This is a genomic window from Aeromonas sp. 604176 (assembly GCF_049170755.1).
In the GTDB taxonomy this organism is placed as follows: Bacteria; Pseudomonadota; Gammaproteobacteria; order Enterobacterales; family Aeromonadaceae; genus Aeromonas; species Aeromonas veronii_A.
On record NZ_JAAKNE010000030.1, the window covers coordinates 1 to 41,649 of the forward strand.

Here is a 41,649-nt window from a genome sequence, read left to right on the forward strand (position 1 = left end):
GTCGAACCCAAGCTGCTGATCGCCTTCCTGCCGGCGAGCTACGGCTACTTCGTGCTGCCGACCTACCCGAGCGATCTGGCCTGCATCGGTTTCGACCGCTCCGGTACCACCCGCATCGGCAAGTTCATCATCAACCACAGCTTCATCATTCCGGGGCTGATCGGGGTGGTGACCTCCTGCTCGCTGGGCTTTATCCTCACCAGCATCCTGCTCTAATCGCAGCGGCGTTTACCACGCTATTGCAATACAGGCCCCCGCTTTGGGGGCCTGCTTTTTTCCCGCTCTGTTACCCCAACCATTTCCCCGCCGCCATTTCCGGACACTATGCCTTTACCTCTGCCCCCGCCGCTGGGTAGCATGCTCCCTCGTTCACCATCGGAATCTCATCCATGTCTCGCGTCATCCTGCTCTGGAGCGGTGGCAAAGATGCCATGCTGGCCCTCTGTCATGCCCGCCAAGCGGGCCATCAGGTGGTGGCACTTGCCACCTTTGCCCCGCCAGAGCCCCGATTTCTCGCTCATCCTTTGCCACTGGTGCGCCGTCAGGCGGAAGCCCTCGGGCTGCCCCATCTGCTGGTCACCATCGAAGCGCCGTTCGAGCAGAGCTATGAGACGGCGCTGAGCCACTTGCAGCAGGAGTGGAACCTCGACGGGGTAGTGACCGGCGATATCGACAGCGTGGGGGGCGCACCAAACTGGATCCGCGAACGCTGCCGCCCGCTCGGGCTCACCGTCCATACCCCGCTCTGGCAGCAATCTCGCCAAGCCTTGCTGGCGGATATGCTGGCCCGCGGCATCGTCGCCCACCTCTCCTGCATCGATACCCGGGTGCTGGCCCCCGAGTGGACTGGACGCCCCCTCGATGCCGCCACCCTCTGCGAGCTACAACAACTGGCCGAGCGCGAGGGCTTCGATGCCTGCGGCGAGCAGGGGGAGTACCACACCATGGTGACTGACGGCCCGGGCTTTGCCGCCCCGCTGCGCCTCGATGGCTGGCAGGTAGCACGGCAGGATCATCTGGCCTATCTGGCTGAGCCACAGGGGTAACGGCCTCAAGCCATCTGGCGCGCTCGTTCAGGGACGCGCGAAAAATCGAGATAAAAAAAGGGAGGCAACAGCCTCCCGTTTGGAGTGGAGCGGACCAATTTTGAGCGGGCCATGATGACCCGAACAAGGGATAAACCGGCTTATTTCGCCAGCTTGCCCAGCACCCGCTGCAGCAGGCGGATGCGCGGCTCGATGCTGTCCAGCAGCAGGAATTCCGCCTCCGAGTGAAAACCGCCCCCCATGGGGCCGAAACCATCGAGGGACGGCACCCCCGCGGCGGCGGTAAAGTTGGCATCCGAACCGCCACCGGCCTCCAGCCAGTTGAAGGAGATCCCCTCCTCTTTCGCAGCCGCCTCCACCAGCGCCATCACAGCTTCTGTATCGCCGCTCGGGCGCATCGCCGGCTTGAAGGTCTGGCGATCCACCTCGACCCGACAGCCCGCAAGGAAGGGGTTGTTGGCCATAAAGGTGAGCCGCTCGTGCACCGCAGCGGCCTCTTCGTTACTCCAGAAACGCAGATCGACGATTGCCTCGGCAAAGTCGGGCACCACGTTAACGCCGGTGCCGCCCTGTACCACGCCGACGTTCATGGTGGTGCCCGTGGTCATGTTGACCTGCTCGTTAATGGCCAGCACCCAATGAGCGAGTTCTGTGATTGCAGAGACCCCTTCGGTCAGAGCCGAACCGGCATGGGACGCCTTGCCGTGAAAGGTGATGCGGTACTTGGCATTGCCCTTGCGGGCGCTGATAAGATCCCCGTTGGGGCGCGCCGCTTCGGCCACCAGCACGCAGCCGCTCTGTTTGGCCTTCTCCACCAGCCAATCTTTCGACCAGGGGGAGCCAATCTCTTCGTCGCAGTTGCAGCAGACCAGCACCTTGAGCTTGGCCAGCTGCACCGGATCCATCTCTTTAAGTGCATACCAGATAGAGAGCAGGCCACTCTTCATGTCCGAGACACCGGGGCCAAAGGCTTGATTGCCTTCGATTTTCAACGGGCGCTTGGCCGCTGTTCCCTCGGGGAAGACGGTGTCCATGTGGCCCACCAGCATCACGTCGTAGTGAGCGGCACCCGGCGCATTGGTGATCTCGAGGCAGGGGCCGCACTCGGCAGCAAACTGGTGGCGGGTCACCTGCCAGCCGATGGCCTCATATTTCTCGGTCATGATGTCGGCCACTTTGGCCACCCCGGCCGGGGTGCGAGTACCGCAATCGAGGTTGATGAGCGGGGCCAGATCTGCCAGGTAGGCATCCAGAGAAAAAGCGTTGCGAGAGTCTGTCATTGTCATCTCCTGGGACGGGAGGGCAGGCCTCCCGTCCGACAGCCGAGTGAAAGGGGCGGACAGCTCGTGCCGTCCGCCACCCGCTTACATAAACAGCAGATAGTTGAGGGTCAGCGCCGTCACCAGCGCCCCCGCCATCGGCACGCTGGTGCGTTTGACCACGGTAAAGGGCGACACCTTGGCAATCCCCGCACAAGCGATCAGCACCGCCGCGATGGGAGAGATGGTGCGGCCGATACTGGAAGCGAGCTGCATCGGCAGCAACATGGTCACCGCAGGCACGCCAAACTTGGCCGCCACCGCCGGTGCCAGGGTCGAGAAGCTCAGGAACGCCGCGTTGCCGGAGCCCATGATGACCGCCGCCACCATGATGAGGCCCACCATCACCAGGGTCATCAGGCCGCTGCCGATACCGGCATTGCTGGCAGAGTGCAGCAGGGTATCGATGGCGCCGATGGCCTTGAGAGATTCGGCAAACAGCTCGGCACAGACGATGAGCGCCACCACAGGGCCAAACACCTTGCCCATGCCATCGAGGAAGCTCGACAGCCCCGCGAATGCGGTTCGCACCGAGCGGCTACGCAGCAGCTCGCACAGCATGCCGATAAAGACCGACAGCAGCATGGCCACCTCCACGCTCATCTTGATGTCGCTCACCAGCAGCTTGGAGAAGGTCATCATCAGCACGAAGGGGATTATCGGCAGCAGGGCATACCAGGTGGGCGCCTGCACGCTCTCGGTGCCCTGCTCGTCCAGCTCGGCGTGATCGCCGCGATGGAGCGCCGGATCCCAGCCATCCTTGCGATCGCAGTGACGCTGCCAGAAGAAGTGCAGCACCATGGTCACCAGCAGCATGGGGGCCACCAGCCAGATCTGGTAGTCGACGAAATAGCTGGTCGGATCCATGCCGGATTGACCGGCGGAGAAGATGGCGTTGGTCTGGGTCGGGCCAATTTCAAACGCCTGGGAGGTGGCGATGACACCACAGGCGGAGGCCGGGCTGATGCCGAGGTTGCGCATCACCGGATACATGGTGACCATCAACAACAGGCCAAGGCCGGTGGCGGAGGTGACGAACAGGGAGACAAAGACCGCCACCAGATAACAGATGGCGAGCATCAGGTAGCTGGACTGGATGCCCGCCACCGGCTTGACCGCCACCCGCACCAGCGCCTGAGAGGCCCCGATATGGGACATGTAAGTGGCAAAACCCGCCACCGCCATAATGGTGAGGCCGAGGCCCGCCGCGCGGTAGGAGAAGATCCCCTTGAACACTTCGAACAGGTCGAACAGGGCGAAGCCGGTGCTCTTGTCAGCGGGGAGAATGGGGTGCAGCCCCAACCAGTAGGCCACTGCAAAAATGGCCATGCCCGCCAGCGCCAGCACCGCCTGCGGGTTGTAATCCTTGATAATGCCGTAGACCACGGCGACCAGAACGAGCAAGACGAATAAAAGTTCCAATATTCACTCCTGATAAATTTATCGAGGAGCGAAATCTAGTGATCTGACTACTGTTTGCCTTTGATCCCCATCAATAAAGGTGACGACATTGGGCTTTGACAGCACAATATGTTAGCCAAGTGCCAAATTTTCGTTTTTTCACCCACAGAAAAACCTTTACCATTCTCGGAAAGAGAATTGTCTGACGCGACTCCCCTCTTTTTTGCGTTGGATCAACATACGACAGCGCCGAACTGGCGAAGATGCGCTTCGACATATAGCGACCATTTCGCGCCGGAGAGAGTTATGACAAGCCAAGCCACCGCAGGTCTCTCGACCTGCGACTACAAGCTGTGGGACATCCTCGTCGAGTCTGCAAAGGAACGCACTACCATTCGTTATTCCAAACTGGCCAAGCAGGCCGGGCTGGAGCAGTGCCAGGATGAACTGCGCACCCTGCTGCAACGCATCCGCATGTACTGCACCGAAAACAACCTGCCGATCCTCTCCGCCATCGTGGTGGACGACGTGGGCAAATACACTGGCCTCTCTTCCAGCCTGCCTGATGCCCCCTGGGAACGGGCCCGGGTCTTTGACCATGAGTGGACCACCCTGCACTGATTGAGGTACTTGATGATGCCGACCAAAACGCGCCCACTGGCGCGTTTTGGCTATCTGGCGTTTGCCCCCTTCTCTTTTTCTCCTGCAATAGTCGATCTTCTCCCGCAATACCCAACCCCATCGGGCACGCCAGCCCCACTGCTTCTGACTTTGTGCTCAAAATCGCCGTTCAGGTGTGACCAGTTCCGGTAAAACCCGCGAGCCGGACCATCGGCGTTGCCATGGGATTGCCACAATGCCAGAATCGGGCCCTTGCACTCTGTTGATTCGGATTTTCGGGCGCGGCCACGGCCAGCGCCCACAAGAGAAGGACTCCCCATGGCCATCACCCTCTATGGCATCAAGAACTGCGACACCATCAAGAAAGCCCGCAAGTGGCTGGATGAGGCCGGTATCGACTACCGCTTTCACGACCACCGCGCCGACGGCCTGAACCCGGACGATCTGGACAGCTGGCTGGCAAAACTCGGCTGGGAAGCCCTGCTCAACAGCCGCGGCACCACCTTCCGCGCCCTGCCGGATGAGGCCAAACAGGGGCTCGACACCGCCAAGGCGCGCGCCCTGCTGCTGGAACATCCGGCCATGATCAAGCGCCCGCTGCTCGACCGTGACGGCGAACTGACCCTGGGTTTCAAGGCTGATCACTACCAATCCCTCTTTTCCCGTTAAGGACAACTAAGGACAACTGATGTCGGATGTCATCGCACTGGCCAAGGATCTGATCCGCCGCCCCTCCGTTACCCCCCTCGATGAAGGGTGCCAGACCCTGATGGCGGAGCTCCTCGCCAAGCTCGGGTTTGTCATCGAGCCCATGGTGTTTGAGGACACCACCAACCTCTGGGCCCGTCGTGGCAGCGAGGGGCCACTGTTCTGCTTCGCCGGTCACACCGACGTGGTGCCCGCCGGGCCGCTGGACAAATGGCACACCCCGCCGTTCGAGCCGACCATCAAGGATGGCGTGCTCTACGGACGCGGCGCCGCCGACATGAAGGGCTCGCTGGCTGCCATGGTGGTGGCGGTAGAGCGCTTCGTGGCCGAGCATCCGGATCACACCGGGTCCATCGCCTTTCTCATCACCTCCGATGAGGAGGGGCCCTTTATCAATGGCACCACCCGGGTGATCGACACCCTGGAGGCCCGCAACGAGAAGATCCGCTGGTGCATCGTCGGCGAGCCCTCCTCTACCGCCGTGGTAGGGGATGTAGTGAAGAACGGCCGCCGCGGCTCCATCACCGGCGATCTGCTGGTACGCGGGGTGCAGGGCCATGTGGCTTATCCCCATCTGGCTGACAACCCGATCCACAAGGCGGCGCCAGCGCTGGCCGAACTTGCCGCCACCGTGTGGGATGAGGGCAACGCCTACTTCCCCCCCACCAGCTTCCAGATTGCCAACATCTCGGCCGGCACCGGCGCTTCCAACGTCATTCCGGGCGAATTGCAGGTGCAGTTTAACTTCCGCTTCAGCACCGAACTGACCGACCTGGATATCCGCGAGCGGGTCGAGGCGCTGCTGGATAAACATGGCCTCGATTATCAGCTGAGCTGGACCCTCTCCGGCCAACCTTTCCTCACCGATACCGGCGCGCTGCTTGATGCGGCCGTGGCGGCCATCGAGGCGGTGAACGGTCAGCGACCGGCCCTGCTCACCACTGGTGGCACCTCCGACGGGCGCTTTATCGCCCCCACCGGCGCCGAGGTGATTGAGCTCGGGCCGGTCAACGCCACCATTCACAAGGTGAACGAGTGCGTGAAGGCGGACGATCTGGATCTGCTGGCCGACATGTACCAAGGGGTGCTCGAGAGATTGCTGGCATGACGCAGGAACAACTGCTGGGGCTCGACGAGAGCCACCTTATTCTGGTGGGGCGCGGCCCCCATCGGCTGACCGCCGCCACCGCGGCGGCCTTCAACGACATGCAGGTGGCGGCCGCCTACGAGGGGTTCAACCTGCAGGCGGCCTCCAGCTGGCGCAGCTTCGAGCGCCAACTCGCCATCTGGAATGGCAAGTGGCGCGGCGAACGGCCACTGCTCGATGCCCACAGCCAGCCCATCGACGCCCTGCAACTGAGCGACGAGGAGCGCCTCCACGCTATCCTGCGCTGGAGCGCCCTGCCCGGCACCAGCCGTCACCACTGGGGGACCGATCTCGATATCTACGACCCGGACTGCCTGCCCGCCAATACCAAACTGGCACTGGAGCCGTGGGAGTATGAAGCCGGGGGCTGGTTTGCAGGCTTGAGCGAGTGGCTCAGCGACCATATGAGCGACTTCGGCTTCTTCCTCCCTTATGCCAAGCCGGTCGGGGCAGAGAGCGGGGTCGCCTACGAGCCCTGGCATATTAGCTTCTCGCTGGAGTCCGACGAGCAGCGACTTGATCCCGCGGCACTGGCGCTTTGCCTGCAACAGGCGGATATTGAAGGCAAGTCGACCATATTGGCCAACCTTGATGAAATTTTGGCCTGTTATGTCACCACCTGTCCTGACGAAAGGAAAATCCCATGAATCTCTGGCTGTGGATAGGGTTGCCGCTGCTGTTCCTGCTCGGGCTGTTTCTCAATGCCATCAATGACATGAAACGGCTGGAGAAGCAGTTGCCCAACTACAAGGACAAGATCCGCGAAGTAAAGGATGACGAGGACGACTGAATCCCGCCCCCATCCCGTGGGGAGCGCCCTTGTGCTCCCCTCTCCCTCTGCTGTGCCGTTTCGCTTTTCCCCGCCCTCTCCTCCCTGCGCATCCTGAAATCGACGCTCCTTTGACTCCGCTTTCGTTAACCCCGTCACAGTCAGAATATGGCGCGGCCATGCTGAAAAAAGGGATGAAAAATGTAAGAAAGTGAAAATTGATGCACAAATAAGCCACACAAGGGGTGCCTAACTGCATATAATGTGCCTACTTTGCACATTACCAGGAAGGAGTTCGCCCTTGGATGCCGCTACCATCAACAGTTTCTTTTTTGTCGCTGCCCTGTTGGTGGGAGCCAGCGTACTGTTGAGCGCCCTCTCTTCCCGCCTCGGTATTCCCATTCTGGTTATCTTCCTCGCCGTCGGCATGCTGGCCGGTGAGGATGGCCCTGGTGGCATCCACTTCGCCGACTACTCCATCGCCTATCTGGTGGGCAACCTGGCGCTTGCCATCATTCTGCTCGACGGTGGCATGCGCACCCGGGTCTCCTCGTTTCGGGTTGCACTCTGGCCTGCCTTGTCGCTGGCGACAGTCGGGGTGGCTATCACCACCGGCCTGACGGGGCTTGCCGCAGCCTGGCTGTTTGACCTCAACCTGATGCAGGGGATGCTGATCGGCGCCATCGTCGGCTCCACCGATGCGGCAGCGGTTTTCTCCCTGCTTGGCGGGCGCAGCCTCAACGAGCGGGTGAGCGCGACGCTGGAGATAGAGTCGGGCAGCAACGATCCTATGGCAGTGTTTCTTACCGTCACCCTGATCGAGGTGCTCGCCACCGCCCAGCAAGGGCTGGATGGGGGCTTCCTGCTGCTGCAACTGGTCAAGCAGTTTGGTCTTGGCGCCGGGATCGGCCTTGGCGGCGGCTGGCTGCTGTGGCGCCTCATCAACACAGCCCGCTTGGCGCCGGGGCTCTATCCGCTGCTCACCGTCAGCGGCGGTCTGCTGATCTTCGCCCTCACCACGGCGGTCGGTGGCAGCGGCATTCTCGCCATCTATCTCACCGGTCTGTTGCTCGGTAACCTCGCCCTGCGCAGCCGCAGCACCACATTGTCGGTGCTGGACGGTCTGACCTGGCTCAGCCAAATCGGCATGTTTCTGGTGCTGGGGCTGCTTGCCTCCCCCCACAAGCTGCTGCCCATCGCCCTGCCCGCGCTGGCGCTGGCGATGTGGATGATCCTGTTTGCCCGCCCGGTGTCGGTCTGGATCGGGCTGCTACCGTTCAAGAACTTCGCCCCCCGCGAGCGCTGGTTTATCTCCTGGGTTGGCCTGCGCGGCGCCGTGCCCATCATTCTGGCGGTGTTCCCCATGATGGCGGGGCTGCCCAACGCCCAGCTCTACTTCAACGTCGCCTTCTTTGTAGTACTGGTCTCGCTGATTTTGCAGGGCAGCTCGCTACCGCTGGCCTCAAAACTGGCGCGGGTGGAGGTACCGGCACCGCCGTCGCCCATCAACCGCTCCGGGCTCGAAATCGATCTCGACAGCCAGTGGGAGACCTTCGTCTACCAGCTGGGGGAAGAGAAGTGGTGCATCGGCTCGCCACTGCGGGATCTGCAGATGCCCACCGGCACCCGGATCTGCGCCCTGTTTCGTGGCCGCGAGCTGCTCCACCCCTCGGGTAGTACCTGTCTGCAGGCCGATGACATCCTCTGCGTCATCGGTCACGAACGTGACCTCCCCGCCCTCGGTCAGCTCTTTAGTCAGGCACCGGAGCAAGATCTCGGCCCCCGCTTCTTCGGTGACTTCCTGCTGGAAGCGGCGGCACGGCTGGTGGATCTCGCCCCTCTTTACGGGCTGGATGTGAGCGAGGTGGCGGATCAGACACTGGGCGATTTTATTGCCAGTCAGTTGGGCGATAATCTGGTGGTCGGTGACAACATCGAATGGCAGGGCCTGATCTGGACCGTGGCCGAAATGGACGAGAGCGTGCCGAGCAAGATCGGGGTGCGCTTTCAGGAAGAGGACCCGGTCTGACTGACCGTCCCGTATCAAGTCCCCAGCAAGAAGGGAGAGAGTTATGCCATATCAAAGTTTGCTGTCCGGCCCCCTGCCCCCCGCTGCCAATCTGGGGGTCATTGAAGGCTTTTTTGGCAAGGGATGGAGCTGGCAGGCCCGCGCCCGCTACGCCCAGTGGCTGCCACGCCACGGTTACGGTTTCTATATCTATGCACCGAAAGAGGATGGCTATCTGCGCAAGCACTGGGCCCTCCCCTGGCCCGAGCAGCAGCTGGCGGATCTCGCCGAACTGGCGCGCCAGTGCCGCGCCAACGGCCTCGCCTTCGGGGTGGGCTTGAGCCCCATGGGGGCTCATCACGACTACGATCGCAAACGCTCGGCGCTGCTTGAGAAAGTGCGCCTCATCGACGAGATGCTGCAGCCTGACATTCTGGCAGTGCTGTTTGACGACATGAAGGGGGATACCCCGGATCTGGCGCACCATCAGCTCATCATCGCCCACGACATCGCGGCTCACAGCAAGGCGACCCGCCTCATCTTCTGCCCCAGCTACTACTCGACCGATCCGGTGCTGGAGAAGGTGTTTGGCGCCATGCCTCCCCACTATCTGGAGGAGCTTGGCGAGCGGCTCGATCGCCGTTTCGAGATCTTCTGGACCGGCCCCAAGGTCTGCTCCAGCGAATATCCGGCCAGCCACCTCAAGCAGGTGACCGAACTGCTCGGCCGCAAGCCCTTCCTGTGGGACAACTACCCGGTCAACGATGGCAGCAAGGCGAGCAGCTACCTGCACCTGCGCGCCTTCGAGAATCGCCCTGCCGAGCTGGCAGAGCTGGTCTCTGGCCACGCGGTCAACCCGATGAAACAGGCGGCGCTGTCGACCCTACCCCTCGCCACCCTGCCGATGAGCTACCGCCTCGGCAAGCAGTACGACCCCGACAAGGCGCAGCATGCCGCCCTCAACGCCACCTGCGGCCCACAGATCTCGGCGATGATCGAGGCCGACCTGCCGCTGTTTCAGGACATAGGGATGGCCCAGCTGACCCCTGAGCAGGTGGCCCATCTCAAGGCCCGCTACCTGCCGTTTCGTGACCAATCCTGCGTCGACGAAATCGTGCGCTGGCTGGATGGGGAGTATGTGTTCGACCCCGACTGCCTGACCGATTGATCTGCCTCGGCAGGCGTGATGGGCACAGCCACTCTGGACAAGGTGTGCGCACAGTTACGGCAACAAAGAGTTAATCACTGAGAATATCGGGCATAACCCGGGGCCAGGATGGCAGTTAAACAGCCCTGACAAGATGGTTTCAAGGGAGCTTGTATGGATACACATCTGCTTTACCAGAATCTGGCGGTGATCGCTGCCTTCTTGCTGATCTACAGCCTGATCGCGGGGCGCTTCGAATCAAAGCTGGTCAACGGCCCCCTGCTCTTTCTGCTGACCGGCTGGTTGCTGGGGCCTGGCGGGCTGGAGCTGCTCTCCCTCTCTATCGACAGCGCCGGCATCAAGCTGCTGGCCGAGCTGACTCTGGTTATCGTTCTGTTCAACGATGCCGCCAATACCAACTGGCAAGTATTGCTGGCCAACCGGCAGCTCCCCATCCGGCTGCTAATGATCGGCCTGCCACTGACGCTCATCGCCGGAGCCCTGTTTGGTCACTGGATCTTCCCCGACCTGCCACTGCTGGAGATGGCCATCCTCTCCACCATTCTTGCCCCCACGGATGCGGCGCTCGGCAAGGCGGTGGTGAGCAACCCGGCCGTACCGGCGCCACTGCGCGAAGGGCTCAATCAGGAGAGCGGCCTCAACGACGGCATCTGTGTGCCTGTGCTGCTTCTGCTGCTGGCCCTTATCGCCCCCACAGAGCAGCACGCAGGCACAGCCACGCTGGCCATCACCCTGATGCTGGAGGAGATCGGCATTGGCCTCCTGGTCGCTTTTGTACTGACCAGCCTAACCATACGGCTGCTGAAAATCTCCTATCTCAACGGCTGGCAACTGCCGCTCTGGCGCCAGCTCACCATGCCGGGACTGGCCCTGCTCTGCTTTGCGCTGGCCCAGAGTCTGGGGGGGAGCGGCTTTATCGCCGCCTTTGTCGGCGGTCTCTTTATCGGGCGCAGACTCGGTGAACACAAGCACGCCTATATGGACAGTTGCGAAGGCTACGGCGACCTGCTCTCCGTGGTGATCTGGATGGTGTTTGGCGCAACTCTGCTCCCCATGTTGTCGGAGCTGATGCACTGGCAATACTGGCTCTATGCCATTGCCAGCCTCACCCTGCTGCGGATGGTGCCGGTCTGGCTGAGCCTGCTCGGCACCGGCCTCAAGCCAGAGCTCAAGCTCTTTATCGGCTGGTTCGGCCCGCGGGGCCTTGCCAGTATCGTCTTTGCAGTGATGGTGCTGCAAAACCAGCCTGCCCTGATTGGCCAGCGCCCCATCATCGCCACTGTGCTCTGCACCATCATATTGAGCGTGCTGCTGCATGGCATCACCGCCAACCCCTGGGTCACACGTTTCAAACCCCGCTGAACCACTTGGCACTCATAAAAAATGCCACCGACCGGTGGCATTTTTCTTGTCTGGTGGGGGTCACTAACAGCGCTTAACCAAGCGCCAGCCAGACTCCCACCCCCAGCATCAGAGTACCGGCGATGCGGTTCATCAGGGTGACGTTGCCGCTCTTGGCGAGGAAGTGGCGCAGAGTTCGGCCACCACTGGCGTAGAGCAGCAGGCAGGAGAATTCGATGACCAGAATAAGCGCCACCAGCGCAGTGATCTGCGGCACCATCGGCTTGCTGGCCGAAATGAACGGTGGCAGCAGGGAGATCATGAAGGCCCACCCCTTGGGGTTGGCAATGGCGGTGACGAAACCCTGCACCGCCAGTCCCATGGCGCTGGTCTGCTGACCGGACGAAAGATCCGCCGGAATGGCCATCTTCCCCTTGGCCTGCCACATCTGGATACCGAGCCAAACCAGATAGGCGCCCCCCACATATTTGAAGGCGGCAAAGATCCCCGGATAGTTGAGCATGATGGCAGCCACCCCGATCACCGACAGCACCGAGACCAACCCGACTCCGATCAGCTCCCCCCACATCATGTGCAGGGTACGGCGCACCCCCAGGCTCATCCCCAACGTCATCGACAGGGTCATGCACATGCCGGGGGTCACCGAGACAAAGAAAAAGGTCGGGATAAACAGAGCCAGAATGGCCGGATCGATCCAGCTGGACACTACACACCTCCATACGCCAAGAGCGGGGAATCACGAAAACGGGACAGGATTGACTCAATCCGGCCAGTTGTACCACATATTCAGGGGATCAAGCGTTCAATCATGCATATATGGCGCCTTTTTCACAAGGAAAAACCTTTTCTTCAGCAAATTTCAGCAATAAAAGCCTGTGACAGCTCCTGACGTAGGTGTGTAATATGTCGGCTCCTCCCATTTCGGATTAGAGCCATTTATGTCATTGAATAATCTATCAATACGTGTCCAGGTCCTGATACCGCTGCTGCTGGCCAGCCTGCTGATGATGGTGATGATTGCCATCAGTAAACAGGGGCTGGATGAAGCCATCAATGACATAGATGAGACGACCCAGAGCGTGGTCCAGCACAAGGACGATATTGCCAAACTGATCCACGCCACCTACCGGCTGCGCACCAGCGCCATCTATGGCCTCTACGATGCCAAGCTGTTTGCCGCACTACCTGCGAACCTCAACAGCGCCGAGCAGGAGATCAACACCATTCTCGGCCGTCTGGTGCTCCCCGGTGCCGAGCAGGATAACCGGCAGGTCGCTGCCGCCCTGCAGGCCTACCTCAGCCATACCCGCAGCAACATGCTGCCGCTGCTGGCGCAAAAACATCAGGGTGGCGGCGATCCGGTCGCCTACGAGGCGGCCCGCCTCCATTTCCGCGAGCTGGGTGAACAGCTGATCAAACAGATCGACAGCATGTCGGCCCACATCAACCAGCTGATCCAGCAAGAGCTGGCCGACGAGCAGGCTCACTACGACGCAACCCTGCTGCGTACCCTGCTGCTCACCGCCGGTACCCTACTGGCGGCGCTGATCTGTGGCTGGGTCCTCTCCGGTCGCATCGTCAGCCCCATCGGTCAGTTGCAAGAGGTGATGCACGCCGTGGCGCAAGGGCGCTTCAACGTGCGCGCCAAAGCGGATGGCAACAACGAGCTGACCCGTCTGGCCAAAGATATCAACCTCACTCTGGGGCAACTTGGTAGCACCATCGAGAACCTGACCGGGATCAGCAACAGCGTCGCCTCCGCCGCCACCGAGCTGGCCGCCGTGATGACCCAGGCTGAAGCCAACGCCCAGCAGCAGCACAGCGAGATCGAACAGGTCGCCTCCGCCGTGACCGAACTCTCCAGCACAGCAGACAACGTCAACCACAACGCCGCCATCGCCGACGAGCTGGCGCGGGATGCCAATGGCCGGGTCGAACAGGGGCTCGCCCTCTTTACCGAAAGCATCGCCGCCAACAGCCGGATGGCAGGCAGTCTGGAAGATGCTGCCGCCATCGTGGCTCAGCTCAAATCCCAGTCCGAGCAGATCGGCAAGGTAATTGAAGTGATCCAGGGGATCTCCGAGCAGACCAACCTGCTGGCGCTCAATGCCGCCATCGAAGCGGCCCGTGCCGGCGAAACGGGTCGTGGTTTTGCGGTGGTGGCCGACGAGGTGAGAATGCTGGCAGCCCGTACCCAGGACTCCACCAAGGAGATCCAGGCCATCATCGAGCGGCTGCAGAGCCAGTCCCAATCCGCCAACAACGGCGTGCAGGAGACCCTGGAGATCCTCGGTCATAACCAACGCCTGTCAGCTCAGGTGCAGGATCTGCTGAGTGGCATTACCGGTGCCGTACGCCAGATCAACGACGCCAACGCCCAGGTCGCCACCGCAGCCGAGGAGCAGTCCTGCGTCACTGCCGACATCAACCGCAACATCACCAATATTCACGAGATCGTGAGCCAGAGCTCCGCCGGCATCAGCCAGAGCGCCAGTGCCAGCAACGAACTCTCCCAGCTCGCCGAGCAGCAACGCAAGCAGCTGGCCCAATTCCAGCTGTAAGCGCACAAAGTGAACCAGACAAAAAGGCCCGCAAGGGCCTTTCTTGTTGATGGATCAATGGCTTTGTATCTGTTTTAAACGCCATTTTTTGGCTTGTGGCGCCATAAGGGGCTGGGCTGCCCTGTCAAATATCGGTATGGTAGAGGCACGTTACTCCCCCTCACGTGAGCACACCATGAGCCTGAGATTCAAGAAACCCGCTTTTATCGCCTTGGGGCTCATCGCCCTCATTTCCGCCGCCTGGCTCGACTACTACCTGCCGGAGCACACCATCGCTACCATCACCGGGGTCGAGGTGAAGCGCACCGACAAGGATGGCCCCATCAGCCAGAAAAACCCGGCTGACGGCCCCACCACCGACGTCTATTACATCTACACCGAGCGCCCCGGCGAGAAGATCCGGGTGTTCAGAAATGAGGATACCGAGTGGGGCTGGCCCTTCTACTTTAAGTTCAACGCCGCCGACGTCCAGGCCAAGGCCAAGTCGATGGAGTTCGAGAAACGCCTAGCCATCATCACCTCCTACGGCTGGCGCGTGAACATGTTCTCCATGTTCCCCAACGTCACCAAGATCGAGAGCACAGAGCCTGACGCCTCCACCTGGAGCTTCTTCCGCTGGTTCTGGTTCGGCCTCTGGGCACTGGTGATGGGCAAAGCCGCCATCGCAACCTGGCGCTACTTCGATCGTCTTGAGGATGAGATCTGATGGAGCCGAGCAAGACCCGCACCAGTTTCTACCGGCGGCTCTACGTGGCCTGGCTGATCAGCCAAGGCACGGATACGGTGCCCGCCATCATGGAGGCAACCGGCATGCCGCGCCGCACCGCGCAAGATACCCTGAGCGCGCTGGCCGAGCTCGACATCAGCTGCGCCTTCGAGCAGACCGAGGGGGCTCGCCACCTGCAGGGACACTACCGCATCAGCGACTGGGGCCCCATCAATCCGGCATGGATCAAGGCTCAACTGCCGCTTATCAAAGAGACGTTGAGCTATCCCTGAAATGATGTCGAGTCAGGCCTGCGACTGGGGAACCTATTGCAATCCGGCATGGATCAAGGCTCAACTGCCGCTTATCAAGGAGACGTTGAGCTATCCCTGATCAGGGCGCTAAGCAACAATAAAAAAGAGGGGCCAGCCGACAAGGCTGGCCCCTCTTTTTTCAGGCCGATGGCCTAACAGGTGGCTCTACTCGGGCATGGCCGAATCTTCAAGCTCCCCGTCTGACTCACCGCGGGTGCAGTCGATGATGGAGCGCTTGGGGTTGTTGGGATCGCGCAGCAATAGGGGCGCCAACCCCTCGTCATGCTTCTGCTCGTCACCAAACTCGCTGCCGTAGGCGTTGTGGGTCAACCGGCGGGCATTGGCGATGGGGGTATCGACAAAGAGGGCATGCACTTCGAAGCTGGAAGCGGGCACGATAAAACCGACCACCGGCAAGCCGTGCAGCTCCTCGTGCACCTTGTACCAGGCAAAGCCGTCGCTCACCTTGTAGGGGGTGTAGTTGGCCAATTGTAGATTGGCGGGCCTGCCCGTCTCATCCACATAGAGATCGGTAAATTCACAGGTCGCCAGCCCCTGCCACATCCGCTCGAATGGCGTCGCACAGCCTGTCAGTTGCAACCCGGCCAGCAGCACCAAGCCTCTCTTCCACATTCCCCGCCCCTTCTTGCAAAAATGAACCGGCGCTCAGTCAAACGCCCGCAGCCGCGTCACCAGCAGATCGATAAAGCCCGGACGATCCAGCCCCAACAATACCAGCGCATTGGCTGGCTTGCCGGTCAGACCATAACGATCCACCACCGTCATCCCCACGGTATGCTCCCCCCGGGTCTCGATATCGACCCGGCACTCGACCCCGTGAAACAACTCGGGAGCCAGCAACCAGGCAATGGTACAGGGGTCGTGGAGCGGCGCACCAGCAAATCCCCACTTGGGATCCCGATGGTAGATCATGAAAAAGTCGAGCAACCCGGCCACACACTGGGCCACCGGGTTGGTGATGGCGCGCACCCGTTCGATATCCTCATCCATCACCTGCGCCTCGTGGGTCACATCGAGGCCACACATGATGATGGGGATGCCCGACTTGAACACCATATCGGCCGCTTCCGGATCGACATAAATATTGAATTCCGCGGCCGGGGTCCAGTTGCCGGCCCCCGCGGCGCCCCCCATCAGCACGATGCGGGCGATCTTGCCCTTTAGCTCGGGGTGAGCCGCCAGCAGCAGGGCGATATTGGTGAGCGGGCCGGTCGGCACCAGGGTCACGGGCTCCGGGCTCTCGCGCAGACATTGGGCCATTAGCTCGATCCCCGTCATCCTCTGCGGTGCAAAGGCGGGATCCGGCAACTTGGGGCCATCGAGGCCCGATTCGCCATGGACGTTGTCGGCGATAATCAACTCGCGGGCCAGCGGTTTCGGCGCCCCGGCCGCCACCGGAATATCGTCCCGCCCCAGCAAGGTGAGGATGCGCAGGGCATTGTTGAGGGTCTTGTCCGGTGTCTGGTTGCCCGCGCTGGTGGTAACTGCCAACACGTCAAGTTCAGGGCTGGCCAGCGCCAGAATCAGGGCGATGGCGTCGTCGTGGCCGGGATCACAATCGAGAATAACGGGCAGTGCCATGGGATGAGTCCTTACAACATAACAGGGAGCCATACCTTAACAAGCAAGCCTCGGATGAACTCGGGAAGGGGTCACAAAACGGGGCCTTGTTGCTGACCTGGGCGGTTTGCACTGTACACCGCCTCGCTCAACACGGCTCATTATCAATAGGTTGCATGACGTCATTCCGTTCATTTTCCGAGGCTGCGCACCACCCATTCGCCCGGCCGAGCCGGTTCGGGTATGATCGCACCCCGTTTCCAGCCTGTGCCACCTATGTCCGTTATCGTCGACACCTTTATCGCCCCGCCCTGCAAGGCCGCCATCGAGATCCTGTTCGAGGATGAACACCTGCTGCTCATCAACAAGCCAAGCGGCCTGCTGAGTCTGTCGGGCAAAAATCCGCAGAATCTCGACTCGGTTCATTATCGACTGGTGCAGGATTTCCCCGGCTGCACCCTGGTGCATCGCCTAGATTTTGGCACCTCAGGCATCATGGTGGTCGCCAGAAACAAGGCCATCAATGCCCTGCTCTGCCAGCAGTTCAGCCAGCGGGCGGTGAGCAAAGCCTACAGCGCCCTGCTCTGCGGTCATCTGATTGACGACGAAGGAGTTATCGACGCCCCTATCGCCAAGGATCCAGCCCTCTTTCCGCTGATGAAGATCTGCGCCGCCAGCGGCAAACCCGCCCGCTCCCGCTATCGGGTGATTGAGCGGCTGGCGCAGCAGATACAGGGGCAGACCGTGCCACTGACCCGGGTACGACTGGTGCCGGAGACCGGCCGCACCCATCAGCTGCGCATCCACAGTCAGCTGCTGGGTCACCCCATCCTCGGCTGCGATCTCTATGGTGGCCTGCTGCCAGCCAGCTGCGAACAGGCGCCGCGGCTGATGCTGCACGCCAGCGAGCTGGATTTTACTCATCCGATGAGCGGCGAGCCGATGCAGATCCGCTGTGCGGCGCCTTTTTAGGGGCAATAGGTAGAGGCAGCCAGCAGAGACAACCAGCGCAAGTGCGACGGGATCAGTGAAAGGCGTGACGGGAGAGGAAAAGCGGTAAACGGCGGATAAAGATAGGGGCCGCGCTTTCGCAACGGCCCCCACCCCCCACTCTTTGTGGTGCTATCAGATCAGCTTGCGGGCAGCGCCCAGTACGATCTTGATGGCATCAGATTCGGTCTTCGCCATGGTCTCGGCGTTCGGGATCTCTTGCTGGGTGCGGTTGACGATAACGCCAGCCACCATACCGGCACGCAGGCCCTGGCTGGAGCACATGGTCAGCAGGGTTGCAGATTCCATTTCATAGTTCAGCACGCCCATGGCTTGCCACTCTTTCATGGAACCCTGGAAACGGCTCACTACGCGGCCGGATACGGTATCGTAACGCTCCTGACCCGGGTAGAAGGTGTCAGAGGAGGCAGTCACACCGATGTGCAGCTTGGAGCCCATCTCTTTGGCGGTGTTGACCAGCGCGGTGGTGCAGTCGAAGTCGGCAACAGCCGGGAACTCCATCGGTGCGAAGTGCAGGCTGGCACCGTCGAGGCGCACGGAACCGGTGGTCACGATCACGTCACCCACGTTCAGGTGCGGCTGGATGGCGCCGGTGGTGCCGATACGCAGGAAGGTGCGGATGCCAAGCTGGGCCAGCTCTTCTACCGCGATGGAGGTGGACGGGCCACCAATACCGGTAGAGCAGATGATCACGGCCTTGCCGTCCATCTCGCCGCGCCAGGTAGTGAATTCACGATGGCTGGCCAGGTGCACCGGGTTATCCAACAGCTCTGCGATACGCTTCACGCGCTCGGGGTCACCGGGGACGATCGCCAGGGTGGCGCCTTGCAGATCCGCTTTCTTCAAACCCAAGTGAAATACATCAGACATATTGGACTCCTGGTTGCCCCCTGCCAGCATGGTCAGGGCACAAGTTAAGATGATTCTTTATGATACTTTCAAGCCTTTACCCCCCTCTTCGGGGAGGCGCCAACTATGGTCGAAAGCGCTTTCCAATTCCTTGAAGCGCCTCACACTTCCACGCATTGACAGTGACAAACATTGTGCAAAACGTTTGCTAACTCAATGAAATAATTGACAAACGTTTTTCTGCCAATCGAGTCAGATGCGGGAAAGTCAAGCCTGGTTCAGCGCTTAATTAACGACTCGTGATCGACCCCGTAAAGTTGTAAACAAGATGCTTTTGTATCCCTTTCTAGATGGTAGCCTAGCTCTCAACTACCACTTAATGGCTAACTACAGGAAGTCCATCATGGCTACATTCAAATTCTATATTCCCGCAATCAACCTGATGGGTGCCGGCTGTCTGCAAGAGGCTGCCGCCGATATCAAGGGTTACGGCTATCGCAAGGCGCTGATCGTCACCGACAAAATCCTCAACCAGATCGGCGTGGTCGCCAAGCTCACCACCCTGTTGGCTGAACATGGCATTGAAAGCGCTGTTTTCGATGAGACCAAACCCAACCCCACTACCAGCAACGTTGAAGCAGGTCTGGCCATGATCAAGGCCAACGGCTGCGACTGTGTCATCTCGCTGGGTGGCGGCTCGCCCCACGACTGCGCCAAGGGCATTGCGCTGGTCGCCGCCAACGGTGGCAGCATCAAGGATTACGAAGGGGTGGATCGCTCCGCCAAGCCACAGTTGCCGCTTATCGCCATCAACACCACCGCCGGTACCGCCTCCGAGATGACCCGCTTCTGCATCATCACCGACGAAGCGCGCCACGTGAAAATGGCCATCATCGACAAGCACGTTACCCCGCTGATGTCGGTCAACGATCCCGAGCTGATGCTGGCCAAGCCGGCCGGTCTCACCGCCGCCACCGGCATGGATGCCCTGACCCACGCCATCGAGGCCTATGTCTCCACCATCGCCACACCGGTGACCGATGCCAGCGCCGTGATGGCCATCGAGCTGATTGCCAAGCACCTGCGCACCGCTGTTCACCATGGCGATGACCTGCATGCCCGCGAGCAGATGGCCTATGCCCAGTTCCTGGCCGGCATGGCCTTCAACAACGCAAGCCTCGGCTACGTGCACGCCATGGCCCACCAGCTGGGCGGCTTCTATGACCTGCCCCACGGTGTCTGTAACGCCGTGCTGCTGCCCCACGTTCAGGCGTTCAACGCCCAGGTGAGCGCCGCTCGCCTGAAGGATGTCGCCCGCTACATGGGGGTGGATGTGAGCGCCATGAACGACGAGCAGGGCGCCGCCGCTGCCATTGCCGCCATCAAGCAGCTGGCGCTGGATGTGAAGATCCCGGCCGGTCTGGAGCAGCTCGGCGTCAAGGCCGATGACTTCGATACCCTGGCCAGCAACGCCCTGAAAGATGCCTGCGGCTTCACCAACCCGAAACAGGCCAGCCACGAAGAGATCGTCGCCATCTTCCGCGCGGCGATGTAAAGGCCACCGGATTGCCAGAAAGGGTCGCAGTGCGGCCCTTTTTATTGGCTGATGGATCAATGGCTTTTTACTTCCGTGGAGGGAGTCGGTATGATTTGCCGAGCCAAAAAGACTGTATGGATGATCTGAACTCGATATGCGGATGAAACACCTGATTGCCGCGGCTTTGACCGCCCTCACCCTCTCCGGTTGCAGCCTGGTCTATCGTATCGATATTCCCCAGGGCAACTATGTGGAACAAAAACAGGTCGACAAACTGCGCCAGGGGATGACCCGCGAGCAGGTCAGCTATGTGCTGGGGACCCCCATGCTGCGTGACGGCTTTGACCCCAACACCTGGTACTACCTCTATGAATTCCAGCCGGGCCACGGCGACAAGGAGCGCAAAGAGCTCACTGTCACCTTCGCCAACGACAGGCTGACCACAGTGACGGGTGACTTCCCACTGCCAGCAGCCTTCAATACCCCACTCTGATATCCCGCAAAACCGGCCTCGTGCCGGTTTTGTTTTATCCAGCCCCGCGTAATTCATCCTGCCCGACAACACTGCGTCATTTCTCCCCATTGCAGCAGCTCGCAAATTGCCTGATGCTGATGAGCCGCCACCATGGCATCAACACCATCGAATGACACAGGGAGAATCCCCATGAGCCGGATCCTGATTGCCGGAGCCAGCGGCCTGATCGGTCGCGAACTGGTGCAGCAACTGCCTGCCGAACATGAACTGACCCTGCTCTGTCGAAAGCCGGGCAAGGAGGCGCACCACTGGCTACCGGTCAATTTTGATGATCTGGCCAGCGTTACCCTCTCCCGCCCGGTGGATATCGCCTTCTGTGCCCTCGGCACCACCCGCAAGGAGGCGGGCTCTGCCGAGGCGTTTCGCCGGGTCGATCTCGACTATGTGGTCGCCTTTGCCGAGCTGGCCCGCCGTCACAGCTGTCAGCGCCTTATCGTGGTCTCGAGCATGGGGGCCAGCGCATCGTCCCCGGCTCTCTATCCGCGTACCAAGGGAGAGATGGAGCAGGCCCTGCTGGCCCAATCCTGGCCACGGCTCGCCATCGTGCGGCCCGCCATGCTGCTCGGGGATCGCCAGCCACCGCGCCTCTCCGAGCAGATCTTTCAGACCATCTATCCGCTGTTTCGGCCACTGCTGGTGGGCAAGCTCGCCCGCTGGCGCGCCATCGAGGCCAGTCAGGTGGCTCGCGCCATGATCGCCCTCTCGAAACTGCCCGCCGGGTGCGAGATTGTCGAGAACGAGCAACTGCTGGCCCTCTGAACCCGCCCTTCCCCACTGATTACGCACAGTGCTGCAAAAACAGAGCCGCAAAAACAAAGGGCAAGCCAGCCGGCTTGCCCTTTGTTTATCTGTTGGCGTGATACACCCCAACCACCTCTTGCCACCATTGACCGCGCTCGACTGTCAGGGCAACCGCCCTCAACCGCGAATATGGTCGATAAAGGCGTCGATCTGCTCGCGAGTGCAGGCAGGGTTCATAAATACCGCCTTCTCCCCGGCGATGTAGGAGTACTTGCCGCGGGCGTCATAGTCGGAGTGGGCCACCGCCTCCACCCAGTTGGTGTAGAGCCCGACTTTGCCACGCCCCTTGAACAGGCTGCGGTGATAGTCGGTATTGCGCTGCAGCCGCGCCTTGTAGGCGGGATCGCTGGAGCGCGCCAGTTCGAAAGCGAACTCGGCCTCCGGATCGCTCACCCACTCGGGGTTGTAGATCTTGAAGCCGACGCTCGGCCCCTGATTCTCCTGCGCCACCAGCTTGACGTTGCCAAGCTGGCTCAGGCGATAGCGGAAGTAGTTGGCATTTTGCAGGCAGTGGGCCAGCACGATGCGATACCCCTCCACTCCCATGTAGTTGAGCGCCGCATAGGCGCCAAACAGGCCACTCGCGCCACGGGAGCACTCGATGGTGGATTGCAGGTGGGTCTGCCCCTGAATGTCCCGCTCGAAGTAGGAGAAGTTCTCCGGGTCATTCTCCATCGCCTTGAGGTCATCCTGCTCCTTGATCATCACCAGACTGGAGGTGTAGGGCACATAGCCCCACTTCTGGAAGTCGACAGTGAAGGAGTCGGCATATTTGAGCTCGGCAAAGCGCGCTACGTTGCGCTCGATCCCGGCCAGGGTTGCGGCATTGATGCCAAGCGGGTTGGCGGCAAAGTCGTAACCCAGGAAGAAGATCATCGACCAGCCGATGGCGGCATCGACGTGGATGTGAGGTTTGACCGCCACCTCGAACTGCTCGCAGAGGCGATTGCGCAGCTCGAACACGGGTTTCACCTGATCCACCCCGAACGTGTCGGTGGTGCCCATGGTGAGCATGATGGTGGGCACCACGTGTTTCAGGGCAAAACAGGCGGTCAGGGTGCACTCGAGGTGGTCGAGATCGATGTCATTGTTCTCCCCCACCTGAATGCGGATAGTCTTGTTCTCGATATCGACCCCGAGCAGGGAGAGGTTGGTGATGTTGGAGTAGTGACCGCCCTGGGAGTTGATGATGCGGTAATCCTGATAGTGGCCTAGCCCCTTGTGCTTGGCCTCCGGCAAGGTTTTGCGAATGCCGAGCAGGTAGCCGTAGAGGTTACAGAAGGTCCCCCCCTGGGTGAAGATGCCGGTGGCCCGCTCGGGGTCATAGCCTGCCAGCAGCGCAATCTGGCGCACCACCTTCTTTTCCAGCTCCTCGGCGACCCCGGCGTATTCGGAGTAGACCAGATTGGGGTTGGCCAGAATGCCCAGCTGGGCACCGTAGATGGCGGGATCCGCCGACATGGTGATGACGTTCTCGACGCTGGAGGGATTCTCCCAATCCTTCGATAGCGCGGCTGCAAACAGCAGCTCGGCCATCGGCTCGCCCGGAGTGCGCATGGTGGCGGGCACCGGCATGGTCTCGCAGAGATCGGCCAAGCGGGCGCGGCCATCTGGCCAGGCGTTCAGGCGGGCATCGGGGGCCAGGCCACGGGCCCGAAATTCGTTGAGGGTGGCAAATCCGGGTTCGCGAAAAACGGGCCAGAGATCGGGATTGCGCGAGAAAATGTTGGCTTTGACGGTGGCGAAACGGGCGGAGAAATCGGGGTGGACGGCATTGACGCTTTCGTCTTGCAGATAAACTAAGTCACTCATTTTTATACCATTAGTACAGCAAATGTGCGGCCGTTATACCCCTGTACCAGCGGGGCCGACAGTGACAATATCTAATGGCCTACCCTACTTTTTGTCATGTATCAGCCAGCACAAGGGCTGGCAAAAAGGCGCCTTTGAGGCGCCTCTTTATATTTCGTGATCTTGCTCCCATCCTGGCTGACAGCGCCCTCACTACCAGACCATCATCTGCGCAGCGTCCCCCTCAACGCAGGGAGGTCAACAGCCACTCGGCAAACTCCGCCAGCTCGCTCTGCTGCTGCGGGAAGGCCGCCAGCCAGGGATGCAGGCGCGCGGCAACAGCGTCCGGTCGATAGCCGCAACCCGCCAGTTCGGCCGCCAGCAGATCAAACGGGGCCGGCTCCAGAGTATCGCTAAAGAGCTGTGCCCGGGTGATGACCCCTTTCTCCACATCAAAGTGCAGCTCCACCCCGCCCCAGCTGAACCGCTCCTCCAGCAGATGGCTGAAAGCCGGTGCATGGCCGTAGTTCCACTCCCAACTGCGCTGGCGAGCGAAGGTCTCGGCAAAGCCCGGCAGATCCGGCATCTGCTCCGGGGAGATATGCTCGGGCTCAACTCGCGCACCGTAATGGTGGAAAAAGGCCTCCTGCAGCGCCTCGCTCACCTGTTGATGGTCGATCCCCGGTAACAGTTCGCACAGATTGGCCACCCGGCTGCGCACCGAGGTGATCCCCTTGGCCGCCAGCTTCTTGGGGTCGGGGTTGAGGTAGTTGGCAAGGCGGCCGAGATCGGCATCCAGCAGCAGGGTGCCGTGGTGGAACCCGCGATCCAGAGTCTCCCGATAGGCCGACCCCGATACCTTGCGCTCCCCGTCCGGGGTCGCCACCAGCAGATCGTTGCGACCGGAGGCAAACGCCTCGATCCCCAATCGCTTGAGCCCATCCAGCACGATGGCGGTGGAGACGCTCTTGTCATACTCCGGCTTGCCCGCCATGAAGGTGAAGCAGCTGTTGCCAAGGTCGTGGAACACGGCGCCGCCACCGCTGCTGCGACGCGCCAGGGTCACCCCGTCCTCTTCCATGCGGCGGGTATTGCACTCCTTCCACGGATTCTGGGCACGGCCAATCACCACGGTATTGGCATTGCGCCAGAGGAACAGCACCCGCTGGCCGGGATCCATCTGGCGGAAGATGCACTCCTCAACGGCCAGATTGAACAGGGGATCGTGAGAGTCGGAGACAAGCAGACGCAAGCGGGACATAAAAAGACCTTATCCGGAACTGGGGGCAGCATGATAACACTGACGAGGTACCATCACTGAGCCATCGCACATTAACCGGTGTGCAGCAGCCGCGATACATTTGCGTCACACCTGACCTCCCCATAAAAGTATCTATTGATATAACGACACAGCTTGACGTGCAACCACGGAAAAAATGCAGTCAAGCCACAATGACAACGATAAAAACGGGAAAAAGTGGCTAGAATGCGACCACTTCGATAGGCCATATGACTCTCTTATTGGTCACATAACTTGCAAAAAAACGGCATGTATCCATCCCGTGTGATGAACGACACAAAAATGACTTCCCAACCCCCCTATACCCTATTGCAAACGCCTTTTCTCCCCTTGCAGGTGACACAAAATTGCTTGAATCTAGCCTAGACACCGCTCCCGAGAGAAACGTTGTATGACGGAGAACGCAGCCCCCCGCCAGCCCCTCAGCTGGTTTATGCCAATGCTGGTCAGTATGGTCATCGCGACCCTGACCTCTCCCCCCGTGCGAGCCGGCGAGCAGGTCATCGTCCAGTTGCCGTGGCAACACCAGTTCCAGTTTGCCGGTTACTATGCGGCCATCGCCAAAGGGTTTTATCGGGAGGCCGGTCTGCATGTCACCCTGCGCGAAGCGGACTCCCGCACCGATGTGGTCAGCGAGGTGATCTCGGGAAAGGCCCAGTTTGGCATCAGCGGCAGTGATCTGCTGCTGGATCGGGCTGCCGGTCGTCCGGTGGTGGTGCTCGCCGCCCTGCTGCAGCACTCGCCGCTGGTTCTGCTCACGCTGGATCGGCCAGATATTCGCAACCCGGCCGACCTGGCCAACAAGCGACTGATGCTGGAGCCTGGCTCCAACGAGCTGCTGACCTACCTTTCCTACCATACCCGCAGCCGCGACTGGGTCACCCTTCCCTACAAACAGGGGATAGAGGCACTGCTGGCGGGCAAGGTGGATGCCATCAGCGCCTACAGCACTACCGAGCCCTTCTATCTGCAACAAAAAGGGATCCCCTATCGGGTCTTCAGTCCGCGCACCATCGACTTCGACTTCTACGGCGACAACCTGTTTACCTCCGAGCGGGAGCTGATCACCCGACAGGATCGGGTCTATGCCTTCCAGCAGGCCAGCCTCAAGGGGTGGCGCTATGCGATGGATCACCCCGAAGAGATGATCAACCTCATCATGGAGCAGTACCCGACCGGGGCTGGCCGTGAACAGCTGGAGTTCGAGGCTCGCGAAACCAGAGAGCTGATGCAGCCAGATCTGATCGAACCTGGCTACATGCAGCAGGAGCGCTGGCTGCAGATCGCCAAAACCTATCTGGAGGCGGGCATGCTCACGGTATTGCCCAACCTCGACCGCTTTATCTACGACCCGGCGCAGGAGCGGCTGCGCCAGCAACGGCTGCTGCTCGACAAGAGCGTGGCGGTTGCCATGCTTATCACCTTTACCCTGATGACCCTGCTCGGCATCTTCTTGCACCTCTATCTGCGCCTGCGTGAGGAGGCGCGGGATCGCCAGCGGCTGACCCGTGAACTGGCCCAGAGCGAGCAGCACTATCGCTTCGTGGCGGAGAACAGCGCCGATGTGATCTGGACCATGGATGCCGCCAGCTTGCGCTTTCGCTATATCAGTCCTGCCATCGCCCCCCTGAGCGGCTACGAGGCCCCCGAGCTGTTTGCCCTGCCCCTCAAACAGTTGCTGCCGGATGCCTCAAGGAAACTGCTGCGTGAGGAGATCTCCGCAACCCTGGAGGCATGGCAGCGGGGAGAGCATGACCAGACCCGCCGGGTCATTCGCACCCAGCTGCGCCACAAGGATGGCCATCTGGTGGCCACCGAGACCATCACCACCCTCCATGGCAACCACAATGCCCAGCCTGAGGCGATCCTCGGGGTCACCCGGGATATCACCGAGCGGGCAGCACGGGAGGAGATGATGCGCCGCCTCGCCTTCTACGACCCCCTCACCGGGTTGCCCAATCGCCGCTTGCTGCAGCAACGGCTCAAGGAGCTGATGGAGCAGGAGACGCCCCGTCCGCTGGCATTGATGTTTATCGATCTCGATCACTTCAAGCCGATCAACGACACCTTCGGCCATGAGACCGGGGATATTCTGCTCAATATGGTGGCCGAGCGGATGAGCCACTGCGTGCGCAAACAGGATCTGGTGGCACGGCTGGGGGGCGACGAGTTCGTTATCTTGCTGCCGGAGACCGGCGACGAAGTGCTGGCAGTAGCCGACAAGCTGCACCAGCAGCTGCGCCATTCGTTCCAGCTGGAGGGGCAGGAGCTGCTCATCTCCAGCAGTATCGGGCTGGCGCTCTACCCCGAGCACGGGGAGGATGCCAAGACCCTGATGCACCACGCCGATCAGGCCATGTATCAGGCGAAGAATCGCGGCCGCGGCCGGGTCTGCCTCTTTACCGAGGGCCTTGATCCCGAGCAGGGCGCCCTGCTGTGGCAACCCGGCCACGAGTGCGGTCACCCGCGCATCGATGCCGAGCATCGCCAGCTCTTCGTGCTGACCAACCGGCTGCTGGAGCGGATGAAAGATCAGCACGAGGATCCGGCCCCGTTTCTGGAGAGTCTGGAGAGCCTGTTCGACATGGCTCGTCACCACTTCGCCTTTGAAGAGCAGATGCTGGCGGAGATAGACTATCGGGAACTCGTCAGCCACCGTCAGGATCACCAGCGCCTGCTCAACAAAGCAAACCAACTGCTGCACGCCGCCAAAGCGGGGACGCTGGGCAACGACGAGCTGCTCAACTTCATCATTCAGGAGCTGGTAGTCGGCCACATGAGTCAGGCCGATCGCCGCTACTTCCCCCTGTTCAGATCTGAGCGCAGCGTGCCGGTTGCAGAGGGGGTCACCTAGTCCCCCCTGTTCAGACCCGAGCATAACGCGCCTCTTGCGAAAGGGGCGCTCTAGTCACCGCGCAGGGCAACAACTGGGTCGAGACGCACTGCCCGCAGCGCAGGAGCGACCCCGGCCAGCAGGCCCACCAGGGCGCTGCAACCGAGCGCCAGCAGCAGATAGAGAGGATGGAGGGTGAGCGGCAAGCCGGCCGCCAGCAGGGTGAGCAGCAGCTTGAGCCCGCCGAGCAGGGCCAGCCCCATGGCCCCGCCCAGCAGCGCCAGCACCACGGCTTCGAGCAGGAACAGCAATAGAATGCGCCGCCGTGGGCAGCCCAGCGCCATCAGCAAGCCCACTTCGGGGATCCGCTCCTGCTGGGCGATGCTCATGATACTGAAGATGCCGACCGCCCCGATCAGCAGCGAGATAATGCCGAGCCCGCCAACCGCCAGCTTGATGATGGAGAGGATCTTGTCGAGGCTGGTCAGCATGTCCTGCTGGGAGGTGAGGGTGAAATCCTCGGCGCCGTGGCGGGCGATCAGCACCCGCCGGATCTGGGCTGTGATCTCGGCCTCTGCCTGCCCGGCGCGATAGATGACGTCGATCTCCTGCAGCCCCTCCTTGTTGAACAGCGCCTGGGCGTGAGCGGCTGGCAGATAGATCATGTCGTCCAGATCAAAGCCGAGAAATTGCCCCTTGGGGGCCAGCACCCCAGCCACCCGAAAACGGCGATCACCGGCGCGCAGCAGGTTCCCCGGTGCATCGCCACCGGGGAACAGCTCAGCTGCCACCTTGGCACCCAGCACCGCATAGGCGCGGGGCATGGCACTGTCATCCGCAGGCAGAAAACGCCCCTGCACCAGGGTGAGCCGCCAGCCGGAGAGCGCAGCCGGACCTGTGCCCAGAATGGCGGTGCTGCGGGTCAAGCCGCGGCTGCGCACCTCCCCCTGCCCCTGCACCACAGGGAGCGCCGCCTCTACCCCTGCCAATCTGGCGAGGGCATCGGCATCCTCCAGCAGCAGGGGACGGCTGCTGGAGAGGATGCCGGGCGGGCCGCCGGCGGTCTCTGTCTTGCCCGGGGTTACGGCGATCAGCCGGGTACCAAATTGGGAGAAGCTGTCCAGCAGATAGAGCCTGAGCCCCTCGCCGATGCCGGTGAGCAGGGTCACCGAGGCGATCCCGATGGCGATGCCGAGCGCCGACAGCAGGCTGCGACTGCGCCCCGCCAGCAAGGCGCGCCAGAGCCAGAACAACAGATCGGCGGCGCGCATCAGCCACCGCTCCACTGCCCGCTGCGCAGGCTGCTGACCGGATCTTGCCGTGCCGCCCGGGAGGCGGGCAGCCAGCTAAAAAACAGCCCGGTCAGCAGGGCCGCAGGTATGGTGCAGAAAGTAGCGAGCAAGGGGACCGCCGCAGGAAATCCGGGCCAAATCACTCCGGCGAGGGCAACAAGGGCATAGCCCAAGACCGTGCCAAACAGCGCGCCACTGCCGCTCAGCTGCAGCGCCTCCCACAAAAACAGCTGGCGGATCTGGCGACTGTCGGCCCCCAGCGCCTTGAGCAGGCCGATCTCGCCGGTGCGCTGGCGGGTGCTGATCAGCGCCAGATTCATCATCATGATGCCGGAGACCAGCAGGCTGATGGCGCCGATGCCGGCAACTGCCAGGGTGAGGGTCGAGAGAATGGTGGAGAAGGTGGCCAGCATGGCGTCGCGGCGCACCACGGTCACATCGAGCACCCCGTGGCGCGCCTGCATCAGCTGCTCCAGTTGCTTGACCAGCGGGGGCACCGCTTGCCCCGCCAGCGGCTGGATCAGCAGCCGAAACAGCCCCTCGGTGTTGAACAGCCGCATGGCGCTGCCCACCGGGATCAGCGCGGCCTCGGCCATATCCATCCCCAGATTGCTGCTCTGGCTGGTGAAGACCCCCACCACCCGAAAGCGGCGATTGTCAAAACGCAGCCACTGGCCGACCGGATCGACCTGACCGAACAGCTCACGGGCCACCTTGGCCCCGAGCAGGACGACCGGTCGATCCTCTGCAGCATCCCCCGGCAGCCAGCGGCCGGAGAGCAGCTCCAGCCCGTGGGTATCGCGCAGCCCGTTGCTGCTGCCAAGCAGCATGGTCTGGCGCAGCCGCGCCCCCTGCTTGGCCTCGGCAAAGCCCATCACCAGCGGCACCAGCCGCACGTTTGGCTGGTGCTGGCCAAGGTAGTGCATATCATCGAGAGTGATCTGCCGCAGACTGTTTCCGGTGACCGGCGGCAGCCCGCCGGTGGTCTCCTTGCGGCCCGGGAACATCACCAGCAGATCCTTGCCAAGGGAACTGAACTGGTCGGCCACATAGCGCCTCGCCCCCTCCCCCAGCGCGGTGAGCAGCAGCACCGAGGTCACGCTCAGACTCACCGCCAGGATCAAGACCAGCGCCCGTGAGCGCTGGCGCAGCAGGGCCACGGCGGCAAAGCGGATCACATCGGGGCGCCGCATTCAGCCACCGCCGCTATCAATGTTGATGCGGCCATCGTTCATCAGGATCCGCCTGCCCGCCCGATCACCGAGGCGCGGGTCGTGGGTTACCACCACCAGCGTGATCCCCTGCTCCCGGTTGAGCTCCTCCAGCAGGGTAATCACCTCCTCCCCGGAGCGGGAGTCGAGATTGCCGGTGGGCTCGTCGGCCAGGATCAGCCGCGGCGCCATTGCCATGGCACGGGCGATGGCTACCCGCTGACGCTGACCACCGGAAAGCTCGGCAGGGCGGTGTCCGGCCCGGTTCTCCAGCCCCAGCTCCCCCAGCAACTGCTGGCTGCGACGATGGCGCTCGGCGGGGGCGATCCCGCACAACATCAGCGGCAGCTCGACGTTTTCACGGGCGGTGAGGCGGGAGATGAGGTGAAACGACTGGAACACGAAGCCGATGCGATGACCGCGCAGCTGGGCCAACGCAGGTTCTGACAGAGTGGCGGTGTCCTCCCCTCCCAGCCAGTAACGCCCCTCATCGGGCCGATCCAGCAGCCCCAGCACATTGAGCAGGGTCGATTTGCCGGAGCCCGAGGGGCCCATCACCGCCAGATACTCCCCCTCGGCAACCCGCAGGGAAACGCGATCGAGGGCGGCCACTTCGCTCCCCCCCAGAGTGAAACGACGGCTGACGGCATCAAGGCGAATGAGATCACTCATCCGCCTGCTCCGTAGCGGCGCCAAAAGGGCCCTCCCCGACAATCTGTCCGGGCTGGGCGGCCAGCCGATCACCGGCGGCGAGCCCCTCGGCGACTTCAATCCAGTTCCAGTTCTCCACGCCCCAACGGGGCACCACCCGCACCAGCTTATCCCCTTCCAGCCGCAGCACACTGCCATCGTCGGCCCGGCTGCTGGCCGCTACCCGCAGCACATCGGTGGCGCGGGTCACCTCGACCTCAAGGTCGGCACTGTAGCCGATAAGCAGGGGTACATCGGTGGGCACAGCGGTGAGCGCCGCCTCCACCTCCACGGTGCGGGCCTGCTTCTCCAGCTCCTTCACATAGGGGGCGATGCGGGTGACGGTGGCGGCAAAATCGCGCCCGGGCATAGCATCGAGCAGTACCCGGGCAGACTGGCCCACCTTGAGGCGGGCGGCATCCACCTCATCGATGGGGGCTGAGACATACAGACACTTATCATCGATAAGATCGATCACCGGAGGCATGGCCACTCCGGGCGGTGAGGGGGTCATGTATTCGCCCAGCTTGCTGTTGACCTCTGCCACCACACCGGCAAACGGCGCCTGCAGGCGGCGCTCGCTCAAGCGAGCCTCCACCTGGGCGACCTGCGCCTCGTCAACCCGCTCCTGCTGACGGGATGCCTGACAGACATAGCGGCGGGTATCGGCCAGATTCTGGGCCTGCTCGGCGAGGGTGCGGGAGGTGAGGTTTTTGGCCAGCAAGGTGGCCAGCCGGTTGGCCTCCCGCTCGTAGTAGGCCGCCTCGCTGCAACGCTCCTCGCGCTGGGTCTTGCCAAGGGCCTGCTGGGCACGGGCACGGGCAAGATCGGCGTGAATATCGTCACTCCAGAGGGTCAGCAGCAGATCTCCCCGGGCTACCCGCTCCCCGGCCTTGACGGCGATCTGCTCCACCACGCCGCCTCCGGGCAGACTGAGTCCGGCCCGCTGGCACGACTTGATGGTGCCAGCCCGGGTGTTGACCACAGTGACCAGCACATCACCCCGCCCGACCTCAGCCAGCCTGATCGGCGTCGGCTGCGGTTGCCACCACCATGCCAGAGCAGCCGCCGCTACCACAGCGCCACTTCCCCACCACAACCAACCTCTCTTCATCGCGCATCCTTTCGCTAGTGACTCCCGTCATGTGCGTCGGGAGAGCAGGGCATAATAGAGCAAGGGTATCACCACCAGGGTGAGCAAAGTGGAGACCAGGATCCCGAAAATCAGGCTGATGGCCAGTCCGTTGAAGATGGGATCATCGAGGATGAACAGGGCTCCGATCATCGCCGCCAACGCCGTCAGCATGATGGGTTTGGCCCGCACCTGCGCCGCTTCGATCACCGCCTGCTCGAACGCCACTCCGGCGCTGCGCTGCTGCTCGATAAAGTCCACCAGCAGGATGCTGTTGCGTACGATGATCCCGGCCAAGGCGATCATCCCGATCATCGAGGTAGCGGTAAACTGGGCTCCCAGCAGGGCGTGGCCCGGCATCACCCCTATGATGGTGAGCGGAATGGGCGCCATGATGATGAGTGGCACCAGATAGGAGCGGAACTGGGCCACCACCAGCAGGTAGATGAGGATCATCCCCACCCCGTAGGCTAGCCCCATGTCGCGGAAGGTCTCGTAGGTAATCTTCCACTCCCCGTCCCACAACAGCGCCACCTCTCCCAATTTATCGGGCTGCTGCACGTAATATTGGGGCAGGTCGATGTCGGCACCGGCGGCAAACATGCCGTAGAGCGGGCTGTCGGTATGGCCACCCATGTCGGCCACCACCATCACCATAGGCTGCATGTTCTTGTGCATGATATAGCTGGGTGCCAGCTCATCACGACGACTCACCAGCTCGGAGACCCGCACCAGCTGGCCGCTCTGGCTGCGCACCTTGAGGGCCAGTACGCCCGCCAGATCCCGTTTGTCACCGGGAGCCAGTTCGATGCGGATCGGCACCGGATACTTGGCACCATGCCCCTGCAGCCAGCTGGCATCCTGATAACCCACCCCGCCATTGAGGGTGCTCACCAGGTCGCCGAGATCGACCCCAAGCAGGGCCGCCTTGCTGCGATCCACCACCAGCCGCCACTTGGGCTGCGGGTCGGTCAGATAGATATCCACATCCACCAGATCCGCCGTGGCTACAAAGCGGGCCTGTACAGCGCGCGCCGCCGCTTCACGGGCGGCAGGCGTCGGGCCATACACTTCCGCGACTATGGGTGACCAGACCGGCGGGCCGGGCGGCACCTCAACGACTTTCAGGTTGCCCCCTGCCGCACTGGCGATGGCCTGCAGCGGCTCCCGAACCGACTGGGCAATCTGGTGACTGCTGCGATCCCGTTCATGCTTGTCCACCAGATTGACCTGAATATCCCCCACGTTGGCGCCGCTGCGGACAAAGTAGTGGCGCACCAGGCCATTGAAGTTGATGGGGGCGGCGGTGCCGGCGTAGATCTGGTAATCCTTCACCTCAGGCACCTTGGCAAGCTCTCGCCCGACCGCCAGCAGGGTGCGCTCGGTCTGCTCCAGGGTCGCCCCCTCCGGCATATCGAGCACCAGCTGGAACTCCGACTTGTTGTCAAAGGGGAGCATCTTGAGCACCACCCACTGCACCACCGGCATGGCAGTAGCCGCCCCGACCAGCAGCAACACCGCCAGCCAGAGCTTGCGTCTGGCCTTCTTGGCGCCATCACCGATCAGAAAAGGGGTCATCAGCCGGTGAAAGAGACCAGCCTTGGCCTCGCCGTGGGCACCGTGCACCTCACCCTTGAGCAAATGGCTCGCCAGCCAGGGGGAGAAGATAAAGGCCACCAGCAGGGAGATAAGCATCCCCATGCTGGCATTGATGGGGATGGGGCTCATGTAAGGGCCCATCAGCCCACTGACAAAGGCCATCGGCAGCAGGGCCGCGATGACGGTCAGGGTCGCCAGTATGGTCGGCCCCCCCACCTCGTCCACCGCCCCCGGAATAAGCTCCTTGAGCGCCCCCTTGCCCAAACCGCGATGGCGGTGGATGTTCTCCACCACGACTATGGCGTCATCCACCAAGATGCCGATGGAGAAGATCAGCGCGAACAGCGACACCCGGTTGAGGGTAAAGCCCCACGCCCAGCTGGCAAACAGGGTCAGCGCCAGGGTGATAACGATGGCAACGCCCACTACCAGCGCCTCGCGCCAACCCATGCTCACCAGCACCAGCAGCACCACCGCCGTGGTGGCAAAAATCAGCTTGCCGATCAGGGTGTTGGATTTGGTCTCGGCGGTAACGCCGTAGTCCCGGGTCACCGTCACCTCGACCCCGGCAGGGATGAGCCGGTTCTGCAAACTCTCGACCCGCGCCTCCACCCGCTTGGCCACCTCGACCGCGTTCTGGCCCGGCTGCTTGCCGATGGCCAGGGTCACCGCCGGATAACTGGCCTGCCCCAGCCCCATCCAGCTGCGTTTGGTCGGGGTCTCCTGACCCAGATAGACCTTGGCCACCTCCCCCAGATAGACCGGCTTGCCGTCGTGCAGCCCCACCACCAGCTCTCTAGCCTCCTGCTCACTTTGCAGGAACTGCCCCACCTGCACCTTAATCTCACTGTTGTCTTGCTCGATAGCCTGTGTCGTGCCTACCTGATTGGCGGCCGCCAGTCGCTGGCTCAGCTCGCCCCAGCTGATGCCGTGGGCGCTGAGGGCCGCCGGATCCGGCATCACCCGCAGCACGGCGCTCTGGCTGCCCAGCGTGTAAATATCGCGGGTACCGGGAATGCGCTTGAGTTCGGTCTCCAGCTCATGGGCGACCCGGGTCAGTTCGGGGGCGCCCAGTTGCTTGCTCCCCTCTTTGCTCCATAAGGTCAAACTGACGATAGGGACATCATCGATCCCCCGGGGTTTCACCAGCGGCTGACCGACTCCGATCCCCTGTGGCAACCAGTCGCGGTTGGAGTCGAGCTGGTTGTTGAGATCGACGATGGCCTGCTCGCGGCTTACCCCCACCTTGAACACCACCACCAGCAGGGCACCATCGGGTTGGGAAAAAGAGTAGAGGGTATCAATGCCCTTTATCTGGGAGACCACCTGCTCGGCAGGGGTGGTAACGAGAGAGGCCACTTCAGCCGGGCTGGCCCCCGGGAAGGGAATGTAGACATCGGCGAAGGTGACATCGATCTGCGGCTCCTCCTCCTTGGGGGTCACCAGCACCGCAAACAGGCCGAGCAGCAACCCCACCAGCGCCAGCAGCGGGGTGATAGCCGAGCCCTGAAACAGCGCAGCCAGCCGACCCGCGGGCCCCAGCCTCTCCTTGTTGCCGTTCAGCTCGCTACTCATGGGCCACCTCCTGCTGCTGCGCCCAGGCATCTGGAGCCAGCTTGTCACCGGCTTGCAGCCCGGCCAGGATCTCGCACTGTCCCTCGACACAATGGCCGACCCGCACCGGCGTCAGGGCCCAGCCCGCGGGCTGCTGCAGATAGACGCCGTTGAACTCCCCTTGCCGCAGCAGGGCGCGATCCGACACCTGCAACACCTGACGTTCACCCTGTTTGAGCTGCACCTTGAGCCACATGCCGGGCAATACCCCGGCGGTTTGCGGCGGCAAGTCGAGGCGCAACCTGAAGGCGTGGCTCTGGCTGTCGGCATAGTTGAAGCGGGTCAGTTTGACCGGGGTAACAGACTTGCCATCAGGCAGCAGCACCTGCACATCCGCAGGCTCACGAGCCAGCGAAAGGGCGGATTGGGGCAGCTCCACCTCCACCCGCAAGGTGTCGAGGGAGAAGCCGGAGAGCAGCGGGGTACCGGGGGCGACAGTCTCCCCCAGCTCTACCAGCCGTTTGGTCACCACTCCGGCATAGGGAGCCAGAATGCGGGTATAGCCGTAGGCCTCGCGGGCCTGAGTGAGGGCCGCATCGGCAGCATTGACCTCTGCGCGGGCGGCACGATCCGTCGCCTGGGCATTATCGAGCTGGGCGCGGGTGATCACCCCCTTGGCAATCAGCGCCTGAAAGCGGGCGAGCTGACGCTCGGCTTCCACTTGCTGGGCCTGCGCCCGCGCCAGCCGCGCCTGCGCCCCCGTGACGGCGGCAAACTGCTCTTTGCCGCTGATCTCCAGCAGCGGCTGCCCCGCCTGCACCTGATCGTTCACATCCACCAGCATGCGGGAGACCCGGCCGCTGGTCTGGGCCGCCACCGTCCCCTGATTGATGGCACTGACGGTGCCATCCAGCGTCAGCCAGTCGGTCACCGGCTGTGGCGCCACTGTCAACAAGGGCCCTGGCTCCCCGTCCGCGGCAAAGGCTCGGGGGGATGTCATGGCCTGCGATGTCATCACCAACAAGGTGATCCCCAGCAACCGGATCTTTTCCATCATTACTCTCCTTCCCTGGCATCATCAGTCACTTCACGGGATCAGCCGGTATGGGACTGGCGCACCTTACCCTTTCCCCGAGCTGGCGCCTTGGTCAGCACCCTGGCCAGCCCTCTGTCAAACAGCAAGATCCCGGCCACCATGGCCGCTATAAACAACATTATCATGGGCTGGCCGCTGGAAATGAGACTCAGAGCAGGCCCCGGGCAGATGCCCACCAATCCCCAGCCGATGCCAAACAGCGCGGCCCCGCCTATCAGACGGCGATCCAGCCTGGGGGCCGGTACGGCGGCGATGGGCTCACCCAGCACACTCTGGCGACGGGGTTTCACCAGCAGAAAATAACCCGGCATAAAGACCAGCAGGGCGCCCCCCATCACGAAGGCAAGGCTGGGATCCCAGGCGCCGGCCAGATCGAGAAAACCGGTGACCCGGGCGGGATCCACCATGCCGGAGATGGCCATCCCCAGCCCGAACAACACACCCGCAAACAAACTTGTCAGCAACTTCATGGCGATCAGCCCCTTACAGCAGATGATGAGTGACGAAGACAGTGATAAATCCTGCCGCCATAAAGGTCAGGGTAGCGACAATGGATCGCAGGGAGAGCCGCCCCATGCCGCAGATGCCGTGGCCACTGGTGCAGCCATTGCCAAGACGGGTACCTATGCCGACCAGCAGACCGGCCAGCAACACTACCGCCCAACCGGGCAGGGTAGTTAATGCAGGCATGGTGGCCCAGCCCAGGGTCAGCGCCAACCAGGCGCCCGCCCCGAGCCCCAGCAGAAACAGCACCCGCCACGGCGCACGGTGTTGCAGCGCACCGGCCAGAATGCCGCTGATCCCGGCAACCCGGCCGTTGAACAACATCAGGATCAGGGCCGACAGCCCCGCCAGCATGCCGCCGCCCAAAGAGAGCAGCCATTGGCTTTCCATCATCAAGATTCCTTATTTTCTGAGTGACAAAAATGGGTTTGCAGCGCTCCCAGCACATCGGCGGCCGCCTCGCTCACCAGCGAGTAGTAGATCTGCTGGGAGACCTTGCGCGAACGGATAAGGCCGTAGCGCTTCAATACCGACAGTTGCTGGGAGAAGGCCGACTGGCCCAGCTGGCTGTGGGCCAGCAATTCCCCGACTCCCTTCTCCCCCTCCACCAGTTGGCAGAGCACCAGCAGGCGTTCAGGGTGAGCCAACGCCTTGAGCAGGGAGGCGGCGGCTGTCGCATGTCTGTTCATCTCGTCGAATTGGCTCATAGAAGTAAATTAGCAATTGCTGATATTTGTTCTATTGTATAAAACAACACTAAATTAGCAATATCTAAAATACATGGGGAGAAAGACCATGACAGTAGATAACGGAGTCAGAATCGTCGCGGGTTGTATGTTGCTGCTCTCGCTGATCCTTACCACCTGGGTGCATCCGGGCTTTGTCTGGCTAAGCGTCTTTGTCGGGGTCAACCTGATCCAGAGTGCGTTCACTGGGTTCTGCCCGGCAGCCCTGATCCTGAAGCGCTTGGGGCTGAAGTAACAGGTCGCGCAAGACAGGGGCGGTCCTGCTAGCGGGGCGTCATCGCGCGGCGATGGCTATCGTCGCTCCCTGATGCTTATGGAGGTAGCCAGTCGGCCCCATTATTGACAAACTTGTATCTAAATGTTGCTGGAAGGCCGATAAGGCTTTACCTCACCGCTCTGGATGAGTACCATTTTGCCGTTCTTAACACAGCGGAGACCATCAGTGGGCAACTCATCAAGTGACAGTTGTAGACCGACCCTCATCGTCGGTACCAAGGTCGCGAGCTAGCCGCAGGTCTTTCTCTGCCGCATGCTCGCAACCCTGCGAGAAGCGGAAATCCACTCCCCTCTTCTCCCTTTTTACACTTGACGTCAGGTGATCTGGCTTTGCCATGACACCTTGCCTGCATAGTTTCTGCTTCCCACAAGGAGGCTGCTATGCGTTTTATCTCAATCAAACCGGCTGCGGATCGCGCGGTCGCAACAGGTTCTGTTGCACCCCGGGCTCACCCCCTGCTGAGCAAGCTGGGGCGCGGCATGTTGCCACGCTGGCTGGGCGGCAAACCGCGCCAGCACCACTATAGGCTGCAGATCCGCTGCGAGGATCGCGCCGATATGGAGCAGGTGCTGGATATGGTGAGCCACACCCTGCAACCGGCCGGACTGCAACCGATGCAATCGATGAAACCGGGTCGCAGCGGCGGGCGAGAGCTGGTGCTCAATGTGCACTGCACTCCACCCCAGCGCCGCTATCTGGTGCAGTTTGTTCATCAGGTCGGAGTAGCGCATCCGGTGCGCTGGGAGCTGCGTCCGCGCATCGACACGACTCCCGAACTCAACTGACGCGCATCCTGCTGCACTAACGACCGTTCAAGGGGCCAGCCACGCTGGCCCCACTTGTTGCGTCCTCTCCGAGCGTCAGGGCATCTGATGATGCTCGCGCCCCGGAAGCTAAACCCGGGACGCTGCGTTTTTCTGCTGGCCATCCGCTCAATCCCCCTCTGATCCATCCGCCACCCGGCGTTTCATCATGGATTGTGCCAAGCCAGCTTTCATAAGAAGGAGTACGCCATGAAGATGTGGCAACAACTAGACATGCTCTCACTGCTCGACACTCTGGCTAGCCTGCTGCTCGCCTTTGTGCTCGGCAGTCTGGTCGGGCTGGAGCGCCAGTACCGCCAACGTACCGCGGGCCTGCGCACCAACGTGCTGGTCGCCGTGGGAGCCGCCCTGTTCGTCAGCCTGGCCCAGCGAATCTATGACCTGCACGGCGGCAACTACAACGTGGTCCATGTGGTGGCCTATATTGTCTCCGGCATCGGCTTTCTCGGCGCTGGCGTCATCATGCGCGAGTCGGGCAATATCCGTGGCATCAACACCGCCGCCACCCTGTGGGGTGTCGCTGCGGTCGGCGCCGCCTGTGGCGCCGGGCTCGCCATGGAGGCCATTCTGGGCGCCCTGTTCGTGCTGGCCGCCAACACCCTGCTGAGACCGCTGGTCAACCAGATCAACCGTCGCCCGGTAGACAATCTGGACACAGAAGTTACCTACAAGGTGACAGCCCTGACCCCGCGCGAGCATCAGAAGGAGGTGCTGCACTGGCTCGAGGAGATGCTGGAGCAGGCCAACTATCCCATGAGCGAGCTCGACATCGAGCCGTTTGGCGAGAGGGATCTGGAGATCTCGGCGGTGCTGCTGGCTACCTCCATCGATGGTGACGAGCTCGACGCCCTGATGGTGAAACTCGGCATTCATCCCCATATCAAGCAGATATTCTGGCGCGCCAGCACCACGGATTGAGTTGTCGATCAGAGTCATGGCTCCATCCACCAACGGCAAAAAGCCCCGCCAGCAATGGCGGGGCTTTCTCATATGGGATGGGCGAAGAGTGGCTAGCGGCGGCTGCGCCAGCGCACCCTGGGGGTGATCACCTGGGCAGTCTGCGCCGGGGGATTGCCCGCAATCAGTTGCTGCATCAGCTCGAAAGCGGCGAGGGCCAGCGCCGGACAATCCTGCGCCACCGAGTCGATTCGCATGGGAATGCAGTCGAGCAGGTCGTGATCGTCGAAGGTGCACAGCCGCATCCCTGTCTCCATCAACCCCGCCTCGTTGAGGTAGCGCAGTACCCCTTCCAGCAGGGTAAAGGAGGCGGTAAAGAGCCCCTTGGGGGGCGCTCCCAGCTCGGCCACCAGCTCAGCCATCAGCTGATAACCGGAGCTCGGCTGGTAGTCGCGATGGCGCACCCGGGCGGCATCGGCTTCAAAACCGGCGCGATGGAGCCCCAGCTCATAGCCCGCCAGCCGGTGACGACTAGGGGAGAGATCCAGCAGGCCACCGAAGTAGTAGATCTGCTCGCCACACTCGCTGGTCATGTCCCGCACCAGCTCGGCGGTGGCCTTGCAGGCATCGGAGATCACCATGGGCAGGCGCGACTCGCCAATATGGCGGTCGAGCTGCACCACCGGCAGGCGGTCGTGGATGCGGGCATAGATGTCATCGCTGTGGCCGCTGGAGGCGACAATCAGCCCATCCACCTGGCGGCTGATGAGGTTGTCCACCACCCGCTGCTCGAGGGCGGGATCATCCTCGGAGCAGGCGATCAGCAGCTGGATGCCCGCCTCCCGACAATGCGCCTCGAGGGCACGGGCGATGCGGGCAAAACCGAAGTTGGTGAGATCGGGGATCACCAGCCCCCAGGTGTAGCTGCGGGTCTCGCGCAGGGAGCGGGCGTGAAAGCTCGGCAGGTAGTGACACTCCTCCGCCACCGCCTGAATGCGCTTGCGGGTATCGTCGGCAATCCGGTACTCCGCACTCTTCCCGTTGAGCACCAGACTGGCGGTCGCCTTGGACACCCCCGCCAGTTCGGCGATCTGGGCAATCGTGATCCGTTTCTTCTTCTCCACCTGGCCTCCCGGCTGACTAGAACCGGGCTATTGTACTAGGCACGCCGACAGCGGCCAGTGATTGAGGCAAATTTTGCTGCCATCATCGCCGTTACCTGATGAAAGTTGCGGCTTTTCCCCGGGGAAGTAGCGCACCGACAGGCTGTGACGACCCTCATCGATAAAACACTCCAGACTGGAGCGATCGAACAGCACGGTGATCCGCCCGCCAGCCCATGGGCTGCTGCGGGTCTCCCACGCTCCGCTCTGCCAGTTCTGGCGCCGCAAGGTGAGGCGCCCCGGCTGCCACACCAGCTCGGCCACGGCGCCGAACCAGAGACTCCCCTCACCGCAGAGCTCCATATCGAGCCAGGCCGAGTCGATGGCCAGCCCCGGAAATTCGCCGAGCGTCCCCTCGAAACGGGTCAACTCTCCCTTCAATGCCGCAAGCTCCGCCACTGGCCGCTGGCAGAGCCATTCATCCTGCCAGAACAGCTCCCGCGGACAGCTCATCTGGTGGATCCAGCCGTAAGCGATCGTAGGCTGGCTCATCTCGTTCTCCTCCGGCAGCCCCAGCCAACCGAACAGGAGGCGGCGACCCTGAGTGTCCAGGGTGGTTTGCGGCGCATAGAACTCGAAGCCCCGATCCAGCTCGTGGAAAGCCCCGTGCTCGAAGCACTCGCCGTCGAAGTTGCCAGAAAGCCAGCCGCACTGGTAGAGGTTGCGATAATCCTCGCCTACCGGGGCAATCCCCTGCGGGCAGCTGATCAGCACATGGCGCTCCCCCAGCGGGAAGAGATCCGGGCACTCCCACATATAGCCAAACTCACCCAGCCCCCCTCGCCCGCTACCGGCGATGGGGCCCACCCGCTGCCAGCTTTGCAGGGTGTCGCCGCGATAGAGCAGCACTTCGCCCTTGTCATCCAGGGTGCGGGCCCCCAGCACCATCAGCCACTGCTGGCCGTCATGCCACACCTTGGGGTCGCGCACGTGGCCGCTGTAGCCTTCGGGCAGATCCAGCACAGGCCCCAGCTTGGCAAAACTACCCTCACCGTCGGCGCGGGCCAGACACTGATAGGCGGTGCGGCTGCCATCCGGGTATTTGACATTGCCGGTGTAGATAAGGGTCAGATGCCCCTGCTCGTCGCTCACCGCAGAGCCCGAATAACAGCCGTGGCTCTCATAGGCTTCGGTGGGCAACAGCGCCACCTGCTCGTGCTGCCAGTGCAACAGATCGGTGGAGGTGACATGGCCCCAGCCCTTGTTGCGGTGCTCGCAGCCGAGCGGGTTCCACTGGTAGAAGAGGTGGTAGCGCCCGTCATGCTCGATAAAACCGTTGGGATCGTTGAGCAGCCC

Annotated in this window: 39 protein-coding genes and 1 pseudogene; 21 read left to right on the forward strand and 19 right to left on the reverse strand. The window is 62.0% G+C overall.

Annotation, left to right across the window (positions count from 1 at the left end):
• A pseudogene (locus G5358_RS07540) lies at nt 1-216 on the forward strand (anaerobic C4-dicarboxylate transporter); the annotation flags it as partial.
• 173 nt (nt 217-389) lie between these two features.
• Nucleotides 390-1,046, forward strand: coding sequence for an adenine nucleotide alpha hydrolase (locus tag G5358_RS07545; RefSeq protein ID WP_216954205.1), 657 nt, complete (start codon nt 390-392; stop codon nt 1,044-1,046).
• A gap of 140 nt (nt 1,047-1,186) precedes the next feature.
• Here the strand turns inward: G5358_RS07545 and G5358_RS07550 are convergent, their stop codons facing one another.
• Entirely contained in the window at nt 1,187-2,326 is a 1,140-nt protein-coding gene (locus G5358_RS07550) for a M20 family metallopeptidase (protein ID WP_421323888.1), read from the reverse strand.
• Between the two features lie 84 nt (nt 2,327-2,410).
• A complete protein-coding gene (dcuC, locus tag G5358_RS07555; RefSeq protein WP_216954209.1) occupies nt 2,411-3,787 on the reverse strand; it encodes a C4-dicarboxylate transporter DcuC in 1,377 nt (458 codons plus the stop codon).
• 285 nt (nt 3,788-4,072) lie between these two features.
• Here dcuC and G5358_RS07560 point away from each other — a divergent pair, with 285 nt between their 5' ends.
• The 8 genes from G5358_RS07560 (at nt 4,073) to G5358_RS07595 (ending at nt 11,549) form a co-directional block, all read left to right on the forward strand.
• A complete protein-coding gene (locus G5358_RS07560; protein WP_421323889.1) occupies nt 4,073-4,387 on the forward strand; it encodes a hypothetical protein in 315 nt (104 codons plus the stop codon).
• 318 nt (nt 4,388-4,705) lie between these two features.
• Entirely contained in the window at nt 4,706-5,056 is a 351-nt protein-coding gene (locus tag G5358_RS07565) for an ArsC family reductase (RefSeq protein WP_005337930.1), read from the forward strand.
• A gap of 19 nt (nt 5,057-5,075) precedes the next feature.
• Nucleotides 5,076-6,203, forward strand: coding sequence for a succinyl-diaminopimelate desuccinylase (gene dapE, locus G5358_RS07570; RefSeq protein ID WP_421323890.1), 1,128 nt, complete (start codon nt 5,076-5,078; stop codon nt 6,201-6,203).
• Nucleotides 6,200-6,889, forward strand: coding sequence for a M15 family metallopeptidase (locus tag G5358_RS07575; protein WP_216954216.1), 690 nt, complete (start codon nt 6,200-6,202; stop codon nt 6,887-6,889). Before dapE ends, G5358_RS07575 begins: the two co-directional genes overlap by 4 nt.
• The gene (locus tag G5358_RS07580; RefSeq protein ID WP_421323891.1) at nt 6,886-7,032 is read left to right on the forward strand and encodes a hypothetical protein; all 147 of its coding nucleotides are present in this window, start codon (nt 6,886-6,888) and stop codon (nt 7,030-7,032) included. The genes G5358_RS07575 and G5358_RS07580 overlap by 4 nt, the downstream gene beginning before the upstream one ends.
• Before the next feature lie 280 nt (nt 7,033-7,312).
• A complete protein-coding gene (locus G5358_RS07585) occupies nt 7,313-9,040 on the forward strand; it encodes a potassium/proton antiporter (protein WP_005359340.1) in 1,728 nt (575 codons plus the stop codon).
• 43 nt (nt 9,041-9,083) lie between these two features.
• Nucleotides 9,084-10,187 carry a beta-N-acetylglucosaminidase domain-containing protein gene (locus tag G5358_RS07590; protein ID WP_216954218.1) on the forward strand — a complete coding sequence of 368 codons (1,104 nt, stop codon included), beginning with the start codon at nt 9,084-9,086 and terminating at the stop codon, nt 10,185-10,187.
• 153 nt (nt 10,188-10,340) lie between these two features.
• Nucleotides 10,341-11,549 carry a cation:proton antiporter gene (locus G5358_RS07595; RefSeq protein WP_421205789.1) on the forward strand — a complete coding sequence of 403 codons (1,209 nt, stop codon included), beginning with the start codon at nt 10,341-10,343 and terminating at the stop codon, nt 11,547-11,549.
• 73 nt (nt 11,550-11,622) lie between these two features.
• Here G5358_RS07595 and G5358_RS07600 read toward each other — a convergent pair whose 3' ends face one another.
• On the reverse strand, nt 11,623-12,255 hold the full coding sequence (locus tag G5358_RS07600) for a LysE family translocator (RefSeq protein ID WP_216954223.1): 633 nt from the start codon (nt 12,253-12,255) through the stop codon (nt 11,623-11,625).
• Nucleotides 12,256-12,487: 232 nt separating this feature from the next.
• Between G5358_RS07600 and G5358_RS07605 the strand changes: the two genes are divergently transcribed.
• From G5358_RS07605 to G5358_RS07615, 3 genes are all read left to right on the forward strand, one after another.
• A complete protein-coding gene (locus tag G5358_RS07605; RefSeq protein WP_216954225.1) occupies nt 12,488-14,110 on the forward strand; it encodes a methyl-accepting chemotaxis protein in 1,623 nt (540 codons plus the stop codon).
• Nucleotides 14,111-14,285: 175 nt separating this feature from the next.
• Nucleotides 14,286-14,816 carry a DUF1523 family protein gene (locus G5358_RS07610; RefSeq protein ID WP_005337948.1) on the forward strand — a complete coding sequence of 177 codons (531 nt, stop codon included), beginning with the start codon at nt 14,286-14,288 and terminating at the stop codon, nt 14,814-14,816.
• A complete protein-coding gene (locus G5358_RS07615) occupies nt 14,816-15,109 on the forward strand; it encodes a winged helix-turn-helix domain-containing protein (RefSeq protein ID WP_204827381.1) in 294 nt (97 codons plus the stop codon). The genes G5358_RS07610 and G5358_RS07615 overlap by 1 nt, the downstream gene beginning before the upstream one ends.
• Nucleotides 15,110-15,295: 186 nt before the next feature.
• On the opposite strand, the gene G5358_RS07620 is transcribed toward G5358_RS07615, so the two are convergent.
• Together G5358_RS07620 and rihA are read right to left on the reverse strand one after the other, a co-directional pair.
• Complete coding sequence (locus tag G5358_RS07620) at nt 15,296-15,763, reverse strand: hypothetical protein (RefSeq protein ID WP_005337958.1); 468 nt, start codon at nt 15,761-15,763, stop codon at nt 15,296-15,298.
• A gap of 33 nt (nt 15,764-15,796) precedes the next feature.
• Nucleotides 15,797-16,732 carry a pyrimidine-specific ribonucleoside hydrolase RihA gene (rihA, locus tag G5358_RS07625; RefSeq protein WP_421323892.1) on the reverse strand — a complete coding sequence of 312 codons (936 nt, stop codon included), beginning with the start codon at nt 16,730-16,732 and terminating at the stop codon, nt 15,797-15,799.
• Between the two features lie 222 nt (nt 16,733-16,954).
• Here rihA and G5358_RS07630 point away from each other — a divergent pair, with 222 nt between their 5' ends.
• Entirely contained in the window at nt 16,955-17,683 is a 729-nt protein-coding gene (locus tag G5358_RS07630) for an RluA family pseudouridine synthase (RefSeq protein WP_421323893.1), read from the forward strand.
• 153 nt (nt 17,684-17,836) lie between these two features.
• Here the strand turns inward: G5358_RS07630 and udp are convergent, their stop codons facing one another.
• A complete protein-coding gene (udp, locus tag G5358_RS07635) occupies nt 17,837-18,592 on the reverse strand; it encodes a uridine phosphorylase (RefSeq protein WP_005337975.1) in 756 nt (251 codons plus the stop codon).
• 382 nt (nt 18,593-18,974) lie between these two features.
• On the opposite strand from udp, the gene yiaY reads away from it, so the two are divergent.
• The 3 genes from yiaY to G5358_RS07650 all read left to right on the forward strand — a co-directional run bounded on the left by yiaY (nt 18,975) and on the right by G5358_RS07650 (nt 21,402).
• Nucleotides 18,975-20,126: an L-threonine dehydrogenase gene (gene yiaY / locus G5358_RS07640; protein ID WP_005337978.1), complete on the forward strand. Its 1,152-nt coding sequence runs from the start codon at nt 18,975-18,977 to the stop codon at nt 20,124-20,126.
• A gap of 136 nt (nt 20,127-20,262) precedes the next feature.
• Nucleotides 20,263-20,601, forward strand: coding sequence for an outer membrane protein assembly factor BamE (gene bamE, locus G5358_RS07645; protein ID WP_005337980.1), 339 nt, complete (start codon nt 20,263-20,265; stop codon nt 20,599-20,601).
• A 171-nt stretch (nt 20,602-20,772) separates the two neighbouring features.
• On the forward strand, nt 20,773-21,402 hold the full coding sequence (locus G5358_RS07650) for an NAD(P)H-binding protein (protein ID WP_421323894.1): 630 nt from the start codon (nt 20,773-20,775) through the stop codon (nt 21,400-21,402).
• Between the two features lie 159 nt (nt 21,403-21,561).
• On the opposite strand, the gene G5358_RS07655 is transcribed toward G5358_RS07650, so the two are convergent.
• Together G5358_RS07655 and G5358_RS07660 are read right to left on the reverse strand one after the other, a co-directional pair.
• A complete protein-coding gene (locus G5358_RS07655) occupies nt 21,562-23,256 on the reverse strand; it encodes a pyridoxal phosphate-dependent decarboxylase family protein (protein WP_421323895.1) in 1,695 nt (564 codons plus the stop codon).
• Between the two features lie 223 nt (nt 23,257-23,479).
• On the reverse strand, nt 23,480-24,496 hold the full coding sequence (locus G5358_RS07660) for a lipoate--protein ligase A (RefSeq protein WP_421323896.1): 1,017 nt from the start codon (nt 24,494-24,496) through the stop codon (nt 23,480-23,482).
• Between the two features lie 430 nt (nt 24,497-24,926).
• On the opposite strand from G5358_RS07660, the gene G5358_RS07665 reads away from it, so the two are divergent.
• On the forward strand, nt 24,927-27,389 hold the full coding sequence (locus tag G5358_RS07665; protein ID WP_421323897.1) for a diguanylate cyclase domain-containing protein: 2,463 nt from the start codon (nt 24,927-24,929) through the stop codon (nt 27,387-27,389).
• Nucleotides 27,390-27,439: 50 nt separating this feature from the next.
• Here the strand turns inward: G5358_RS07665 and G5358_RS07670 are convergent, their stop codons facing one another.
• Genes G5358_RS07670 through G5358_RS07710 form a run of 9 tightly spaced genes read right to left on the reverse strand, consistent with a single transcriptional unit; the run spans nt 27,440 to nt 37,153 of the window.
• Complete coding sequence (locus G5358_RS07670; RefSeq protein ID WP_421323898.1) at nt 27,440-28,639, reverse strand: ABC transporter permease; 1,200 nt, start codon at nt 28,637-28,639, stop codon at nt 27,440-27,442.
• Complete coding sequence (locus tag G5358_RS07675) at nt 28,639-29,853, reverse strand: ABC transporter permease (RefSeq protein WP_421323899.1); 1,215 nt, start codon at nt 29,851-29,853, stop codon at nt 28,639-28,641. Before G5358_RS07675 ends, G5358_RS07670 begins: the two co-directional genes overlap by 1 nt.
• Entirely contained in the window at nt 29,854-30,543 is a 690-nt protein-coding gene (locus G5358_RS07680) for an ABC transporter ATP-binding protein (RefSeq protein WP_069554752.1), read from the reverse strand. It abuts the gene before it with no gap.
• Nucleotides 30,536-31,675 carry an efflux RND transporter periplasmic adaptor subunit gene (locus G5358_RS07685; protein WP_421323900.1) on the reverse strand — a complete coding sequence of 380 codons (1,140 nt, stop codon included), beginning with the start codon at nt 31,673-31,675 and terminating at the stop codon, nt 30,536-30,538. Before G5358_RS07685 ends, G5358_RS07680 begins: the two co-directional genes overlap by 8 nt.
• 27 nt (nt 31,676-31,702) lie before the next feature.
• Entirely contained in the window at nt 31,703-34,867 is a 3,165-nt protein-coding gene (locus G5358_RS07690) for an efflux RND transporter permease subunit (RefSeq protein WP_421323901.1), read from the reverse strand.
• Nucleotides 34,860-35,900, reverse strand: a complete 1,041-nt coding sequence (locus G5358_RS07695) for an efflux RND transporter periplasmic adaptor subunit (RefSeq protein WP_421323905.1) — start codon at nt 35,898-35,900, stop codon at nt 34,860-34,862. Before G5358_RS07695 ends, G5358_RS07690 begins: the two co-directional genes overlap by 8 nt.
• Nucleotides 35,901-35,941: 41 nt before the next feature.
• A complete protein-coding gene (locus G5358_RS07700; RefSeq protein ID WP_421323902.1) occupies nt 35,942-36,412 on the reverse strand; it encodes a DUF6691 family protein in 471 nt (156 codons plus the stop codon).
• A gap of 13 nt (nt 36,413-36,425) precedes the next feature.
• Complete coding sequence (locus G5358_RS07705; protein ID WP_421323903.1) at nt 36,426-36,839, reverse strand: YeeE/YedE family protein; 414 nt, start codon at nt 36,837-36,839, stop codon at nt 36,426-36,428.
• On the reverse strand, nt 36,839-37,153 hold the full coding sequence (locus G5358_RS07710; RefSeq protein ID WP_124243227.1) for an ArsR/SmtB family transcription factor: 315 nt from the start codon (nt 37,151-37,153) through the stop codon (nt 36,839-36,841). Before G5358_RS07710 ends, G5358_RS07705 begins: the two co-directional genes overlap by 1 nt.
• An 88-nt stretch (nt 37,154-37,241) precedes the next feature.
• Between G5358_RS07710 and G5358_RS07715 the strand changes: the two genes are divergently transcribed.
• From G5358_RS07715 to G5358_RS07725, 3 genes are all read left to right on the forward strand, one after another.
• On the forward strand, nt 37,242-37,427 hold the full coding sequence (locus tag G5358_RS07715) for a DUF2892 domain-containing protein (protein WP_337073604.1): 186 nt from the start codon (nt 37,242-37,244) through the stop codon (nt 37,425-37,427).
• 422 nt (nt 37,428-37,849) lie between these two features.
• Nucleotides 37,850-38,254, forward strand: coding sequence for a hypothetical protein (locus tag G5358_RS07720; RefSeq protein WP_227340909.1), 405 nt, complete (start codon nt 37,850-37,852; stop codon nt 38,252-38,254).
• Nucleotides 38,255-38,482: 228 nt separating this feature from the next.
• Entirely contained in the window at nt 38,483-39,211 is a 729-nt protein-coding gene (locus tag G5358_RS07725; RefSeq protein ID WP_201990472.1) for an MgtC/SapB family protein, read from the forward strand.
• Between the two features lie 92 nt (nt 39,212-39,303).
• On the opposite strand, the gene G5358_RS07730 is transcribed toward G5358_RS07725, so the two are convergent.
• Nucleotides 39,304-40,314 (reverse strand): substrate-binding domain-containing protein, encoded by a 1,011-nt coding sequence (locus G5358_RS07730; RefSeq protein ID WP_227094968.1) that lies wholly within the window; start codon nt 40,312-40,314, stop codon nt 39,304-39,306.
• Nucleotides 40,315-40,341: 27 nt separating this feature from the next.
• On the reverse strand, nt 40,342-41,649 hold a 1,308-nt coding region (locus G5358_RS07735), incomplete at its 5' end, for a glycoside hydrolase family 32 protein (protein ID WP_421323904.1).

What these genes read in the sequence shown, in the direction of transcription:
- G5358_RS07545 (WP_216954205.1), top strand. Translation starts at nt 390, where the DNA reads ATGTCTCGCGTCATCCTGCTCTGGAGCGGTGGCAAAGATGCCATGCTG.
- G5358_RS07550 (WP_421323888.1), bottom strand. Translation starts at nt 2,326, where the DNA reads ATGACAGACTCTCGCAACGCTTTTTCTCTGGATGCCTACCTGGCAGAT.
- G5358_RS07560 (WP_421323889.1), top strand. Translation starts at nt 4,073, where the DNA reads ATGACAAGCCAAGCCACCGCAGGTCTCTCGACCTGCGACTACAAGCTG.
- G5358_RS07565 (WP_005337930.1), top strand. Translation starts at nt 4,706, where the DNA reads ATGGCCATCACCCTCTATGGCATCAAGAACTGCGACACCATCAAGAAA.
- dapE (WP_421323890.1), top strand. Translation starts at nt 5,076, where the DNA reads ATGTCGGATGTCATCGCACTGGCCAAGGATCTGATCCGCCGCCCCTCC.
- G5358_RS07575 (WP_216954216.1), top strand. Translation starts at nt 6,200, where the DNA reads ATGACGCAGGAACAACTGCTGGGGCTCGACGAGAGCCACCTTATTCTG.
- G5358_RS07580 (WP_421323891.1), top strand. Translation starts at nt 6,886, where the DNA reads ATGAATCTCTGGCTGTGGATAGGGTTGCCGCTGCTGTTCCTGCTCGGG.
- G5358_RS07590 (WP_216954218.1), top strand. Translation starts at nt 9,084, where the DNA reads ATGCCATATCAAAGTTTGCTGTCCGGCCCCCTGCCCCCCGCTGCCAAT.
- G5358_RS07595 (WP_421205789.1), top strand. Translation starts at nt 10,341, where the DNA reads ATGGATACACATCTGCTTTACCAGAATCTGGCGGTGATCGCTGCCTTC.
- G5358_RS07605 (WP_216954225.1), top strand. Translation starts at nt 12,488, where the DNA reads ATGTCATTGAATAATCTATCAATACGTGTCCAGGTCCTGATACCGCTG.
- G5358_RS07610 (WP_005337948.1), top strand. Translation starts at nt 14,286, where the DNA reads ATGAGCCTGAGATTCAAGAAACCCGCTTTTATCGCCTTGGGGCTCATC.
- G5358_RS07615 (WP_204827381.1), top strand. Translation starts at nt 14,816, where the DNA reads ATGGAGCCGAGCAAGACCCGCACCAGTTTCTACCGGCGGCTCTACGTG.
- G5358_RS07620 (WP_005337958.1), bottom strand. Translation starts at nt 15,763, where the DNA reads ATGTGGAAGAGAGGCTTGGTGCTGCTGGCCGGGTTGCAACTGACAGGC.
- rihA (WP_421323892.1), bottom strand. Translation starts at nt 16,732, where the DNA reads ATGGCACTGCCCGTTATTCTCGATTGTGATCCCGGCCACGACGACGCC.
- G5358_RS07630 (WP_421323893.1), top strand. Translation starts at nt 16,955, where the DNA reads ATGATCGCACCCCGTTTCCAGCCTGTGCCACCTATGTCCGTTATCGTC.
- udp (WP_005337975.1), bottom strand. Translation starts at nt 18,592, where the DNA reads ATGTCTGATGTATTTCACTTGGGTTTGAAGAAAGCGGATCTGCAAGGC.
- yiaY (WP_005337978.1), top strand. Translation starts at nt 18,975, where the DNA reads ATGGCTACATTCAAATTCTATATTCCCGCAATCAACCTGATGGGTGCC.
- bamE (WP_005337980.1), top strand. Translation starts at nt 20,263, where the DNA reads ATGCGGATGAAACACCTGATTGCCGCGGCTTTGACCGCCCTCACCCTC.
- G5358_RS07650 (WP_421323894.1), top strand. Translation starts at nt 20,773, where the DNA reads ATGAGCCGGATCCTGATTGCCGGAGCCAGCGGCCTGATCGGTCGCGAA.
- G5358_RS07655 (WP_421323895.1), bottom strand. Translation starts at nt 23,256, where the DNA reads ATGAGTGACTTAGTTTATCTGCAAGACGAAAGCGTCAATGCCGTCCAC.
- G5358_RS07660 (WP_421323896.1), bottom strand. Translation starts at nt 24,496, where the DNA reads ATGTCCCGCTTGCGTCTGCTTGTCTCCGACTCTCACGATCCCCTGTTC.
- G5358_RS07665 (WP_421323897.1), top strand. Translation starts at nt 24,927, where the DNA reads ATGACGGAGAACGCAGCCCCCCGCCAGCCCCTCAGCTGGTTTATGCCA.
- G5358_RS07670 (WP_421323898.1), bottom strand. Translation starts at nt 28,639, where the DNA reads ATGCGCGCCGCCGATCTGTTGTTCTGGCTCTGGCGCGCCTTGCTGGCG.
- G5358_RS07675 (WP_421323899.1), bottom strand. Translation starts at nt 29,853, where the DNA reads ATGCGGCGCCCCGATGTGATCCGCTTTGCCGCCGTGGCCCTGCTGCGC.
- G5358_RS07680 (WP_069554752.1), bottom strand. Translation starts at nt 30,543, where the DNA reads ATGAGTGATCTCATTCGCCTTGATGCCGTCAGCCGTCGTTTCACTCTG.
- G5358_RS07685 (WP_421323900.1), bottom strand. Translation starts at nt 31,675, where the DNA reads ATGAAGAGAGGTTGGTTGTGGTGGGGAAGTGGCGCTGTGGTAGCGGCG.
- G5358_RS07690 (WP_421323901.1), bottom strand. Translation starts at nt 34,867, where the DNA reads ATGAGTAGCGAGCTGAACGGCAACAAGGAGAGGCTGGGGCCCGCGGGT.
- G5358_RS07695 (WP_421323905.1), bottom strand. Translation starts at nt 35,900, where the DNA reads ATGGAAAAGATCCGGTTGCTGGGGATCACCTTGTTGGTGATGACATCG.
- G5358_RS07700 (WP_421323902.1), bottom strand. Translation starts at nt 36,412, where the DNA reads ATGAAGTTGCTGACAAGTTTGTTTGCGGGTGTGTTGTTCGGGCTGGGG.
- G5358_RS07705 (WP_421323903.1), bottom strand. Translation starts at nt 36,839, where the DNA reads ATGATGGAAAGCCAATGGCTGCTCTCTTTGGGCGGCGGCATGCTGGCG.
- G5358_RS07710 (WP_124243227.1), bottom strand. Translation starts at nt 37,153, where the DNA reads ATGAGCCAATTCGACGAGATGAACAGACATGCGACAGCCGCCGCCTCC.
- G5358_RS07715 (WP_337073604.1), top strand. Translation starts at nt 37,242, where the DNA reads ATGACAGTAGATAACGGAGTCAGAATCGTCGCGGGTTGTATGTTGCTG.
- G5358_RS07720 (WP_227340909.1), top strand. Translation starts at nt 37,850, where the DNA reads ATGCGTTTTATCTCAATCAAACCGGCTGCGGATCGCGCGGTCGCAACA.
- G5358_RS07725 (WP_201990472.1), top strand. Translation starts at nt 38,483, where the DNA reads ATGAAGATGTGGCAACAACTAGACATGCTCTCACTGCTCGACACTCTG.